General features: G+C 67.4%; 63 protein-coding genes, 3 tRNA genes and 1 other RNA gene (2 of these 67 only partly in view). 26 read left to right on the forward strand and 41 right to left on the reverse strand.

From position 1 onward, the window contains the following. On the reverse strand, positions 1-233 hold the 5' portion of the coding sequence (locus tag PSV23_RS11540) for a DUF305 domain-containing protein (protein ID WP_300469076.1). It extends 262 nt beyond the left edge of the window; only the first 233 of its 495 coding nucleotides appear in the window; it begins with the start codon at positions 231-233; its stop codon lies beyond the left edge, outside the window. Positions 234-333: 100 nt separating this feature from the next. Between PSV23_RS11540 and PSV23_RS11545 the strand changes: the two genes are divergently transcribed. Both PSV23_RS11545 and PSV23_RS11550 read left to right on the forward strand, forming a co-directional pair. Next, a complete protein-coding gene (locus tag PSV23_RS11545; RefSeq protein WP_300469079.1) occupies positions 334-2007 on the forward strand; it encodes a lysine--tRNA ligase in 1674 nt (557 codons plus the stop codon). Between the two features lie 123 nt (positions 2008-2130). After that, positions 2131-2607, forward strand: coding sequence for an SH3 domain-containing protein (locus PSV23_RS11550; protein WP_300469082.1), 477 nt, complete (start codon positions 2131-2133; stop codon positions 2605-2607). 89 nt (positions 2608-2696) lie between these two features. On the opposite strand, the gene PSV23_RS11555 is transcribed toward PSV23_RS11550, so the two are convergent. The 7 genes from PSV23_RS11555 to PSV23_RS11585 all read right to left on the reverse strand — a co-directional run bounded on the left by PSV23_RS11555 (position 2697) and on the right by PSV23_RS11585 (position 6111). Beyond that, positions 2697-3332 (reverse strand): helix-turn-helix transcriptional regulator, encoded by a 636-nt coding sequence (locus tag PSV23_RS11555; RefSeq protein ID WP_300469084.1) that lies wholly within the window; start codon positions 3330-3332, stop codon positions 2697-2699. A 64-nt stretch (positions 3333-3396) separates the two neighbouring features. Continuing rightward, the gene (locus PSV23_RS11560) at positions 3397-3825 is read right to left on the reverse strand and encodes a hypothetical protein (RefSeq protein WP_300469086.1); all 429 of its coding nucleotides are present in this window, start codon (positions 3823-3825) and stop codon (positions 3397-3399) included. 44 nt (positions 3826-3869) lie between these two features. Beyond that, positions 3870-4298, reverse strand: coding sequence for a hypothetical protein (locus PSV23_RS11565; protein ID WP_300469088.1), 429 nt, complete (start codon positions 4296-4298; stop codon positions 3870-3872). Between the two features lie 89 nt (positions 4299-4387). Then, positions 4388-4726, reverse strand: coding sequence for a hypothetical protein (locus PSV23_RS11570; RefSeq protein WP_300469090.1), 339 nt, complete (start codon positions 4724-4726; stop codon positions 4388-4390). 37 nt (positions 4727-4763) lie between these two features. Next, positions 4764-5183, reverse strand: a complete 420-nt coding sequence (locus PSV23_RS11575; protein WP_300469092.1) for a hypothetical protein — start codon at positions 5181-5183, stop codon at positions 4764-4766. Positions 5184-5242: 59 nt separating this feature from the next. After that, positions 5243-5644, reverse strand: a complete 402-nt coding sequence (locus tag PSV23_RS11580; protein WP_300469094.1) for a PaaI family thioesterase — start codon at positions 5642-5644, stop codon at positions 5243-5245. Then, positions 5641-6111, reverse strand: coding sequence for a PaaI family thioesterase (locus PSV23_RS11585; RefSeq protein WP_300469096.1), 471 nt, complete (start codon positions 6109-6111; stop codon positions 5641-5643). Before PSV23_RS11585 ends, PSV23_RS11580 begins: the two co-directional genes overlap by 4 nt. An 83-nt stretch (positions 6112-6194) precedes the next feature. On the opposite strand from PSV23_RS11585, the gene PSV23_RS11590 reads away from it, so the two are divergent. Further along, positions 6195-7226, forward strand: a complete 1032-nt coding sequence (locus PSV23_RS11590; protein WP_300469289.1) for a ligase-associated DNA damage response exonuclease — start codon at positions 6195-6197, stop codon at positions 7224-7226. Here PSV23_RS11590 and PSV23_RS11595 read toward each other — a convergent pair. Beyond that, entirely contained in the window at positions 7223-8854 is a 1632-nt protein-coding gene (locus tag PSV23_RS11595) for a response regulator (RefSeq protein WP_300469099.1), read from the reverse strand. The two genes, PSV23_RS11590 and PSV23_RS11595, sit on opposite strands and share 4 nt — an antisense overlap. Positions 8855-9047: 193 nt before the next feature. Between PSV23_RS11595 and queC the strand changes: the two genes are divergently transcribed. The 3 genes from queC to PSV23_RS11610 are packed head-to-tail and all read left to right on the forward strand — an operon-like array spanning position 9048 to position 10761. Then, the gene (gene queC, locus PSV23_RS11600) at positions 9048-9764 is read left to right on the forward strand and encodes a 7-cyano-7-deazaguanine synthase QueC (protein ID WP_300469101.1); all 717 of its coding nucleotides are present in this window, start codon (positions 9048-9050) and stop codon (positions 9762-9764) included. Continuing rightward, positions 9761-10396, forward strand: a complete 636-nt coding sequence (gene queE, locus PSV23_RS11605) for a 7-carboxy-7-deazaguanine synthase (protein ID WP_300469103.1) — start codon at positions 9761-9763, stop codon at positions 10394-10396. Before queC ends, queE begins: the two co-directional genes overlap by 4 nt. After that, a complete protein-coding gene (locus PSV23_RS11610) occupies positions 10393-10761 on the forward strand; it encodes a 6-carboxytetrahydropterin synthase (RefSeq protein ID WP_300469106.1) in 369 nt (122 codons plus the stop codon). Before queE ends, PSV23_RS11610 begins: the two co-directional genes overlap by 4 nt. A 1-nt stretch (position 10762) precedes the next feature. Here the strand turns inward: PSV23_RS11610 and PSV23_RS11615 are convergent, their stop codons facing one another. The 3 genes from PSV23_RS11615 to PSV23_RS11625 form a co-directional block, all read right to left on the reverse strand. Beyond that, complete coding sequence (locus PSV23_RS11615; protein ID WP_300469108.1) at positions 10763-11035, reverse strand: hypothetical protein; 273 nt, start codon at positions 11033-11035, stop codon at positions 10763-10765. A gap of 80 nt (positions 11036-11115) precedes the next feature. Beyond that, a tRNA-Val gene (locus tag PSV23_RS11620) sits at positions 11116-11192 on the reverse strand. A gap of 16 nt (positions 11193-11208) precedes the next feature. Continuing rightward, the gene (locus tag PSV23_RS11625) at positions 11209-14394 is read right to left on the reverse strand and encodes an autotransporter outer membrane beta-barrel domain-containing protein (RefSeq protein ID WP_300469110.1); all 3186 of its coding nucleotides are present in this window, start codon (positions 14392-14394) and stop codon (positions 11209-11211) included. Between the two features lie 199 nt (positions 14395-14593). Between PSV23_RS11625 and PSV23_RS11630 the strand changes: the two genes are divergently transcribed. The 5 genes from PSV23_RS11630 to PSV23_RS11650 all read left to right on the forward strand — a co-directional run bounded on the left by PSV23_RS11630 (position 14594) and on the right by PSV23_RS11650 (position 19135). Beyond that, a complete protein-coding gene (locus PSV23_RS11630) occupies positions 14594-15487 on the forward strand; it encodes an SPFH domain-containing protein (protein ID WP_300469112.1) in 894 nt (297 codons plus the stop codon). A 30-nt stretch (positions 15488-15517) separates the two neighbouring features. After that, the gene (locus PSV23_RS11635) at positions 15518-15673 is read left to right on the forward strand and encodes a hypothetical protein (protein ID WP_300469114.1); all 156 of its coding nucleotides are present in this window, start codon (positions 15518-15520) and stop codon (positions 15671-15673) included. Positions 15674-15806: 133 nt separating this feature from the next. Beyond that, positions 15807-17054 carry a glycosyltransferase gene (locus PSV23_RS11640; RefSeq protein WP_300469291.1) on the forward strand — a complete coding sequence of 416 codons (1248 nt, stop codon included), beginning with the start codon at positions 15807-15809 and terminating at the stop codon, positions 17052-17054. 70 nt (positions 17055-17124) lie between these two features. Then, complete coding sequence (locus PSV23_RS11645) at positions 17125-17640, forward strand: phosphoglycerate mutase family protein (protein ID WP_300469116.1); 516 nt, start codon at positions 17125-17127, stop codon at positions 17638-17640. Positions 17641-17752: 112 nt separating this feature from the next. Then, positions 17753-19135 carry an MATE family efflux transporter gene (locus tag PSV23_RS11650; protein WP_300469118.1) on the forward strand — a complete coding sequence of 461 codons (1383 nt, stop codon included), beginning with the start codon at positions 17753-17755 and terminating at the stop codon, positions 19133-19135. On the opposite strand, the gene parE is transcribed toward PSV23_RS11650, so the two are convergent. From parE to PSV23_RS11675, 5 genes are all read right to left on the reverse strand, one after another. After that, the gene (gene parE / locus PSV23_RS11655; RefSeq protein ID WP_300469120.1) at positions 19136-21253 is read right to left on the reverse strand and encodes a DNA topoisomerase IV subunit B; all 2118 of its coding nucleotides are present in this window, start codon (positions 21251-21253) and stop codon (positions 19136-19138) included. It abuts the gene before it with no gap. Continuing rightward, positions 21216-22571: an O-antigen ligase gene (locus PSV23_RS11660; protein WP_300469122.1), complete on the reverse strand. Its 1356-nt coding sequence runs from the start codon at positions 22569-22571 to the stop codon at positions 21216-21218. Before PSV23_RS11660 ends, parE begins: the two co-directional genes overlap by 38 nt. A 46-nt stretch (positions 22572-22617) precedes the next feature. Next, positions 22618-22896 (reverse strand): type II toxin-antitoxin system RelE/ParE family toxin, encoded by a 279-nt coding sequence (locus tag PSV23_RS11665; protein WP_300469124.1) that lies wholly within the window; start codon positions 22894-22896, stop codon positions 22618-22620. Next, positions 22893-23207: a hypothetical protein gene (locus PSV23_RS11670; RefSeq protein WP_300469126.1), complete on the reverse strand. Its 315-nt coding sequence runs from the start codon at positions 23205-23207 to the stop codon at positions 22893-22895. Before PSV23_RS11670 ends, PSV23_RS11665 begins: the two co-directional genes overlap by 4 nt. 76 nt (positions 23208-23283) lie before the next feature. Beyond that, positions 23284-25620: an ATP-dependent helicase gene (locus tag PSV23_RS11675; protein ID WP_300469128.1), complete on the reverse strand. Its 2337-nt coding sequence runs from the start codon at positions 25618-25620 to the stop codon at positions 23284-23286. A 118-nt stretch (positions 25621-25738) separates the two neighbouring features. Here PSV23_RS11675 and PSV23_RS11680 point away from each other — a divergent pair, with 118 nt between their 5' ends. Next, entirely contained in the window at positions 25739-25933 is a 195-nt protein-coding gene (locus PSV23_RS11680) for a hypothetical protein (protein WP_300469130.1), read from the forward strand. 3 nt (positions 25934-25936) lie between these two features. After that, entirely contained in the window at positions 25937-26269 is a 333-nt protein-coding gene (locus PSV23_RS11685) for a hypothetical protein (RefSeq protein ID WP_300469132.1), read from the forward strand. Between the two features lie 3 nt (positions 26270-26272). On the opposite strand, the gene PSV23_RS11690 is transcribed toward PSV23_RS11685, so the two are convergent. The 4 genes from PSV23_RS11690 to PSV23_RS11705 are packed head-to-tail and all read right to left on the reverse strand — an operon-like array spanning position 26273 to position 28830. Then, positions 26273-26989, reverse strand: a complete 717-nt coding sequence (locus PSV23_RS11690) for an SIMPL domain-containing protein (RefSeq protein ID WP_300469135.1) — start codon at positions 26987-26989, stop codon at positions 26273-26275. A gap of 43 nt (positions 26990-27032) precedes the next feature. Then, entirely contained in the window at positions 27033-27269 is a 237-nt protein-coding gene (locus PSV23_RS11695) for a ribbon-helix-helix domain-containing protein (protein WP_300469137.1), read from the reverse strand. Beyond that, positions 27269-27766 carry an isoprenylcysteine carboxyl methyltransferase family protein gene (locus tag PSV23_RS11700; protein WP_300469139.1) on the reverse strand — a complete coding sequence of 166 codons (498 nt, stop codon included), beginning with the start codon at positions 27764-27766 and terminating at the stop codon, positions 27269-27271. Before PSV23_RS11700 ends, PSV23_RS11695 begins: the two co-directional genes overlap by 1 nt. Continuing rightward, a complete protein-coding gene (locus PSV23_RS11705; RefSeq protein WP_300469141.1) occupies positions 27763-28830 on the reverse strand; it encodes a type III polyketide synthase in 1068 nt (355 codons plus the stop codon). Before PSV23_RS11705 ends, PSV23_RS11700 begins: the two co-directional genes overlap by 4 nt. Before the next feature lie 107 nt (positions 28831-28937). Between PSV23_RS11705 and PSV23_RS11710 the strand changes: the two genes are divergently transcribed. Next, a complete protein-coding gene (locus PSV23_RS11710; RefSeq protein ID WP_300469144.1) occupies positions 28938-29693 on the forward strand; it encodes a Coq4 family protein in 756 nt (251 codons plus the stop codon). Positions 29694-29783: 90 nt separating this feature from the next. Next, positions 29784-30722 carry a DMT family transporter gene (locus PSV23_RS11715; protein ID WP_300469146.1) on the forward strand — a complete coding sequence of 313 codons (939 nt, stop codon included), beginning with the start codon at positions 29784-29786 and terminating at the stop codon, positions 30720-30722. On the opposite strand, the gene PSV23_RS11720 is transcribed toward PSV23_RS11715, so the two are convergent. Beyond that, positions 30719-30871 (reverse strand): hypothetical protein, encoded by a 153-nt coding sequence (locus PSV23_RS11720; RefSeq protein WP_300469148.1) that lies wholly within the window; start codon positions 30869-30871, stop codon positions 30719-30721. The genes PSV23_RS11715 and PSV23_RS11720 overlap by 4 nt on opposite strands. Positions 30872-30874: 3 nt before the next feature. Continuing rightward, positions 30875-31051 carry a DUF4169 family protein gene (locus PSV23_RS11725; protein ID WP_300469150.1) on the reverse strand — a complete coding sequence of 59 codons (177 nt, stop codon included), beginning with the start codon at positions 31049-31051 and terminating at the stop codon, positions 30875-30877. A gap of 74 nt (positions 31052-31125) precedes the next feature. On the opposite strand from PSV23_RS11725, the gene PSV23_RS11730 reads away from it, so the two are divergent. The 3 genes from PSV23_RS11730 (at position 31126) to PSV23_RS11740 (ending at position 32365) form a co-directional block, all read left to right on the forward strand. After that, positions 31126-31359 (forward strand): DUF2171 domain-containing protein, encoded by a 234-nt coding sequence (locus PSV23_RS11730; RefSeq protein ID WP_300469152.1) that lies wholly within the window; start codon positions 31126-31128, stop codon positions 31357-31359. Between the two features lie 103 nt (positions 31360-31462). Continuing rightward, entirely contained in the window at positions 31463-31864 is a 402-nt protein-coding gene (locus PSV23_RS11735) for a YccF domain-containing protein (protein WP_300469154.1), read from the forward strand. A 78-nt stretch (positions 31865-31942) separates the two neighbouring features. After that, the gene (locus PSV23_RS11740; RefSeq protein WP_300469155.1) at positions 31943-32365 is read left to right on the forward strand and encodes a hypothetical protein; all 423 of its coding nucleotides are present in this window, start codon (positions 31943-31945) and stop codon (positions 32363-32365) included. An 84-nt stretch (positions 32366-32449) separates the two neighbouring features. On the opposite strand, the gene fumC is transcribed toward PSV23_RS11740, so the two are convergent. Beyond that, positions 32450-33838: a class II fumarate hydratase gene (fumC, locus tag PSV23_RS11745; protein WP_300469158.1), complete on the reverse strand. Its 1389-nt coding sequence runs from the start codon at positions 33836-33838 to the stop codon at positions 32450-32452. Between the two features lie 92 nt (positions 33839-33930). On the opposite strand from fumC, the gene PSV23_RS11750 reads away from it, so the two are divergent. Beyond that, a complete protein-coding gene (locus PSV23_RS11750) occupies positions 33931-34293 on the forward strand; it encodes a RusA family crossover junction endodeoxyribonuclease (protein WP_300469160.1) in 363 nt (120 codons plus the stop codon). Here the strand turns inward: PSV23_RS11750 and PSV23_RS11755 are convergent. From PSV23_RS11755 to miaA, 5 genes are all read right to left on the reverse strand, one after another. After that, the gene (locus PSV23_RS11755) at positions 34256-35038 is read right to left on the reverse strand and encodes a C13 family peptidase (RefSeq protein WP_300469162.1); all 783 of its coding nucleotides are present in this window, start codon (positions 35036-35038) and stop codon (positions 34256-34258) included. The two genes, PSV23_RS11750 and PSV23_RS11755, sit on opposite strands and share 38 nt — an antisense overlap. 60 nt (positions 35039-35098) lie before the next feature. Next, the gene (locus PSV23_RS11760; RefSeq protein WP_300469163.1) at positions 35099-35590 is read right to left on the reverse strand and encodes an SspB family protein; all 492 of its coding nucleotides are present in this window, start codon (positions 35588-35590) and stop codon (positions 35099-35101) included. Between the two features lie 117 nt (positions 35591-35707). Further along, positions 35708-36073: a transfer-messenger RNA gene (ssrA, locus tag PSV23_RS11765) on the reverse strand. Between the two features lie 21 nt (positions 36074-36094). Next, positions 36095-36688 carry a hypothetical protein gene (locus PSV23_RS11770; RefSeq protein ID WP_300469166.1) on the reverse strand — a complete coding sequence of 198 codons (594 nt, stop codon included), beginning with the start codon at positions 36686-36688 and terminating at the stop codon, positions 36095-36097. A gap of 110 nt (positions 36689-36798) precedes the next feature. Beyond that, positions 36799-37701 (reverse strand): tRNA (adenosine(37)-N6)-dimethylallyltransferase MiaA, encoded by a 903-nt coding sequence (gene miaA / locus PSV23_RS11775; RefSeq protein ID WP_300469168.1) that lies wholly within the window; start codon positions 37699-37701, stop codon positions 36799-36801. Positions 37702-37773: 72 nt separating this feature from the next. Here miaA and PSV23_RS11780 point away from each other — a divergent pair, with 72 nt between their 5' ends. From PSV23_RS11780 to PSV23_RS11790, 3 genes are all read left to right on the forward strand, one after another. Continuing rightward, complete coding sequence (locus PSV23_RS11780; RefSeq protein WP_300469170.1) at positions 37774-38838, forward strand: Mrp/NBP35 family ATP-binding protein; 1065 nt, start codon at positions 37774-37776, stop codon at positions 38836-38838. Between the two features lie 63 nt (positions 38839-38901). Beyond that, positions 38902-39999 carry an NADH:flavin oxidoreductase gene (locus tag PSV23_RS11785; RefSeq protein WP_300469172.1) on the forward strand — a complete coding sequence of 366 codons (1098 nt, stop codon included), beginning with the start codon at positions 38902-38904 and terminating at the stop codon, positions 39997-39999. A 67-nt stretch (positions 40000-40066) separates the two neighbouring features. Further along, the gene (locus tag PSV23_RS11790) at positions 40067-40822 is read left to right on the forward strand and encodes a sterol desaturase family protein (protein ID WP_300469173.1); all 756 of its coding nucleotides are present in this window, start codon (positions 40067-40069) and stop codon (positions 40820-40822) included. On the opposite strand, the gene PSV23_RS11795 is transcribed toward PSV23_RS11790, so the two are convergent. The 7 genes from PSV23_RS11795 to PSV23_RS11825 all read right to left on the reverse strand — a co-directional run bounded on the left by PSV23_RS11795 (position 40786) and on the right by PSV23_RS11825 (position 45234). Then, positions 40786-41109, reverse strand: coding sequence for a YbjQ family protein (locus PSV23_RS11795; RefSeq protein WP_300469175.1), 324 nt, complete (start codon positions 41107-41109; stop codon positions 40786-40788). The genes PSV23_RS11790 and PSV23_RS11795 overlap by 37 nt on opposite strands. Before the next feature lie 18 nt (positions 41110-41127). Further along, the gene (locus PSV23_RS11800; protein ID WP_300469176.1) at positions 41128-41643 is read right to left on the reverse strand and encodes a dihydrofolate reductase; all 516 of its coding nucleotides are present in this window, start codon (positions 41641-41643) and stop codon (positions 41128-41130) included. Continuing rightward, a complete protein-coding gene (locus PSV23_RS11805) occupies positions 41643-41948 on the reverse strand; it encodes a phosphoribosyl-ATP pyrophosphohydrolase (RefSeq protein ID WP_300469178.1) in 306 nt (101 codons plus the stop codon). Before PSV23_RS11805 ends, PSV23_RS11800 begins: the two co-directional genes overlap by 1 nt. Continuing rightward, positions 41945-42799, reverse strand: coding sequence for a nucleotide-binding protein (locus PSV23_RS11810; protein WP_300469179.1), 855 nt, complete (start codon positions 42797-42799; stop codon positions 41945-41947). Before PSV23_RS11810 ends, PSV23_RS11805 begins: the two co-directional genes overlap by 4 nt. Beyond that, on the reverse strand, positions 42796-43653 hold the full coding sequence (locus PSV23_RS11815) for a thymidylate synthase (RefSeq protein WP_300469180.1): 858 nt from the start codon (positions 43651-43653) through the stop codon (positions 42796-42798). Before PSV23_RS11815 ends, PSV23_RS11810 begins: the two co-directional genes overlap by 4 nt. Before the next feature lie 98 nt (positions 43654-43751). Then, positions 43752-44618, reverse strand: a complete 867-nt coding sequence (locus PSV23_RS11820; RefSeq protein WP_300469181.1) for a hypothetical protein — start codon at positions 44616-44618, stop codon at positions 43752-43754. Between the two features lie 67 nt (positions 44619-44685). Next, complete coding sequence (locus PSV23_RS11825; protein WP_300469182.1) at positions 44686-45234, reverse strand: DUF924 family protein; 549 nt, start codon at positions 45232-45234, stop codon at positions 44686-44688. On the opposite strand from PSV23_RS11825, the gene ilvC reads away from it, so the two are divergent. Further along, positions 45233-46249 carry a ketol-acid reductoisomerase gene (gene ilvC / locus PSV23_RS11830; protein ID WP_300469183.1) on the forward strand — a complete coding sequence of 339 codons (1017 nt, stop codon included), beginning with the start codon at positions 45233-45235 and terminating at the stop codon, positions 46247-46249. The genes PSV23_RS11825 and ilvC overlap by 2 nt on opposite strands. Before the next feature lie 51 nt (positions 46250-46300). On the opposite strand, the gene PSV23_RS11835 is transcribed toward ilvC, so the two are convergent. Further along, positions 46301-46377, reverse strand: a tRNA-Pro gene (locus tag PSV23_RS11835). 156 nt (positions 46378-46533) lie between these two features. On the opposite strand from PSV23_RS11835, the gene PSV23_RS11840 reads away from it, so the two are divergent. Then, a tRNA-Gln gene (locus PSV23_RS11840) sits at positions 46534-46607 on the forward strand. Between the two features lie 189 nt (positions 46608-46796). On the opposite strand, the gene PSV23_RS11845 is transcribed toward PSV23_RS11840, so the two are convergent. Further along, positions 46797-47399 carry a sensor histidine kinase gene (locus PSV23_RS11845; protein ID WP_300469184.1) on the reverse strand — a complete coding sequence of 201 codons (603 nt, stop codon included), beginning with the start codon at positions 47397-47399 and terminating at the stop codon, positions 46797-46799. Positions 47400-47551: 152 nt separating this feature from the next. On the opposite strand from PSV23_RS11845, the gene PSV23_RS11850 reads away from it, so the two are divergent. Further along, entirely contained in the window at positions 47552-47980 is a 429-nt protein-coding gene (locus tag PSV23_RS11850; protein WP_300469185.1) for a response regulator, read from the forward strand. 58 nt (positions 47981-48038) lie between these two features. On the opposite strand, the gene PSV23_RS11855 is transcribed toward PSV23_RS11850, so the two are convergent. Both PSV23_RS11855 and PSV23_RS11860 read right to left on the reverse strand, forming a co-directional pair. Next, positions 48039-48596 carry a GNAT family N-acetyltransferase gene (locus PSV23_RS11855; protein WP_300469186.1) on the reverse strand — a complete coding sequence of 186 codons (558 nt, stop codon included), beginning with the start codon at positions 48594-48596 and terminating at the stop codon, positions 48039-48041. 6 nt (positions 48597-48602) lie between these two features. Continuing rightward, complete coding sequence (locus PSV23_RS11860) at positions 48603-50780, reverse strand: S9 family peptidase (protein WP_300469187.1); 2178 nt, start codon at positions 50778-50780, stop codon at positions 48603-48605. Positions 50781-50866: 86 nt separating this feature from the next. Between PSV23_RS11860 and PSV23_RS11865 the strand changes: the two genes are divergently transcribed. After that, entirely contained in the window at positions 50867-51697 is an 831-nt protein-coding gene (locus tag PSV23_RS11865; RefSeq protein WP_300469188.1) for a serine protease, read from the forward strand. Between the two features lie 75 nt (positions 51698-51772). On the opposite strand, the gene PSV23_RS11870 is transcribed toward PSV23_RS11865, so the two are convergent. Next, positions 51773-52062, reverse strand: partial view of an NAD(P)-dependent oxidoreductase gene (locus tag PSV23_RS11870; RefSeq protein WP_300469190.1) — the end only. 580 nt of this gene lie beyond the right edge of the window; the window shows 290 of its 870 coding nt (coding positions 581-870); its start codon lies beyond the right edge, outside the window — the gene reads right to left on this strand; it ends in the stop codon at positions 51773-51775.

The raw sequence follows: 52062 nt of genomic DNA on the forward strand, positions 1-52062 counted from the left end.
GCGAAGACCACGATGGAGAGGGCGATGATCGTCTGGTTGATCCGCGTCTTCTCATACATGGACCACATGAACCCCATCATGATGGCCGCCATGACCGCCCCCATCATCAGCGCCATGTACAGCCGCGTCTCGCTGAAGCGGACGTGGTCGATCTCGTAGGTGTTGAGAAACATCAGTCCGTACATGACGATGGTCGAGACGAGGATCATTGCGGCGAAACGGCGATAGGTCATGATGGCCTCTCTAAGAATGGGAGCGCCGGGATAACGCCTTCGTTCGTACCTTGATCCTCGCCGTTGACCCGCCGCCCCCGACCCTGCAAAGCCCCTTCCCATGCTGCAGAACCTCGAAACCCTCGCGCGCGAAGCCAGGTCCTGGCCGTTCGAACAGGCCCGCAATCTGCTGGACCATGTGCTGAAGAAGCGGCTCAGCGACGCAGAGCGGAATGCGGCGAAACTGCTGATCGACGCCGGCAAGGCCGACGAGGCGTTGGCGACGTTCGAGGCGCTGCGGGCGCCCGTGGTCTTCGAGACGGGCTACGGCCCGTCCGGCCTGCCGCATATGGGCACCTTCGGCGAGGTGGCGCGCACCACCATGGTGCGCAACGCCTTCCGCGCCCTGACCGGTGACCACTGGTCGACGCGGCTGATCGCCTTCTCGGACGACATGGACGGGCTGCGCAAGGTTCCGGAAGGCGTTCCCAATCCGGAGATGCTGGCCGAGGACCTGCACAAGCCCTTGACCGTGGTGCGCGACCCGTTCGGCACCCACGACAGCTTCGGGGCCCACAACAACGCCCGCCTGCGCGCCTTCCTCGACGGCTTCGGCTTTGAGTACGAGTTTCTGTCCTCGACCGAGCAGTACAAGTCCGGCCGCTTCGACGCGACGCTGCTGACCCTGCTGGAGCGGTTCGACGCGGTTCAGGCGATCATGCTGCCGACCCTCGGCGAAGAGCGCCGCGCCACCTATTCGCCCTTCCTGCCGGTCAGCCCCGTCACCGGCCATGTGCTGCAGGTGCCGACGCTGGAGCGCAACGTGGAGAAAGGGACCATCGTCTTCGACGATCCCGCCGGCGGCCGCACCGAAGTCCCCGTCGCCGGCGGCCATGTGAAGCTGCAGTGGAAACCCGACTGGGCCATGCGCTGGACGGCGCTGGACGTCGACTACGAGATGTCGGGCAAGGACCTGATCGAGAGCGTGCGCGAGAGTTCGAAGGTCTGCCGCGCGCTGGGCGGCGTGCCGCCCGAGGGGTTCAACTACGAGCTCTTCCTCGATGTCGAAGGGAAGAAGATCTCCAAGTCGAAGGGCAACGGCCTGACGATGGAGCAATGGCTGCGCTACGGCACGCCGGAGTCGCTGAGCTGGTACATGTTCCAGTCGCCGAAGTCGGCCAAGAGCCTGCATTTCAACGTCATCCCGCGCGCGATCGACGACTATCTGGCGGCCATCGAGGCCTGGAAGACCCAGGAGCCGGCCAAGCGGATCGACAACGCCGTCTGGTCGATCCACTCAGGCGCGCCGCCGGCCCACACCTCGCCGGTGTCGTTCGCGCTGCTGCTGAACCTGGTCGGCGTGGCCAATGCGTCCAGCAAGGCCCAGCTGTGGGCCTATTTCGCCAAATACCTGCCCGAGGCGACGCCGCAGACCGAGCCCCTGCTGGACCAGCTGATGGAGCGGGCGCTGAACTATTACGAGGACTTCGTGAAACCGACGAAGTCGTACCGCCTGCCCGACGACAGGGAGAAGGCGGCGCTGCTGAATCTGGCGGCTCGGTTGAAGGCCCTGCCGTCGGACACCACGGACGGCGAGCTGATCCAGGGCGAGGTCTACGCCGTCGGTAAGGAACACGCGTTCGAACCGCTGCGCGGCTGGTTCGGGGCGCTGTACGAGGTGCTTCTGGGCGCGTCACAGGGGCCGCGGTTCGGTTCGTTCGCGGCCATCTACGGCCTGCCCCAGACGATCCGGCTGATCGAGGCCGGCGCGAATGGCGAGCTGACCGCCGCGTGACATTCCGGGCGCGGCCCGTGGGTAACGTACATGAACCGAATATAACGGCGACGCACCGGGAGCCTTCATCCGCCACGGGGCATTGTGCCTGTCATCGACCAACCTCGATGAATTGGAGAGACCATGTCGAAGTTCATGAACACCACCCTGGCCACCGCCGCCGCCCTGGCAGCCCTGGTGACCGCGGTCCCGACCGCCTCGATGGCCCAACAGGCCAACGGCATCACCAACTGCGACGCTCCCGGCGGACGTCAGCGCACTGGCGCCCTGATCGGCGCGGTCATCGGCGGCCTGGCCGGCAGCCGGATTTCGTCCAATGAACGCACCCTCGGCGCCGTGGCCGGCGCGGGCGCCGGCGCCGCCGCCGGCTCCTACATCGGCTGCAACCAGCAGCGCGCCCGGGCCGACGCCACGGCCAGCAGCGGCGCCCAGTACCGCGCCACGTCCAATCTGCGCATCCGCTCGGGCCCCGGCACCAACTATCGCCAGGCGGGCTCGCTGCGCGCCGGCCAGCCGTTCGCCGTCATCGGCTCGCAGGGCGAATGGGTCCAGATCGCCGGCGGCGGTTGGGTGAACGCCAACTACGTCACCGCCAACTAGGGCGATCCGACACACAGACATCAAGGCCGTCCCGAGAGGGGCGGCCTTTTTTGCCGGGCGCTACCGCCTTTGGCTGCTTGAGCGCGCGCCTACTGGCTGACCCATAGCACCCGGCCCATCCAGACGATGTCGCGGCGGGGCAGGGTGCGGGGCTCATAGGCCGGATTGATGGAGGCCAGGGTCACCGAACGTGTCGTGATCGCCGCCAACTCCTTGGCGAGGGTTTCTCCGGACGTGGTGCGAACCACGACGCGGTCGCCCTTGCGCACGCGGGTCGCGTCGCGGTCGACCAGCACCCGGTCGCCCTCGCGATACAGCGGAACCATGGAATCGCCGTCGATACGGAGGCTGAACAGGGTCTCCTTCGGCTGCGGAAGTTCGGTCTGCTCCCAGCCGTCCCCGGTCGGCAGGCCCGCATCGTCGAAAAACCCGTCCTCGCCCGCGCGGGCCAAGCCCAGCATGGGCGCGGTGGAGGGCCGGTCGGGCGCATCCAGCGCCAGCGACGCGAAATCGCCCAGCGACAGCCCCGTCGCCTGAAGGATGCGGGTCAGGCTCTCGGTCGAGGGCCAGCGGGGGCGGGGCGGATCGCCGGGACCGAATCGCTTGGACGGGTTGAAGCTGGTCGCGTCCAGGCCCGCCCGCCGCGCCAGACCCGAGGCGCTGAGGCCCTCACGCCGGGCCAGGCCGTCGATCGCCTTCCATAGTTGGGCGTGGGACAGAGGCATGGGTCTCGCCTGGATCGAGTGGCCGATTCGGAGCAATCTACAGACCGGCGTTAGGAATATCCACCTATTCCAGACCGGCGGCGCGCCGGTCCCGCCAGGACCACAGCGTTCCCGCCGCGATGGCCAGCAGGATGCAGTAGCTGGCCAGATTGATCACGGCGTAAAAGGCCGCGAGGGGCGGGCGAGGATCAATGATCGTCAGGACGTGGCTCATGACGATCAGGGCCTGGAGCGCGGCGGCCCATACCGGCCATGAACGCCGGCTCTTCCAGGCGAGGGCCGCATAGACGCCCAGCATGACCGTATCGACAACCATCAGGCCCCACTGGGATCCCGAGAGCCGGCTGTCGTCCTGAAGCAGCAGCGACGCCAGCAGGCCCAGCGCAAAGGCGCCCGCGCCGACGCGCTCGGGCTCGTCGCCTTTCAGGAAGGCGAAGGTGACGACCGCGAGGGAAATCGCCGTGCCGATCGCGGCGTACAGGGTGTCAAACAAGCGCTTGGTCTCTCGCTGGCGGGACAGGTTCGGCGTTTGGCGGCCTACTCCAGCCCGGCGGCGCGACGTTCCTGCCAGGCCCAGAAGGCGCCGACCGCCATGGCGACCAGGACGCCGTAGTTGGCGATGTTGTTCATGGCGGCGAAGGCGTTCGACGGTGGCCGCAAATCAGCCAGCACGAGGATGTGACCCGTGACGATCAGGCTTTGAAACGCCGAGGCCCAGATCAGCCATGTCCGGCGGCTATGCCAGGCCAGTCCGAGAAAGACGACGAGCTGGACGCTGTCGAGCGCCATTCTGCCCCATAGCGGACCGCTCCGGGCCGTATCCTCAGGGAGAAACAGGCCGGCCAGGGTGATGAGCACATAGGCCCCGCCAGCGATCCGCTCCGGCTCGTCCCCCTTGATGAACATGAAGCTCACAATGAGGACCGCGAGGGCGATGCCGATCTGCACGTGAATAGAGTCAAACACAGAATCGCCCCCGCGCCGTTAAAGCACGAGGGCGACAATGCCTGAAATCAGCAGGCGGGAAAATGCCCGCTAGCGTACATTACCTCGAATTAAACCGCGCGGAGACGGCGCCCTTCGGTAACCGGGGGCTTTTCGTCGTCGGTCTTCGGCATCGGGCCGGCATAGACCCCGTAGCCCAGACGGCGATGGTCCTTGGCCAGTTCACCATGGCAGGCGACCAGAGCCTGACGGGCGGCGCTCAGGCTGGCGATCGCTTCGAGAGCCCGGGTTTGGGCGTCAGCACCCGCAACCGGAGAAACGCCGAGGGAGAGGCGGGCGCCGATCATTGACTGCACGAGGGTCGTGGCGCGAGCGATAGCTGCGTCGACGGACTGCTCGGCGGACGTCAGGTCGTCGGCGACGCTGGCGATAACTTGGGTCTTGGTCACAAAAAGCCTCCCACGGGAAAAACTGGTGAACGAGGTGTTAACATAAATCCGTTGTGTACGGTAGAGGTTTGTTCACCACGTCTGGCAGGTGGTTGTTAACCGGATCGGGCCACGCTCCCGGACCGTCCCCGTCCCCGCCGCCGCCGCCGATCGGAGGCGTGTCGCCCGGTTTGTCGACAGGCCCGACGGCCAGCAGGTCGAGGCCCAGCTTTCGCGCCAGGGCCGCGAGGGCGTTGTGGGTCTGAACGATCTGGGATCGGGCGGCGGACAGGGCGCCGATGGCGCCGGCGGCGCCGTCAAACGCGCGCTGGCCCGTGACGGCGGACAGATGGGCGTCCGCCCGGGCCGCCGGGAGCAGGGCGGCCAGCATCGCCGTCTCGACCAGCGCGCGGTCGATCGCGGTTTCAGCAGCATAGAGCCGGGCGGCCAGGGTTTCGCCGATGGATTGTCTGGTCATGATCGTCCTCCGGTGACCAAGCGTCACGGGAGGAGCCGAGCATGAGCGCTACTAGAACGCTACTCCAGGTCGTCTACTGCAAGTAGGAAGTGTGCGGTCAGGGCGGCGATGGGCTGTGCACGGTCGTCCTGCCAGGCCTCGGCCAGGACGTGGGCGACACGGCGCCCGGCCCGGCTGATGCGGGCGCTGGCGTGGACGTCCACCGGCCGACCCGAACGCAGATAGGCGACATTGACGTTGATCGGGCGCGGCAGGCGCAGCCGGGGATACAGCGCGGCCACCTGTGCCACCGCCGTCAGCTCCAGAAGGGCCGCGGTGGCGCCGCCGTGAAGGGCCGGCAGGATCGGGTTGCCGATCAGCCGGTCGGCGAACGGCATGGTCACGATCAGGCCGTCGTCCTCGCCGGCCGTGGTGAGGCCGAGAAACCGGGCGTAGGGCAGGCGGTCCAGCAGATCGGTCACTGCGCCGTCCCTCCGGCCCGCAGGTTGACGCCCATGCCGCGACCTTCGCCGGAACCCAGCATATAGGCGCTCTGGGCGGCGGCGACGGGGTCTTCGGCCGTGTCCTCGAAGGCCCAGGCGCGGACGAAGGCCACGGATCGGGTCAGGCGATAGCACCGGGCCTCGGCGATCAGATCCCGGCCGGTGGCCGCGGCGCGCATGTAGTCGACGCGGAGGTCGAGGGTGGCGATGGTTTCGAACCGGCCGAGTGCGATCCAGGTCGCCAATCCCCCGACGTGGTCCAGCAGGGTGGTGACCAGACCGCCGGACAGGACGCCGGTCTCAGGGTCGCCGACAAGATCCTCGCGCCACGGAACACGGATGCGGACGCGGTCACCGTCCACCCCGTCATAGGCGAAGCCGAGGGCGTGGGTGTGGGCGGCGCCGCTGGCCAGCTGGGGCAGCAGATCGAGGATCGAGGACGTCATGATCCGCTTCTCCGTCGCCGATGAAATGAGCGCAAGGCCGCCGGCTGCGTTGTCAGATGCGACATGACCGCCATATGCCCTCCATGATCCGGTTTGAAGACCTGCTGCGGCCCACGCCCGCGGGCCTGTATTGCCCACCCGGCGACTTCTACGTCGATCCGGTGCAGCCGGTGGATCGCGCCGTGATCACGCACGGCCACGCCGATCACGCTCGGTCAGGACACGGAACGGTGCTGGCGACGCCGCAGACCCTGGCCATCATGGCCGAACGCTATGGCGAGGCCTTCGCCACGCATCGGCAGGCCCTCGGCTACGGCGAGACGGCGTCGCACAATGGGGTCACGGTCGGGATGGCGCCGGCCGGTCATGTGCTGGGCTCCGCCCAGGCGGTGATCTGCTGGAAGGGTATCACCATGGTCGTCTCGGGCGACTACAAGCGCCGGCGCGATCCGACCTGCGCGCTGTTCGAACCCGTGCCGTGCAACGTCTTCATCTCGGAAGCCACCTTCGGTCTGCCGGTCTTCACCCATCCGCCCGACAGCGAGGAAATAGGGCGGCTGGTCCACTCCCTGCGCCAGTTTCCCGATCGGGCGCATCTGGTCGGAGCCTATGCCCTGGGCAAGGCGCAGCGCGTCATTCGGCTGCTGCGGGAGGCGGGCTGGGAGCGTCCCATTCACGTCCATGGCGCGCTGGAGCGGCTGAACCGCCTGTATGAGCGCGAGGGAGTCGACCTGGGACCGATCCTGCCGGCGACGGGGCTGAAACCCGATGCACTGGGGGGCGAGGTGGTGATCGCGCCGCCGTCGGCGACCCAGGACCGCTGGGCTCGCCGGTTCGCCGATCCGGTGCTGGCCTTCGCCTCGGGCTGGATGGGGGTCAGGGCGCGCGCCCGCCAGCGAGGCGTCGAACTGCCGTTGGTGCTGTCGGACCATGCGGACTGGCCCGAATTGACCGCCACCTTCTCGGAACTGAAGCCCGAAGAGGTGTGGATCACCCACGGGCGCGAGGAAGGCCTGCTGCGCTGGTGCGAGCTGAACGGTCAGCCGGCGAGGGCGCTGCGTCTCGTCGGCTATGAGGAAGAGGACGACGAGGCCGGATCGGCCGAGGTCAGCTAAGCGGCGGATCGGGCGACCGGGGCGGATGCGGATCCGGCTTTGGCGGTCGCGGCGGCCTGTTCGAGGGCCAGGTTCATCGCCATGCGCAGGCGTTCGGGCTTGATCGGCTTCTCGACCACGGCGGCCATGCCGATTTCGACGTATTTGCGCGCGTCGTCCGGATCGGCGTTGGCGGTCAGCGCCACGATCGGCAGGGCGCCGGCCGGACCGTCCAGGGCGCGGATGGCCAGGGTCGCCTGGACGCCGTCCATGCGGGGCATCTTGATGTCCATCAGGATCAGATCGAACCGGCGTTCCTGCACGGCTTCCAGAGCCTCCACGCCGTCCTCGGCGGTCTCCGAGGTGCAGCCGAACATCTCGCACAGCGCCTGGGCCACGACGCGGTTGGTGGCGTTGTCGTCCACGATCAGGATGTGGGGATTGGTCAGAAGCGCGCCGTCGCCGATGCTTTCGATGTTGGACGGGGCGGCATCCGCGACCTCGGTGCGGGGGACATCGACGTCAAAGGCGAAGGTCGCGCCATGGCCGGGATTGTTTTCCGCCCAGATGCGCCCGTCCATCCGGTCGACGATCTGACGGCAGATGGCGAGGCCGAGGCCTGCGCCGTCGGGACCGGAGCCATGGACGAACGGGTCGAAAATCTCGTCCACGCGCTCGGGATCCACGCCTGGACCTTCGTCGCGAACCCGCGCCTCGAGCCGGACCAGTTCGCCGACGGCCACGGCCTTGAGACCGGCCTCGACGATCCCGTTGCGGGCGAATTTCAGGGCGTTGCCGATCAGGTTGTTGAACAGCTGCTTGACGCGCACGCCGTCGATGACCGCCGCCAGTTCGGTGTCGCCCTCATAGCTGACCATCAGGGTGACATTGTCCTGGGATGCGCGAGGCGCCCAGAGCGACTGGACGTCGTCCATCAGGGCCCGCAGGGGCGTGGGCTCCGGATGCAGCTCCAGTTCTCCGGCCTCGGCCCGCGACAGGTCCAGGGCGTCCTGCAGGATGCGCAGCAGGGCTTCGGAGGAGTCGACGATGGTGGTGACGTGCGCATGCGCCTGGGGGTTCAGCGGCTGGCGGCGCAGAAGTTCGGCCACGGCCAGCACGCCGTTCATGGGCGTGCGCAACTCATGGCTCATGATGGCGAGGAACTGACTCTTGGCGCGGGCCGAGGCGAGGGCCTGGTTGCGGGTGTCGCTGAGCGTCCGGGTCTGTTCGGCCAGTTCTTCATTCTGGCGCCGCTGGTGGTCGTTGACGGCCTTCAGCAGGGACACCGCGGTGCCCACGCCGTGATACCGGCCCTGCCGGGTGACGATGAAGCCGCGCATCAGGGCGGCGGGGCCGCTCTTCAGCAGGATGTCGCAGAAGGCGTCGATATTGACGCCGGCATCGACCACGGCGGGCTCGGCGTCCATCAGGTGCAGCACCGGCCGACCGGCGTAGAGCGCGTGACCGAAAGGGGCGGCGATCTTAAGCAGGAAGGCATTACGCTCGATCAGGCCGACCGGCCTGCCATCGTCGACGACGGGGATCACCAGGGTGTCGGGTTCGCTCTCGAAGCGCGAGAACACAGCGCTTCCCATCGTCTGGGGCGAAACCGCCTCGGCGCGCTCGGTCAAGACTTCGATGGTCGGCATGTCCGGCCATAACTCCACTGCGACTGGCGAACATTGACTGAGAACCCTTTGCAGAAGGGTTAAGGACGGTCATCGCCGTTTTTGGGCCATCTTTGCCCTGCGCCCGGGGCTGGTGTAGAAGGCCCGCCCGCCATCGAGGCGGCCCATCCCCTTTGTTTATGCGCGCGGCCGACCGGCCGACCGCAGGTTTGTCATGAGCGATTTCCGCCCCGCCAGCGAAAAATCCGCCCTGGTCCTGTTCTCGGGCGGGCAGGACAGCGCCACCTGCCTGGCCTGGGCGCTGGAGCGGTTTTCGCGCGTCGAGACCGTGGGTTTCGACTACGGCCAGCGCCACGCGGTCGAGATGGAGGCGCGTCTGAAGGTGCGCGAAGGCATGCTGGCGGTCCTGCCGCAGTGGGCCGGCCGGCTGGGGCCGGATCATGTCGTGGACCTGACGGGCTATGGGCGAATATCGGAGAGCGCCCTGACGACGGATCGGGCGATCGAGATGGACGCGCGGGGCCTGCCCAGCACCTTCGTGCCGGGGCGGAACCTGGTGTTTCTGGCCTGCGCCGCTGCCCTGGCGGACCGGCGGAACCTCGAGGTTCTGGTCGGCGGCATGTGCGAGACGGATTTCTCCGGCTATCCCGACTGCCGCCGCGACACGATCGACGCCATGGCGGCGGCGCTCAGCCTCGGGCTGGACAAGCCTGTGGTGATCGAGACGCCGCTGATGGCCCTGACCAAGGCGGAAACCTGGGCCCTGGCGAACCGGATCGGTGGCGCGCCGCTGGTGGCGCTGATCGTCGAGGCGTCGCACACCTGCTACCGCGGCGACCGCGCGCACCGCCACGCCTGGGGCTATGGCTGCGGCGACTGCCCGGCCTGTGTGCTGCGGGCGGCGGGCCATGCGGAATGGGCGGCCGCATGACCTATTCCGCCAAGGAAGTGTTCCTGACCGTGCAGGGCGAGGGCGGACAGGCCGGACGACCGGCCGTCTTCCTGCGGTTCGCCGGCTGCAATCTGTGGAACGGGCTCGAGCGAGATCGGGCGACGGCGGTCTGCACGTTCTGCGACACGGATTTCGTGGGAGTGGACGGCGACGGGGGCGGGAAATTCACCAGCGCCGACGCCCTGGCGGACCATGTGCTGTCGATGTGGCGGGGCAGGGCGGGGGACCCCCGGCTGGTCGTCTGCACCGGCGGCGAGCCCTTGCTGCAGCTGGACGCGCCGCTCATCGACGCCTTGCATGCGCGGGGCTTCGAGATCGCCATCGAGTCCAATGGAACGCTGGCGGCGCCGGCCGGGATCGACTGGATCTGCGTCAGCCCCAAGGCCGATGCGCCCGTGGTGCAGATGTCCGGTCAGGAGCTGAAGCTGGTCTTTCCGCAAGCCCTGGCCATGCCGGACCGGTTCGAGCACCTGCCGTTCGAACGCTTCTGGCTGCAGCCGATGGACGGGCCCGACCAGGCGGCCAATACGGCGGCGGCCATCGACTATTGTCTGACCCATCCGAAATGGCGGCTCAGCGTCCAGACCCACAAATACATCGGCGTAAGATGAGCGTTTTCGAGATCACCAAGGCGGCCACCTTCGACGCGGCCCACCATTTTCCCAGCGAGCCGGAGGGCAGCATCTATCGTCGCATCCACGGCCATTCCTTTACGGTCGAGGCCACGATCCGTTCGGAGGTGCTGGACGCCGATCATGGCTGGGTCGCCGATCTCGGCGCGCTGGACCGCGCCCTCAAGGCGGCGGCCGAAGAGTTGGACCACGGCATGCTGAACGAGAAGCCGGGGCTGGAGCTGCCAAGCCTGGAGAACCTCTGTCTCTGGTTCGCCCGTCGCCTCAAGCCGGAATGGCCGGGCTTGTGCCGCATCCAGGTGGCGCGGCCGACCATTCACGAACGGTGCGTTCTGACGCTGTGACCTAGCAGTCGCGGCCCTGGCGCTGGCGCTGTTCGCAGCGGCGCTGTTCGCGTTCGTACTCGCGCTGTTCGCGCTCGCGTCTGGCCTTCGTTTCCTGGTCGGAGGTCGTGACCGCATCGACGCCCGCGCCGACCACGGCGCCGGTGACCTGGGCCGCGCCGCCGACGACCGCGCCGGCCGTACCGACGACGGCCCCGACCAGACAGCCTTGCAGCATCAGGGCCGCGGCGAGGACGCCTGACAGGGTGGCGAGACGGGCGGGGGACATGGACATGGCGAATCTCTCCTGACCGGCAGGGTTAGCCGCCAAGGGTGAACGCATCCTGACCCGGCGCCCGGCGAGGGTTTGCGGGATGGTGGGCGGCGAGGGGTTCGAACCCCCGACCCCCTCGGTGTAAACGAGGTGCTCTGACCAGCTGAGCTAGCCGCCCGATCCTCCGTGCCGGCCTAGAACCGGAAGCTGGCCCGCAGGAACAGCATGTAGCGGACATAGTCCTCGATCATCTCGGCGTCGGCGTTGATGGACAGCATGCCTAGTTCGTTGCCGATGTTCAGCCGGAAGCCGACGATGGGTCCGCCGCCCTCGATCGAGCCGCCGGCCAGGGTGAAGTCCGGACCGCCCGAGCGGAAGCGGGCGATGGTTTCGCCCGGATCGACCGAGATGTTCTGACGCCAGCCGACCCGCAGTTCGGGCCGCATCCAGCTGTTTTCGCCCATAGACATGCCGACGTTGACCGCGGCGGTCGCGGAGAACAGGTGGCCCTCGCGGTCGTCGATCTCCAGATCGAACCCGTCGCCGCCGCCTTGTTCGATATGGCCGTCCTCGCTGAGCGCGAAGTATTCGGCATAGACCTCGGGCCGGACGCTGAAGCGGCCGAAGGAGCGCTCGTACGACGCCCCGCCGGCCGCGGCCAGGGTGAAGCCGTTCCAGTCCGATTCATTGGCCAGGTTCAGACCGCCGCCGACGAAGCGCCGCTCGGAGTTGAAGGTCGCATAGCCTGCGGCCGCGCGCGCCCAGGTCGTCCAGTACTGACCCTGGGCGCGCCAGTAGAGGCCCAGTTCCAGCAGGTTCGCCGACAACACTTCCTCGGCCTCGGCTTCGGGGTCTTCCAGGTCGGACGAGGTGAAGGCCACCGTGATGCCGACATTGCCCAGACCGCTGCCGCGCTCGATACCGCCCGCGACGCCGAAGCCTTCCGAGCGGAAGCCGTAGGTGTCGGTCTTGTCCTTGTCGGCGTAGAAATTGATCTCCTGGACCCAGGCGCTGGTTTCGCCTGGCGCGGCCGAAGCGTTGCGGCCAGTAAGCGCTCGCGTCACGGCGTCGACGCCCGAGGCCAGCGAAAGCAGCGGACCGCCCGAATGTTCGGGCAGGAGCTGTTCGTACAGGTTGATGAACCCCTCGCGGTTGGTCTGGGCGAGGAAGGCGTTGCGCATGTTCAGCGCGTCGGGATCGCCGATCGAGGTGTAGAAGGCGTCATAGGCCGCGGCTTCGACGGCGATCAACTCGGCTTCGGCCGCGGTTCGCTGGCGGACATCGACGAACACCTCGCCGGCGGGGACGTTGGCGCCCGCCTCGACCACGTAGACATAGGGAGAGTTGGATTCGATCGAGTCCAGGTCGATCGCGCCGAAATTCAGCGTCGCTGCGTCGATCAGGGTGAACCGGTTCGGCGCCGCCAGCAGCGAGGTGAACCGAACGCCGAGGCCGGCGCCGTCGGCCAGGGTCGCCGTTCCCGCGACGTTGAAGCCGCCAGCCGTGTTGTTGGCCGGATCCAGAGTGATGATCAGGTCGCCGGCCGCGCCGACGTTCAAGCTGGTGATGTCCATGCGCGTGGCCTGGCGCGCATCGAGCGTACCGCTCGATACGTCGATGGCCAGGTCGCCGCCGGTGTCGGACAGGGCGCCACGCACCGCTGCGCCGCCCGTGATCGTCAGGCGGTCGGCACCGGCGCCGAAACTGATGTCGCCCAGGATCGCGCCGTTCCGGATATCGAGCGTGTCGGCTCCGGAGCCCAGCTTGATCGCGCCCACGATCATCGGTTCGTTGTCATCCGGCACGCCGTCGCCGTCGGTGTCGGGATTGGCTGTGGTCGGCGTGGCGGCGACGCCCGTCTGAAGCAGGGTCACGCCGGTCGTGTTGGCGCTGACGTCAATGGCGGTCGTCGTTCCCGTCAGCGGATCGCCTGCCTCGTTCGGGTTGAGCGTCGCCTGGAAGGATCGCGTGTTGGTGATCGAGGTGACCGTGCCGCTGAGGTCCAGGAGGCCGGTCACCGTCGCTGCGCCGCCGCCGGAAGAGGCGAGGATCGAGCCGTTGTTGGTCAGGCTTGTGACCGACGCGCCGACGTCAATCCGGATCGCCGTCGCCGACGAGGCGGTCAGTTCGCTGGCGACGGCGCCGGTGATGGCGCCGGAGTTGAAGATCTGCGGCGCGGTCGTTCCCGCGCCGATCCGGATCGCTGTGGCCTGTCCGTCCAGGGCAAGGGCGGACAAGGCGCTTTCGTTGCGGATGCCGCCCGCAATCGTCACCGTCTGGCCGGCGTTGCCGCCGAACACGACGCCGTTGGCATTGATGCCGCTGTAGACGCCCTGGGCGCTGATCGTTCCGCGGTTGATGAAGCCAAAGGCACTGTCGCCTGTCCCCACGGCGCCGAGCGAGATCGAGCGGGACGCGGAGCCGACCGCGATGGCCGGTGCGGCGCCAAAGCTGGTGATCGAGCCGGTGGGTTCTGTGGCGTCCGGAATCCCGTCGCCGTCTTCGTCGGTATTGGCCGTGTCCGCGTCGGCGGGCGCGCGGTCGATGATCACGCCGCCAGCGATATCGCCCGCGACGACGACCGCAGGGCCGCCCTGCAGTTTGTCGTCGGCGTCGAGCTTGCCTTCGAAGGCGTCGTTTCCGAGCGAGGTATAGCGATAGCCGGACGCGAGTATTTCGCCCTGAAGCGTCAGCCGGCCGCCCACATCGCCGCCGATCGACACCGCGGACGCATTGGCGCCGCGCGCGCTGACGTTGCCGAGAAGCATCACGCCCCCGGTAACCGTGCCCTGGGTGCGAACGGCGACCGAGTTGTCGCCGAACACCCGGATGGCGCCCTGGCTCTGAAGCTTACCGTTCAGACCCGATTCGATGGAAATGCCGTAGGAGTTGTTTCCATCCACGCTGATCAGGCCGGTCGTGCCGACGATCAGGTCGCCGGTGACGGGGGCGCCTGCCGCATACCGGATGCCGTAGCGGCCGGTCCCGTTCGCCCAGGGACCGTCGAGGTCGCCATCGTTGTCGGTATCCGGGTAGTTGTCGATATTGTCCGCGACGTTGATGGAGCCGTTGATCGTCAGGGTGGACGTCACCCCGGGGTTGACCAGCACTCCGGTCGCGCCGTCAGCGGCTGCGGCCATGTTGACTGCGCCACTGGACTCTATGGCGAGGTTTTCGCTCGCGTCGATCGTAACCGCCGCGCCGGACGTCACATTGATCGCGCCCCCGCTGGTGATGCGGATGTCGTCGGGGCCGGAGCCGCCCGGGTTCGACGCGGCGATCGGTGTCGTGCGGGCGGTCGAGATCACGACCTCGGCCATCGCGCCGGAGGCTGCCATCAGGGGAGCGATCGCAACCGCGGTCGCGAGTAGAATACGCATTCGGTAGAAACCCCTGTGGACGATACGCCAGAGACGCGGGCGATCCTCTAACAGGGACCAGGCCAGCCTGCCTCAAGTTTCTCGAATTTGAGGCGAATGCAAGGCCGAAGCCGGGCTGCGGGGTCACAGATCAAGCGCGACTATTGCGCATTGTGGCATCAAAATGATATCATTTTCATATTGTTCGAGGGAGGGCCCCATGACCGCCACCACACATTCCAGATCCACTGAACGCCCGGCATCGACGGCCAATGGCGTCGTTGTGCTGCTGATAGGGCTGGCCCTTCTGATTCTGGGGCCGATCAGCATCGCCCAGGATCCTGACAACGCCCTGCGGGTCGTGGCCGGCATCGCCGCCGCGGTTCTGGGTTTGCTGTTGATCTGCGGCCTGTATTCGCTGCAACCCAACGAGGGCATGGCGATCCTGCTGTTCGGCGACTATCGCGGCACCGACCGCAAGACAGGCCTGCGCTGGGTCCTGCCGTGGTACAGTCGCAAGAAGATCAGCCTGCGGGTCCGAAACCTGACCAGCGACAAGCTGAAGGTGAACGACAAGCGCGGCAATCCGATCGAGATCGCCGCCAACGTGGTCTGGCGCGTGGAGGATTCGGCCCAGGCCCTGTTCGACGTTGACGACTATCAGGCGTTCGTCGCCATCCAGGTCGATACGGCCCTGCGCGATATCGCCTCGCACTACGCCTATGATCATGGCGAGGAAGGGCAGGACTCCGAGCTGACGCTTCGCGCCGACGCCGAGGACGTAGCCGCCCGACTGCGTGACGAACTTGGCACCCGGCTGCATGCCGCTGGTCTGGCGATCGATGAGGCGCGGCTGGCCCACCTGGCCTATGCGCCCGAGATCGCGGGCGTCATGCTACGGCGTCAGCAGGCCGAGGCCATACTATCAGCGCGGCGCCTGATCGTCCGCGGCGCGGTGGCCATGGTCGAGAACGCGCTTCTGGACCTCGGTGAACGCGGCGTCGTCGACCTGGACGAGGACCGCAAGGCCGCGATGGTGTCCAACCTGCTGGTCGTGCTGTGCGCCGATCGCGAGGCCCAACCCGTGATCAACACCGGCACCCTGTACGGCTAGGGTATGGCGCGTCCCAGGAAGTCCTTTCTGATGCGCGCCTCTCCGGGCGTTATGGCGGCGGTCGAGCGATTGGCCGCCGCCGAGCTGCGCTCGGTCAACGCCCAGGTGGAAATCCTGCTGCGGGAGGCGCTGCATCGCCGCGGGGTGACACCCTCGGAAGACCCTCCGCAAGCGGACGACGCTTGAGCTTGGCTGCGAGCGGCGCTAGGGGCCGCTGATGGTCAAGTCGCATATGTCAAAGGTCCGCAAGGCCCGCCGCATCCAGAAACGGGTCGCGCGCGTTGGCGCATCGAGCGTCAGCGAAGCGGAGCGGGAACTCATGAGCCTGGCCGGCCTGGAAGTGCAGGAAGGCGAACTGCGCCTGATCCCCGGATGGGATGAGGAAGTCTCCCAAACCTTGAAGGCCACCAAGGCCGCCGGCGACGACGGGCGGCCCCGTCTGGTCGACACCACCATGCTGTACGCGCCACGCTCTGGCGGGGTGAAACGCTATCTGCTGTCCAAGAAGGCCTGGCTTGAGGCCAACCGTCCGGGCGTCGCCCATTCGCTGGTGGTGCCGGGCGCGCACCACAAGGCCGGCGATGACGGCATCGTTCAGCTGCATGCGACCAAACTGCCCTTCGGCGACGGTTACCGCTGGCCCACCTCGGTGCGCCGCTGGGGCGCCTGGGTGGCGTCGCTGAACCCGTCCATCATCGAGGCGGGCGATCCCTACACGCCGGGGCAGGGGGCCCTTGAGGCCGGCCAACGCGCCGGCTGCCCGGTCGTCGGCTTCTGTCACTCGGATCCCGCCGGTCTCGCCGCGCTCCACTTCGGCGAATGGGCCAAGAAGCCGGTCGAAAAGCGCTGGGCCCGACTGTTCGGCCAGTTCGACAAGGTCATCTCGCCCAGCCGCTTCATCGCCCGCCGGCTGGAAGAGGCCGGCGTCGGCAATATCGTCATCCGGCCGCTGGGCGTGGAGATTGACACCTTCCGTCCGGACCGCCGTGACCGCGACTGGCTGCTGAAGAAACTGGGCCTGCCCGCGTCAGCGCGACTGCTCTGTTTTGCCGGCCGCCCCGCGCGCGAAAAGAACATCGATGTGCTTATCGAGGCCGTGCAGCGTCTCGGCGATCCCTACTATCTGGTCCTGGTCGGCGCGGGCGCCGGCATGCCGGCGGAAGACCGGGTCATCTCGCTGCCATATGAGGCCAATCCCAAGGCCGTGGCCAAGATCATCGCCTCCTGCGACGCCTTCGTTCACGCCAACGACAAGGAGCCGTTCGGCCTGATCGTGCTGGAGGCCATGGCCTGCGGCCGGCCGGTCGTCGGGGTCAACGCCGGCGGGGTCAAGGAAACAGTCGACGACACGGTGGGCCAGCTGGCGAAAAGCGCGAACCCGGTCCAGTACGCCGCGGCGATCGAGGCCCTGTTCAACCGCGACATCGAGGCCATCGGCGCGGCCGCCCGCGTGCGGACGGTCGAACGGTTCGCCTGGAACCGCGTCTTCGAGGACCTGAGCTCCGTCTATGCCGAGGTCAGCGGGGAGCCGGCCTTCGCCCAGCCGGCCGAGTGGAAGGTGCACTGAGGCCTCGGCCGCCCTCTCGACACCCGACCCGCGCACGGTCAGTCTCGAACGAAATCGGGAATTTGAGATCATGAAACGTCTTCTGCTCGCCGCCGCCCTGTCGTTGCTGACGGCAACCTCCGCCATGGCGCAGACGGTCTATCTGGTGCGTCACGCCGAAAAGGCCGACGCCAGCGCCGATCCCGTGCTGTCGGAGGCGGGACAGGCCCGCGCGGGCGCCCTCTCGACCGCCCTCGCCGAGACCCATCCGGGACACATCTTCGCCAGCCCCCTGCAACGCACCCGCCTGACGGCGGCGCCCACGGCGACGTTTCATTCGGTGACTGTCGAGCCGATCGGCTTTGACGCCGGCGCGGCGGCCCATGTGGCGGCCATCGCCGAGCGGGTTCGCGCCCTTCCGGACGACGCCGTGGTTCTCATCGTCGGCCACAGCAACACCGTGCCGCTGATCGCGCGAGCGCTGGGCTACGCCGAGGCGGCCGATATGCCGGAGTGCGAGTACGACCGGATGACGGTGCTGCATCTGATGGAGGGCGGCGCCCACGGTCAGGTCAGCCGCTACGGGGCGCCGACCAACTGCCCATGAGGGCGGAGGCGGCTGCGCGACTATTATTTACCCGGGTAATATTGACGCCCGTATATTGCCCGGGTAAATCCCTCGGAACGACGCGGTCCCGCGTCATGCCGCGAGACCGACGATGCAACATGATCTGACCCAGGGATCGATCAGCCGGCGCCTCATCGGCATGGCGGCATTCATCGGGCTCGGCCTGCTGTTCCAGACGCTCTATTTCCTGATCGACCTCTATTTCGTCGCCGGGGTGGGGCCGGACGCCATAGCGGGTGTCGGTCTGGCGGGAGTGGTCTTCTTTCTGGTGATGGCGGCGGCCCAGATGGTGGCGGTCGGCTCCCTGTCGCTGATCGCCCGCGGCATCGGGGCGAAGGACTTCACCCAGGTCGACGGCGTGTATCGCCAGTCCATGCTGATATCACTGGGGTTGTCGACCCTGACCCTGATCGGCGGCTATGGCTTCGGCAGCATGGCCATCGGCGCGGTCGCAGCCGATCCCGAGACGGCGCGGCAGGGTACGGCCTATCTGCACGGCTTCCTGCCCGCGCTGGCGCTGATGTTTCCCACCGGAGCCATCGGGTCGGCGCTGCGGGCCGCGGGCGTGGTGCGGCCTACCATGCTGATCCAGTCGGCGACCGTCCTGCTCAACGCCATCCTGGCGCCAGTGTTGATCGCGGGCTGGGGATCGGGCCTGCCGCTGGGGACGTTCGGCGCGGGTCTGGCCAGCTCGCTGGCGGCGCTGGTGGGCTTCGTCGGTTCGGTGTGGGTGTTCGGACGCGTACAGACGCTGATGACCGGGCCGCTGCGCCTCGCCCGGCCCGACCGCGTCGTGCTGTCGCGCATCGTCGGCATCGGCCTGCCGTCGGCGGCGGAGTTCCTGTTGATGTTCCTCACCATGGGCATCGTTTATGCGGTGATCCGCAATTTCGGCGCCGAGGCCCAGGCCGGGTTTGGCGTCGGCTCGCGAGTCATGCAGTCGGTCTTTCTGCCAGCCATGGCCGTGTCCTTCGCAGTGGCCCCGGTCGCCGGCCAGAATTTCGGCGCGGGCCTGCCCGATCGCGTCCGACGCACCGTGCGGGACGCGGCGATTATCAGCTGCGTCCTGATGCTGGTCCTGACCATCGTCTGCCAGTGGGAGGCCCGCTGGCTGGTCGCGCCCTTCACGCCCGATCCGGCGGTGGCCGAGGTCGCCGCGACCTATCTGCGCATCGTGTCGCTGAACTTCATCGCCACGGGCCTGATCTTCATCGCTTCCGGGACTTTCCAGGCGCTTGGCGACACCCGGCCGGCGCTGGTCGGCAGCGTGCTGCGCCTGACGGCCTTCGCGAGCGGCGCCTTCTGGCTGTCGCTCCAGCCGTGGACCCGGCTGGAGCATTTCTGGTGGTTGTCGGCGAGTTGCGGCCTGCTGCAGTGCCTGGTCTCGCTGTTCTTCCTTCAGCGGCAACTGCGGCTGAAGCTGACGGGTCTGGTTTCGCCCGCGCCGCAGCCAGTCACGGCTCCGGCTGCCTGATCACACGTCCAGATCAGCAACCGCGAACTGGGCGTTGTCCTGGATGAACTGGAACCGGGCCTCGGCCTTCTTGCCCATCAGCCGTTCGACCAGATCCTCGATCTCGTCTTCCGAGGCCGGCACCGTGACCCGCGCCAGGGTGCGCTTCTTCGGGTCCATCGTGGTCTCCTTGAGCTGGGAGGCCATCATCTCGCCCAGGCCCTTGAAGCGGCCGATCTCGACCTTCTTGCCCTTGAACACCGTGGCGATCAGTTCGTCGCGGTGGGCGTCGTCGCGAGCGTATTCCGACAGCGGCCCGGCGCTGATCCGGTAGAGCGGGGGCAGGGCCATGAACAGCCGACCCTGACGGATCGTCTCGGGCATGGAGCGGTAGAAGAAGGTGATCAGCAGAGCGGCGATGTGGGCGCCGTCGACGTCGGCGTCGGTCATGATGACGATCCGCTCATAGCGCAGATCCTCGATGTTGAACCGGCTGCCGGGCTGGACCCCCAGCGCCAAGGCCAGATCGGACAATTCGATGTTGGCGCGGAGCTTGTCGGCCGTGGCCGAGGCGACGTTCAGGATCTTGCCGCGCAGCGGCAGGATGGCCTGGGTGGTGCGGTCGCGCGCCTGTTTGGCCGAGCCGCCGGCCGAGTCGCCCTCGACGATGAACAGTTCGGTGCCATTGGCCGACTGGCGCGAGCAGTCCGACAGCTTGCCGGGCAGGCGGAGCTTGCGCGTGGCCTGGGCCCGCTGGACCTCCTTGTCCTTGCGGCGGCGCAGACGATCTTCAGCACGATCGATAACAAACCCAAGCAAGGTGTTGGCCTGTTTGGGACTTTCGGTCAGCCAGTGGTCCAGCGGATCGCGCATCAGCTGCTCGACCAGACGCTGGGCGTCGGGCGAGGAGAGGCGGTCCTTAGTCTGGCCCTGGAACTCGGGGTTGCGGATGAAGACCGAGATCATGGCCCCGGCGTTGGCGATGACGTCTTCGGCCGTGATCAGACCGGCGCGCTTCTCATTGGTGAGTTCGCCATAGGCCTTGAGACCCTTGACCAAGGCGGCGCGGAAGCCGGCTTCGTGCGTGCCGCCGTCGGGCGTCGAGACGGTGTTGCAGTAGGAGGAGACGAAGCCGTCGGCCTCGCCGAAGCCGATCGGCGACCAGGTCACGGCCCATTCGACGGCGCCGGCCTCGCCCTTGCGCTCGACCCGGCCCGAGAAGGCGGGGGTCACTGTCTCCAGGTCGCCGATCCGCTCAGCCAAGGCGTCGGCGAGGCCGTTGGGGAAGTGGAACACGGCCTCGGTCGGCGTGTGGTCGGTGATGCGTTCGGCGGCGCAGGTCCAGCGGATCTCGACGCCGCGGAACAGATAGGCCTTGGACCGGGCCATGCGAAACAGGCGGGCGGGCTTGAACGCCGCGCCGACGCCGAAGATCTCCTCGTCCGGCTTGAACCGGATCAGGGTGCCCTTCTTCTTCGACGGCTGGCCCTGAACGATGGAGCCCAGCGGCAGCCCGCGGCTGAACGACTGTTTCCACTCATGGCCGTCGCGCCAGACGGTGACGTCCAGTTGCTCGCTCAGCGCATTGACGACGCTGACGCCGACACCGTGCAAACCTCCTGAAGTTTCATAGGCCTTGCCGGAAAACTTGCCGCCCGAGTGCAGGACGGTCATGACGACTTCGAGCGCCGACTTGCCGGGATGCTTGGGGTGCGGATCGACGGGGATGCCGCGTCCGTCGTCGCGAACCGCCAGCCAGCCCTCGGCGTCCAGATCGACGGTGATCAGTTTGGCGTGGCGGGCCACGGCCTCGTCCATGGCATTGTCGAGGACTTCGGCGAACAGGTGGTGCAGCGCCCGCTCGTCGGTGCCGCCGATGTACATGCCGGGGCGTTTGCGGACCGGCTCCAGCCCCTCCAGCACCTCGATCGAGGAGGCGGAATAGCTGCCGGGAAGGGGCGGCGCGGACGGCGCGGCGGGCGAGGGGGCTCGCACCGGCTCAGGTTCCGGCTTCGGCGCGGCGGCCTGCGGCGTCAGGGCCGGCTCGGGGGCAGGTTCAGGCGTGGAGACGGGATCGGCGGGACGCGGTTGCGTCGGCTCGTCATCGAACAGCGAAAGGAGGTCGGCGGACTGGCCCATGCGGATACTGTGCGGCGATTCGGGAGCCGGTCTGGTAGGCCCCGCCGCGCTTCTCCACAAGCGGAACGGCGGCCGTGGCGGGCGACGGCAGGACGGCGCGGGTCAGGACAGCGAGGAACAGCACCCAGGGCAGGCTCTGATGCTGCACCAGAATGCTCTCTGACAGGCTCAACACGAAGAAGGCGGCCAGAAAGCCCAGCGCCCACCAGCCCTCGCGGGAGCCCGCGCCCATCGAGCGCAGGACCGCGATCACGGCCGTCGTGGCCATCAGGACCCCGACCAGAATCGCGCCCGGCCAGCCCAGCTGCACCAGCAGGTCGATCCAGCCATTGTGGGCGCTGGGCACGGTCCAGCCGGTCTCCTTGCGCACCCAGTCGGCGGGGACGGATTCTCCAACGCGGCCCCAGAAGGCGCCGTAGCCGTATCCGGTCCAGGGCCGGTCGGCGACCTTGCGCATCAGGCTGTGCCAGATCTCGGTGCGGCCGGTCAGCGACGGGTCCTTGCCCAGCGCCTCCAGCACCGCGCCGGAGTGGGTCTCCCACGTCCAAATGCCTACCGCCGCCAGCACCACGGCCGCCCACACGGCCACGACCGTGAAGGCCGCGCCGCCGCGCTTCATCGACCAGAAGCCGCCGACGACCGCCAGGCCGACGACCAGGCACAGCAGGGAGGTCTTCGACTGGGTGGCCAGCACGAGCAGGGACGCCAGGGCCAGGGCGATGGCGGGCAGCAGGCGGCGCGGATCGGGCGAGGCCAGGCAGGCGGCCGCGGCCGTGGCCCCGATCACCATGACGGCCCCCATCTGGTTCTTCTCGTACCACAGGCCCCGCCACAGGCCGGCGTTGTCGTACTGGTGCACGCCGATGGAGGGGAAGGCGAACACCATCACCAAACTGCCGACGGCCATCAACAGGGCGGCGTGCATCAGCAGGCGCGGCAGATGCGGCCCGCGGAACACCGCGCCCAGATACAGGGCGAAGACGCAGCTGATGGCCAGGGCGATGACCCGCCGGCTGGTCGTCCCGTAGTCGATCGACCAGTATTTCGAGGCGAAGGCCAGGCCGACCACGGCGACCATGGCCAACACCGCCGGCCAGGCCCGCCACAGCCGGTCGATCCGGTACGCCGCCATGCCGAAGATGGCCGCATAGGCCGGCAGCCAGACCAGCCGCAGCACCGGCGTCTCTTCCTGCAGCGGCGCGAACACGGGCCCGATCAGGGCGCCGGTCAGCATTGCGATGACGCCGATGCAGATCACCCGTTCCCACAGGCTGGGGGCGGGCTCGGTCAGGACCGTATCTGGACGGGATTCGCGCACGCGTGCAGAGTCGGGCGTCAGGCTTAACGAAGGGTTGGGGTGATGCTCAGCCCCGGTCCTGGCGGCCGTGAAAGGTGCGTTGGACGATCAGGGTACGGCCTGATCGCCGATACCGGATCACGAAGCCGTCACGGCCGAACTGAACCGTCTTCTCCCGCGCTCCGGAACTGACGACCGTTCCCATGTCAGGGAAATCCGACAACAGGTCAATGACCTCCACGATCCGGAGGGCGGCGGATCGGCCCGCAGTGGGAGAGTGTTCCTTCAACCATCGCACCTGGGCCTCGAAATCGAGCTCGGCCTGCGGCGACAGAATGACCTTCATTCAGCCTTGCCGAATGTCTTGTCGATCAGCGCCACAAACTCAGGCCTGACCTCGCTCCACGGCCGTCCGACTTCGTTCAGGTCGTGGTTGGCGGCGATTTCTTCGCGGGGATCGTCGCCCTCGTCCGTCGCGCTCGTCCAAGCGCGGGCCGGCTCACCGACTCCGGGAGAGGCGGGGAGGTCATCGTCGGCGAGTATCCAGGTCTCAAGCATCGACTCGGCCATACGCTCGGGCGTGACGCCCGCCCTCCGCGCCGCCTCGGTCAGCTTCCGAAGGGTGTCGTCGTCCAGCTTGAGGGTGAAGGTCGCCATGGCGGTCAATGTGACATGGCATCGAGGAGCGGACCAGCGGCTGCTATCTGGGATTGTGCTCCGGCGAGCTTTCTTTTCAGGCCTTCTCCACGAAGCTGTCGATCACCTTCTTCTCCCCGGCCCTTTCGAACTCCACCAGCAGCTTGTTGCCCTCGATGCCGGTGATCAGGCCGTAGCCGAACTTCTGGTGAAACACGCGTTCGCCCTTCGACCAGTCGCCGCCGGCTTTCGGATCGGCCGTGGCCACCAGCCGTCCGTCGCCCTCGATCAGCGTATGCCGCGCCGTCCGCGCCGCCGGGATCTTCGCCGCAGTGAACGACTGGGCCCGCTTCCAGCCAGGCGAGGAATAGCCGCTGCCGAAGGTCGGCATGTCGTCCCAGCGGCTCTTGGCGTCCTTCATGCCCGGGGTGACGCCATAGTAGCCGGTGTCGCTCTCGGCCTCGACGTGGGCCATGGGCAGTTCGTCGACGAAGCGGCTGGGTAGCTGCGAGGTCCAGCGGCCGTAGACCAGCCGGTTGGCCGCGAACGAAATCCGCGCGTCGGACTTGGCCCGGGTCACGCCGACATAGGCGAGGCGGCGTTCCTCCTCGAGGCCCTTTTCGCCCTTTTCGTCGATGCTGCGCTGGCTGGGGAAGACGCCTTCCTCCCAGCCCGGCAGGAAGACCAGCGGGAACTCCAGCCCCTTGGCGCCGTGCAGGGTCATGATCTGCACCGCGTCGTCCGAACCGCCGCGGTCCAGGTCCATGACCAGCGAGACGTGCTCCAGATAGGCGGGCAGGGTCTCGAACGACTGCATGGATTGCGTCAGCTCCTTGAGGTTATCCAGCCGTGTCTGGCCGGTGGCCCGGTCGGCCTTCTGCATGTCGGTGTAGCCGCTCTCCTCCAGAACGGCCTCGGTCAGCTCCCAATGGGTGGTGGTCTGGGCCAGCGTTCGCCAGCGGTCGATGTCGCGGACGAAGTTGGACAGGGCGGTCCGCGTCCGCGCCTGGAGCTCGTCGGAGACGATCAGGTCGCGCACCGCGCTCATCGCGGACACGCCCGACAGCCGCGCGATCTGCAGCACCTTCTGCACCGAGGTGTCGCCGATGCCGCGCTTGGGCACATTGACGATCCGCTCGAAGGCCAGGTCGTCGTCCTCGGACAGGATCAGCCGCAGATAGGCGTGGGCGTCGCGGATCTCGGCCCGTTCGAAGAAGCGCGGCCCGCCGATGACCTTGTAGGGCACGGCCAGCAGCACGAACCGTTCCTCGAAGGCCCGCATCTGGAACGAGGCCCGGACCAGCACGGCCATGTCGCTGTAGGCCACGCCCTCGCGGCGCGCCGTCTCGATCTCGTCGGCGATCAGCCGGGCCTCGGCCTCGCCGTCCCAGACGCCGCGCACCCGGACCTTGTCGCCGCTGAGATCCTCGGTCCACAGGGTCTTGCCGAGCCGGTCGCGGTTGGCGGCGATCAGGCCGGATGCGGCGCCAAGAATGTGCTGCGTTGAGCGATAGTTGCGCTCCAGTCTTACGACCTTGGCTCCGGGAAAGTCGCGCTCGAAGCGCAGGATGTTGTCCACCTCGGCGCCCCGCCAGCCATAGATCGACTGGTCGTCGTCTCCGACGCAGCAGACGTTCCCCGTCGACGACGTCAGCAGCCGCAGCCACAGATACTGGGCGACATTGGTGTCCTGGTATTCGTCGACCAGGATGTAGCGGAACCGCCGCCGATATTCCTCCGCGATATCCGCGTGCTTCGACAATATGGTCAGGTTGTGCAGCAGAAGGTCGCCGAAGTCGCAGGCGTTCAGACTGACCAGCCGCGCCTGATAGGCGGCGTACAGGGCGTGGCCCTTGCCGTTGGCGAAATCCTCGGATGGCGGCAGCTTGTCAGGCGTCCAGCCACGGTTCTTCCAGTGATCGATCAGGCCGCTCAACGACCGCGGTGTCCACCGTTTGGTGTCCAGGTTGGCGGCCTCGAGCAGCTGTTTGCAGACCCTCTCCTGATCGTCGGTGTCGAGGATGGTGAAGGTCGACTTCAGCCCCACCAGTTCGGCATGCCGGCGCAGGATCTGTGCGGCGACGCTGTGGAAGGTGCCCAGCCAGCGCAGGCCCTCGGCCGACGGGCCGATCAGATGGGTGATCCGCTCGCGCATCTCGCGCGCGGCCTTGTTGGTGAAGGTGACGGCCAGCAGTTCCCACGGTCGCGCTCGCCCTGTGGCCAGGATGTGCGCCAGCCGCGTGGTCAGGACCCGCGTCTTTCCCGTGCCCGCGCCGGCCAGAACCAGCACCGGTCCATCGACGGTTTCCACCGCCTCGCGCTGTTCGGGGTTCAGGCCCGCCAGATAGTCGGCCGCCGCCGGCTCGGCGCCGTTGGGGCCGCGCGAACGGGCAAGGTCAGAGATACGCGGGGCAGGGGCGTCAGGCAGACTCATCGGCGGAACATAAGGTGCACGAAGCCATATGTCAGCGGCGGTGTGCGCAGGACCTCGCGGAACCGTGAAGCGTGGCCGTCGTTTCGGCTGCATCAGCAATCCGGGAAGGGACCCATCCATGGTCGAGAACACCAACAATACCAGCGGCGGCGGCAACACCGGCCTCGCCTTCATCGTGGGCGGCATCGTCGTCGTCCTGGCCATCGTGGCCTATTTCGTCTTCGCCCGCGGCGGCGCGCCCGAGACCAAGGACGTGAACGTCGACGTCAATCTGCCCGAGGTCTCGGCCCCGGCCGTTCCCGGCACGAACTGACCGATGACAGATCCGAACATTCCCCCGCCCGTCGATCCGACCCCGCGGACCGAGGTTCATCACACCACCATCAACAACCCGCCCGCACGCAGCGGCGGGGGCGGCGGCAGCTGGATCGGTCTGCTGGTGGGCGGCCTGGTCGTGGTGGTGCTCATCATCGCCTTTGTTGTCTTCTCGCAAGGCGGGATGAGCCCAGGCAAGGACACCAATGTCGACATCGACGTCGATCTTCCACGTCCCACAATGCCTGACGCCCCGAAGATGCCGGACCTGCCGGACGTTCCGTCTGTCGAGCCCCCGAGCGTTCCGGGCCCGGAGCCCGTGGCGGAAAACTGATCGTCAGCGCAGGCGATAGCTGATGGTGGTCACGACCCGGATCTTCTTGTCCGGGGACTGGCTTTCATCGCCGATCTCGTCGCGCGCCAGGATTTCAAATGAGCCCTGCGTGGCCTGACGGATCGGACCGAGCGGCGCGCCCGAATCCTGGGCGAACCGCTCGGCGCCGGTGCGGGCGGCGGCGGTGGCCTCGGCGATCATCGCCGGGCGGACGCTGTTCAGCCTGGTGAAGACGTAGGTAGGGCCGTTGAAGTCCTGCAACACCACGCCCTGACGCACCAGGTCGTTGAGGGCGCGGGTCGTGGCCTGCACCCGGTCGACATCCGTCGTCCGGACGATGACGGTCTGGGCCAGGATGAAGCGGGGGCCGCCGGTCTGGTTGGCGTATTCGCGGGACCGCGTATCGGATACCTCCAGGCGTCCGAGCGACACGGCGTTGGCCGGATAACCCTGGGCGGTCAGGAAGGTCCGCACGATGGACAGGTCGCCGTCCACCCGCGCCTGAACCTCGGACAGGACGTCGCCGGAGGCGGTGAACCGCACCGGCAGAATGGCCAGATCGGCCTTCACATTCCGCTCGGCCAGCCCCCGGACGCTGACCGACCGGTCGCCGACCCGGGCGTTGACGATCCCCTGTCCGATCAGGGCGCCGCCGCCCAGCATGCCCAGCGCGAGCAGGCCGCCGACGATCGCGGCGGGGATCAGTTTTTCATTGGCCATGACGACGCCTCCAAGCCTGAGGATGCGCCAACCTCGGCCGCTGTCAATCGGCGGACTCCGGTTCGGCGAAAGATCGGTCGCCGCCCGCCCAGTCGAGCGCCAGCAGGCGGCAGGCCGAGGCGAGGGGGGTGCGTCCCCGCCGTTCGTCGATCCGCTTCATCAGCCCGGCCTGCGACAGGCCAGCCGCCGCCGCGACCTCGTCCAGCACAGCCCAGAACGCCGGTTCCAGCGCCACCGAGGTCGCGTGGCCGGACAGGGAGACGGAGCGTTTTTTCAGCATCAGCTGCGGCGGTCCTGCAGGGCGCGATCCTCGATGCGGATACGCCACGCGACAAGTAGCGCGTTGGCCACGCTCCAGACCAGCGCGATCCAGACCTGGCCGAAGGCGAGCGGCAGAACGAGGATTTCCAGCGAGGCGACGACGTAGTTGGGGTGGCGGATGATACGGTAGGGGCCGCGCGCTTCCAGCGGCGCGCCGGGCAGGGTGATGATCCGCGTGGTCCAGAACCGCCCCAGCGTGGAAATGACCCACAGTCGGCCAAACTGAAGCGCGAAATAGAACGCCAGCCACCACAGGTTCGGGATCGTCGTCCACGGCGTTACGATGGCGATCGCGGCCAGCCAGCTGGCGTGCAGGATGACGAAGAGGGGGTAGTGGGCGGCTCCGACCTCGACCGCGCCCTCGGCCAGCAGACGCTTCGTGTTGCGGTCCGCCAGCCAAAGCTCCCACAGCCGCTGCGCCGCGACGAGGCCGAGCACCAGCCACAGCCACATCATGTGGACACCAGCATCAAGCCCGCGGTGAAGCCGGGCCCCAGGGTGGTCAGCAGCAGGGGGCCTTTCACGCCGTCGTCCAGCATGGCCTTGAGCACGAACAGAACCGTGGCGGCGCTCATGTTGCCGTGCTCGCGCAGGACGGCGCGGGTGTGGGTCAGCGCGCCGTTGGAAAGGTCGAAACAGGCTTCGAGCGCATCGATGACCTTGGCGCCGCCCGGATGGCAGACGAAGCCGCCGATGTCCGCGGGCGTCAGGCCCTGGCCGGCCAGGAAGTCCATCGCCACGGGCCGGAAATCGTTCTGGACCAGGGTCGGGATGTCGCGGCTGAACACGACCTTGAGCCCGTCGTCGGCCACGTCCCAGCCCATGACGTCCAGACTGTCAGGCCAGGTGTGTTCGCGGCTGGCGCCCAGGGCGGGACCGGCGGCGTCCTCGCGGCAGCTGATCACGGCCGCCGCGCCGCCGTCGCCGAACAGGGCGGTGGCGACCAGATTGCTCTTGGACCGGTCCTGCGCCCGGAACGTCAGGGCGCACAGTTCGACGACCAGCAGCAGGACCCGCTCATCCGGCCGCGCCCGCGCCAGATCGGCCGCGCGCGCCAGTCCGACGACCCCGCCCGCGCAGCCCAGGCCGAAGATCGGCAGCCGCCGCACATCCGGACGGAATGGCATGACCTGCATCAGGCGGGCGTCCAGCGCCGGCGTCGCGATGCCCGTGGTGCAGACCACCACGATGGCGTCGATGTCCCGGGCCTCGAGCCCGGCCTGATCCAGCGCCTTGCCGGCGGCCTCGGCCAGCACCTTGACCGCATTCACGAGGAACAGGTCGTTGCGTTCGGAAAAGCTGTGCGGCTTCAGATACCATTCGATCGGGACGCAGGAGTGCCGCGTCTCGATCAGGGCGTTGCGATAGATGGGGGCCAGCCGTTCGAACCCGCCGTGGGTTGTTGCGAACATTTCGGCTCCGTTGGCGGCGACGTCTTCCTGGCGCAGTTCATGGGGCGGCCAGGCCACGGCGAGGGACTGGAGCCGGGCGACGGGCGCCGTTGAAGCAGGAGCATTCATGAAGGCGCGGCTTTCAAACAATGTTATCATCGTTAACCTAAGGTGCGCGCCGACGTTCCAACCAGACGCGCACTTCGCTACACTGCCCGCCGCACCCGGATCCCGCCATGACCCTGACCGCCGACGCCGACGACTTCCGCAAGATCCGTCCGCAGGGGCTGCGTCCGCTGACGGCCCTTCGCGCCTTCCGGCGCCTGATCCGCGACAAGGAGGACACCGTCCAGGTGTTCCGCATCATGCAGGCGCTCAGCGGCCGGTCGGTCTCGCGCGGCTATCAGAGGATGCTGTCGACCATGGAGGGCGGCCGCCAGGCCTTCCTGCGCGAGGAACTGGCGCACAAGCTCGATGATCCCGTCTGGCTGGCGCGGTTCGAGTCCGGCTCCGTCGGGGCGCACTACCGCGCCTTCCGCGAGGCGCGCGGCTTTACGGCCGACGGCCTGGCCGAGGTCGAGCGCGAGGTCGTGCCCTTCATCGACGCTCCTCATCCGATCGTCTGGTATTCCCGCCGCCTGCGCGACATCCACGACATCTGGCACGTCCTGACCGGCTACGGGACCGACGCCCTGGGCGAGGCCTGCGTGGTTTCCTTCTCCTATGGCCAGACCAGGAACCTCGGCTTCGCCTTCATCGGCTGGGGCGCGGCGCGGGAAATCCAGCGCGAAGCCCGGTCCGTGCCCGCGCGCCGGGCCGTCTGGCAGGCCTGGCGCAACGGCAGGGCCGCGCGCTGGCTGCCCGGGCTCGACTACGAGGCCCTGTTCGAACAGCCGCTGGATCAGGTCAGGACCCGCCTGGGCATCCGACCGGCCACGGTCTATCAGGCCGTCCCCGCGGACGTCCGCGCGGGGCTGAAACTGCGCGGCTGACCGGCGACATCCGGACGCCATAAGCTTCCCTTATGCCGACCGACGACAACCCCGCTTGTATGGTTTCAAGGCGCGGTTCATGTGCGGAGAATGTCCTCCCCGGCTGAAGCCACGCCCGTCGCTCGCGTCCCCATGTCCCGCGCCACGCTTCTCGGCGTCGCCGGCGTGATCATCTGCGCCATGATCTGGGGCACCACCTGGTACGCCATCACCCTGCAGTTGGGGACGGTGCCGCCGCTGGCGTCCATCGTCTGGCGCTTCGGCCTGGCCTCGGCGATCCTGTTTCTCGGTTGCCTGATCGCGCGCCAGAATCTGCGTCTCACCCGCGCCCAGCATCTGGCCGCCCTGGGGCAGGGCGTCTTCGCCTTCTCGATTAGCTATAGCTTCACCTACGCCAGCGAGGGTCATGTGGCCTCGGCCATCGTGGCGGTCACCTTCGCCTCTCTGACCTTCCTCAACCTGGTGCTGTTCCGCCTCGCCGCCGGGCAGAAGGCGGCCGCCGCCTCATGGGGCGGAGCCATCCTCGGTCTGTTCGGCGTGGCGGTGTTGTCGGGCGGAGAGGTGCTCAGCGCGGGCTTCGACCGCCGGGCGGCGCTGGGCGTCGGCCTCGCCCTGATCGCCACCACGGCCTCGGCGTTCGGCAATTTCTTCGCCTGGCGGGGCCAGACCCGCGGCTCGGCGGCCATTCCCTCGACCGCATGGGCCATGGCCTACGGGACGGGCCTGCTGGCCCTCTATGGCCTGATGACAGGGGTCGAGTTCAGCATCGACCCGACCTTCACCTACGTAGGTTCGCTGTTCTATCTGTCCATCTTCGGCTCGGTGATCGCCTTCAGTCTTTATTTCACCATCGCCCGCACCATCGGCTACGCCATGGCCAGCTATATCTCGGCACTGACGCCGCCGATCGCCATGCTGGTGTCCGTGCTGTTCGAGGGCGCCCACTTCGGCTGGACGGCGCTGGCGGGGCTGTTGCTGGTCCTGTCGGGCCAGGCGCTGCTGATCCGCGCGCCAAAGGTCTCGAGCTAGCGGAACCAGCCGCGCTTCGGCTTCTTCGGGGCCGCGGCCTTCTTCGCTGTTTCCGCCGCCCGCCGTTCGCGCTCGGCCTTGACCCGCATGGCGACCAGAACAGGTATCAGGCCATGCCGTATGCGGGGGTCCTGACGAGGGTCTGCCATGGCTCAGTCCTCCAGTTTCGATCCGTCCAGCAGCCGCTGAATTCGGTCGCGTTCCTTGTCGGCCGCCGTGCGGTCCGCCTTCGAACGCCCATGGCTGGCGCGGTTCGCGGTGGAGGCGGCCCTGGCCTCGGCCTTCGCGCGGTCCTTGCGCGCCTTGTTCAGATTGACGACCTCGCCCATGCCGGTCTCCACGGATGCAACCCGACCGTCGATCGGGCGATTATTCCCGACACCGAAACCCGTCAGGAACTCACATGGTAGACCCGTCTCAAATCCGCGAACACCTCGAAGTCGTCGGCTCGGACGGAGAGCATGTCGGCCGGGTCGACCATGTCCTCGGCGACCAGATCGAACTGGCCAGGCTGGATCTCGCCGACGGTTTCAAACATCACATGATTCCGGTCAGCTGGGTCGATCACGTCGGCGAGCACGTGCATCTGAACGTTACCCGGGACGAGGCGAGGGCCCGCTGGACCGGGAAGCACTGACCTCCCGAGCTTACCGCGAATTCACAAACGCCCCGCTGATATGGGCGGCGTCTTCGCTTATCTGGGAGATGGCGTCCGTCGGGGCGCGTGGGAGACGACCGCCTTGATTCGCCTGATCCTGAACATCCTGTGGTTCGTCTTCGGCGGCTGGCTTTCCGGCCTGCTGTGGCTGCTGGGCGGCGCGATCCTGGCGCTGACGGTCGTCGGCCTGCCGTGGACCTTCGCCGCCTGGCGCATCGCCAGCTATTCCTTCTGGCCCTTCGGTCGCGAGGTGGTGTGGCGTGACGAGTTTTCCGGCCGCGAAGACCTCGGCACGGGCTGCCTCGGCGTCGGGCTGAACGTGATCTGGTTCGTCTTCGCCGGCTGGTACATCGCCCTGTCGCACCTGATCATCGCCGTGGCCGAGTTCATTTCCATCATAGGCATCCCGTTCGCGCTGAAGGATCTGGAGCTGGCCAAGCTGGCCCTCGCGCCGATTGGCCGCACGATCCGCGACAAGCCCTGATCTCGCCGCCAGCCTCGACGGCAGAGTCGTGGCCGGTTATGGCTGGCGGACAGCAGCTTTGCTGTGGGGGATTTCAAGATGATCAAACACCTGGTTCTGGCCGCCGCCGCGGCTACGCTGCTGGCCGCCTGCGGTTCCGGCGATGACGCCGCCGCGCCCGCGCCCACTGCGGCTGCACCTGCCGCCGCCGCGCCAGCCGCCGGCGAACCCGCCGCGGAACCAGCCGCCGGCGTGGCCGAGGTCAAGTTCAGCCTCAAGAACGCCACCAGCTTCACCCTGACCCACCTCTATATGTCGCCGGCCGCCAGCAATGACTGGGACAACGACATCCTGGGCGACCAGGTCGTGGGCGCTGGCGAGACCGCCGAGGTCTCGATCGATGATGGGGTCGAAAGCTGCATGTACGACCTCCGCGCCGATTTCGAAGACGGCGACGCCATCGACGTCCGCGGCGTGGATGTCTGCAAGATCGAAGGCACGACGGTCACGATCTCGGAATAATCTCCGGGTCTGAATGACGAAGGGCCGCGCCGGACACCCGGCGCGGCCCTTTTCAATCGGCGCTTCCACTCGACGGTGGCCGTTTCACCCCGGCGAGATCATCTTCTCGGGCCGCACCGCCTCGTCGAACTCGGCGTCGGTCAGGTATCCGCCGCCGACAGCCTCCTCGCGCAGGGTGGTGCCGTTCCTGTGCGCGGTCTTGGCGATCTTCGCGCAGGCGTCGTAACCCAGTTTTCCGTTCAGGGCGGTGACCAGCATCAGCGAATTATCGAGGCCGCGCTTGATGTTGTCCTCGCGTGGCTCGATGCCGACGACGCAGTTGTCGGTGAAGCTGATCGCCGCATCGGCCATCAGGCGGACGGACTGCAGGAAGTTGTAGGCCATCACCGGGTTGAAGACGTTCAGCTCGAAATGACCCTGCGAGCCGGCGAACGTCACGGCCGCGTGGTTGCCGAACACCTGGACGCAAACCTGCGTCAGGGCCTCGCTCTGGGTCGGATTGACCTTGCCCGGCATGATCGACGAACCGGGCTCGTTCTCCGGCAGGGCCAGTTCGCCGAGGCCCGAACGCGGGCCCGAGCCGAGGAAGCGGATGTCGTTCGCGATCTTGAACAGCGACGCGGCGACGGTGTTGATCGCGCCGTGGCTGAAGACCATGGCGTCATGCGCGGCCAGGGCCTCGAACTTGTTGGGCGCCGTGACGAAGGGCAGGCCGGTGATGGCGGCGATCCGCTCGGCCACCTGTTCGGCGAAGCCGACGGGGGCGTTCAATCCGGTGCCGACGGCGGTGCCGCCCTGGGCCAGCTCCATCAGTTTCGGCAGGGTCAGTTCGATACGCTCGATCCCGTTGGCGACCTGTTGCGCATAACCGCCGAACTCCTGGCCCAGCGTCAACGGTGTGGCGTCCTGGGTATGCGTCCGGCCGATCTTGATGATGTGGGCCCAGGCCTTCGCCTTGGCGTCCAGCGCCGCGTGCAGATGCTTCAGCGCCGGCAGCAGGTCGTTGACGACCTGTTCGGCGCAGGCCACGTGCATGGCCGTGGGGAAGGTGTCGTTAGACGACTGGCTCATATTGACGTGGTCATTGGGGTGGACCGGCTTCTTGGAGCCCATCTCCCCACCCAGCATCTCGATGGCGCGGTTCGAGATCACCTCGTTGGCGTTCATGTTCGACTGGGTGCCCGAACCGGTCTGCCAGACCACCAGAGGGAAATGGTCGTTCAGCTTGCCGGCGATGACCTCGTCGGCCGCCTTGACGATGGTGTTCCCGAGGACCGGGTCCAGCTTGCCCAGCGCCATGTTGGTCTCGGCCGCGGCCCGCTTGACGATGCCGAGTGCCCGCACGATCGGCAGGGGCTGCTTCTCCCAGCCGATTTTGAAATTGCCCAACGACCGCTGCGCCTGGGCGCCCCAGTAGCGGTCCGAGGCGACCTCGATGGGGCCGAAGGTGTCTGTTTCGGTGCGGTTCTTCATGGTCGGCGCGGCTCTTCGGACGTGGCGGGAGGGTGCGCGGCGGTGTAGCACGGAGCCGCGCGCGAACAAGGCGCTGGGGCGAGGACCGCTGAATGACCGCAGGCTGGATCGGCATCGGAAAGGTCCGCGCCCGCGAGGTCGGCGACGCCGTCGAAATCACCATCGACGGCCTGACCACCCAGGCCAAATACTACAAGCCGCTGGTCTATGAGTTCATGCGCAAGGAGTGGTCGTCACGCCCCTCATATGGCGACTACACGGTCGAGATCCTGATGGAACACGTTGGCGATCCGCCATGGCTGGACCTGGACAATCTGGCCAAGGCCCTGCTGGACGCCATCAAGGGCTATCTGTTCCACGACGACGCCCAGGTCGCCCGCCTGCTGGTCGAACGCCGCGAGGGCGAGCGCGAGCGGATCACGATCCGGGTCTTCCCGCGGCCGTCGGTCGGTTGAACCGCAGCGTCGGCAGCCGCAACTGCATGTCGGGGCCGACGAACAGCTGGGGTTCGGAGGGCAGGACCACCGCATGCTCCTGTTCCTTGCGCGCTACGCAGGATCGTGCGCCAGCCGCGAGGGCGAGGAAGTCCGTCGCCGTCGGCAGGGCTTCGAGAACGCAGCCGTCGAACCACGGCCAGGTCTCGTCCGCGCCGCACCCGAACGAGGTGCGCTCGCGGCTGGCGGCGGTCAGCACCATCCGGTTCGGCGCCGACAGGGCGTTGACGAAGATGCCCGAATAGCAGGCCGAAACGATCACCACGGTCGGTCGCGCCCCGCAGGCCCGGCGGACGATGTTGACCATCATGTCGGGCGTCATGGGCGCGGCGTCGCCGAACACCATGGCTGTCGGGACGCCGTGCGAAGTGAAATACAGCAGGCAGCCGGCGCTCCCCCGCCCCGCCGCCTCGTACAGGCCGGTCAACACAGTCTCGGCCGTCGCGGGATCGGGAGCGTCGGGCCTCAGACTGTAGTCCACCATGGTGGCGCGCGGAAAGCCGGCGTCGAGGAAGCCCTTCACCAGATCGCGGCGCGCATTGTCGAAGGCCTGGATCGGTCGGCCCCGCCCGTCGCGCCAGTCGGCGGCGATGATGGCGGATGTCCAGCCCTCGAAACGGCTCGGCTGGCTACGAGCGGTCTGGCCCAAGGCAGGCGATGCGAGGGCGATCCACGCCGCCAGTACGATGACAAACGCCCGTCCCATGACCGCTTCCCCGGTTCCGAACAGATCGAGGTTAGCCGACGCGGCGGGAAGGGGAAGGGCCTACTTCTTCCGGAACTGGTCCAGGGACACGACCTTCGGGCCGTCGTCGCCCGTATCGACGGGATCGGTTCGGGCCGGTTCGGTCGCGGCGACCTCCGCGGCGATCTCTTCCACCGTCGCGGGCGCCTCGAACTGCAGCAGGAATTGCACCGACGGGTCGTAGAAACGGGTCACGGCCGTATAGGGCATGGCCAGAACCTTGGGCATGCCGCCGAACTTCAGCATGACCGAGAATTTCGTCGGCTCGACCTTCAGGTCCCAGTACTGATGCTGCAGCACGACCGTCATCTCGTCCGGATATTTGGCCATGACGTCGGGCGGCACGCTGACGCCGGGCGCCCGCGTCTTGAAGGTGACGTAGAAATGGTGCGCGCCGGGAATGCCCGCGGGCAGGGCGGCCCGTTCCAGCGCCGAGCGGATGACGCCGCGCAGGGCGTCCTGCGCCAGCTGCTCGTAGTGCATCTCGTCGACTGGAGGAGTTTCGTCGGCCATGGGTCGCCTCGATGGTTCGCGCGACTGATAGCTGTGCCTGACGGCGGGCGAAAGATGGCGACGTGGTGAAAACGCCGGGATTCTGCTGGCGGCGCACAGCTGGATGTCGAGGGAAGGTGCCAGGGGTTCTGTTGGCGGGCCCCCTGGCGGCCCCGCCCCGGGAACTGATCCCCGAGGACTTAAGTGTTCGAAATCACCCGAACCGCTTACGCGGCGAGAGCGACTTCTCCAGCGAAGTTATCGTTCGCAGTTAGAAAATGGCCCGATACGGTGGGCCAGGACGGGCGAAAGCAGTCTTCTTTACACGTCCGTCGATGCTAGTCGGCCCCATGCTCGCTCCGCCGATAACGCGGGGAAGGAATGGTGGAGCCGCCGGGAATCGCACCCGGGTCCGGTCCGCTTATTACAAGCGCGTTTATCGCCATATCCGGAGCAAGCCCCGGCAGGACCAATATAGGGTCTCCCGTGTCCGCTTCCAAGGTCCGAAGTGGGGTGCGTCGGATGTCAGTCCTCGCGGTCCTCGCGCAGCGCCCGGCGCGACGCTTCCAGCGCCTCGCGATAGCCCTCGCCGTCGCCGAAATCGCCGAACCCGGAATAGCGGCCGTGTGCGCCCATCAGCCGGCGTGTGTGCTTGATCGGGCACCAGTACTGTTCAGTACGCGCCGAGACTTCGCGGACATAGGCGATGACGCCGTTCACATACGAGCAGTAGGCGCAGTTCAACTTCTCGATCGCGTTCAGATATGGCAGGCCCGTCCGGTCCAAGATCATGTAACGGCCTCTCGGGACCTGCGGAATGCCGTAAACGCGGAAGCAGACCGCCTGGTAGATCGACACCCACAGATCGGCCACCGCGAACGGCAGGATCAGCGAATAGATCACCGGGGCGGTCACCACATACAGCACCGGCGCGCCCAGAATGTATTTCATCAGGTGGACGCGGCGATCCTCGAGACGGCGCACAGCCTCTTCCTCGAACCGGGCCCGGCCGTGCTCCAGCCCGAAGCGGAAGCCCGATCGCTGCCGCGAGAATTCGGCCGCAAGGTCATGCTCCAGCGCGCGGATCTGCTCGATGAGGGAATCGACCCGGTTCGTCATGCGCGCTCTCGATGTTCGCGCGCGCAACGGATCGGTCCGGGGCGACGTCACGCTGGCGGATGCGACCGCCGCACCCCCGCTCCTGCATAGCATCCGCCGGGACCGGCGTCTCAGGGCTCGGGCGCGTGGACGTCACCCGGGCCCCGATGCCGTTCCCATCCGGGCGTCTGGTTCCTGAACCAGGTCAGTTGCCTTTTGGCGTAGTTGCGCGTCGCCTGCCGCGTCGCCTCGAGCGCCTGCTCCAGCGAAGAGTCCCCCGCCAGATAACGCGCGAACTCGCGCACCCCGACCGCCTTCATCGCCGGCAGGTCGGGCGCCAGCCCCCGCGCGACCAGGGCCCGGACCTCCTCCAGCGCGCCGCCTTCGACCATCTGCGCCACGCGGGCGTCGCAGCGGGCGTACAGCGCCTCGCGTTCAGGCTCGACCACCAGCCCGGTCCAGGAGCCCGGCGCCAGCAGGGGAGCGGTGTCCGCCGTCCAGTCGCTGAGCGAACGGCCGGTGTGCGCGGCCACGGCCCAGGCCCGGGTCAGCCGCTGCCGGTCGCCGGCCTCGATCCGCCCCGCCGCCGCCACGTCCACCTCCGCCAGACGGCGGCGGAAGCCGGCCTCGCCCTCGGCGTCGAACATCGCGCCGGCCCCATCCCGGACCTTGAGCGGAATCTCCGGAATATTCGCCAACCCTTTGGTCAAAGACGTAAAATATAGTCCGGTGCCTCCCACCAGCAGGACCGGCCGGGCCTGATCCGTCTGCTCGGCCAGGATCGGCAGCACCGTCCGGCTCCATCGTCCGACCGACCAGGCGTCGGCCGCATCGGCCACGCCGTACAGCCTGTGATCGGCCCGCGCCTCATCCTCCGCCGAGGGCCGCGCGCTCAGTACGCTCAGATCCGCATAGAGCTGCTGGCTGTCCGCGTTGACGATCAGCGCTCCCGTGCGCCCGGCCAGCTCCAGAGCCAGCCGTGACTTTCCCGAGGCGGTCGGGCCGGCGATCAGGATGATGAGGGGTCGGGACAAAATGCGCGCTCGCGGGCAGGGGTCTCCGGCGATAGAACGCAGGCCTCGCCCCCGCAACCCGGACCGACCCCCTTGCCCGACCGCGCCGCCGTACTCGCCGCCCTCGACGCCATCCTCGATCCGAAGACCGGGCAGGGGCTGATCGCCGCCGGCCTGGTGCAGGGATTGACGGTCACGGACGACCGGGCCGGCTTTGTCATGGAGGTTCCGACCGCCGACGCCGCCCTTTACGCCCCGGTGCGCGACGCCGCCGAGGCCGCGCTGAAGGCCTTGCCGGGCATGGCGCGCGTCTCCGTGGTGCTGTCGGCCGAGGCGATCACGTCCCCGAAACGCCGGGCCTCCCTGTCGCCCCAGGCCGTTGACCAGACACGTCCCAGGGCTCCCGTCGCCACGGATCGGCCCGCCCACGTCCGCCGCGTCCTCGCCATCGCCAGCGGCAAGGGCGGGGTCGGCAAGTCCACCGTGGCGGTCAATCTCGCCGCCGCCTTCGCCGCGCGCGGCCTGTCCGTGGGCCTGCTGGACGCCGACGTCCATGGCCCGTCCCTGCCGACCATGCTGGGCATGTCCGGCCAGCCGGAATACCGCGACGGCCGCATCCAGCCCCATGTCGTCCACGGCCTGAAGGCCATGTCGGTGGGCCTGCTGACCAAGGCGGACGACGCCATGATCTGGCGCGGCCCCATGGCCTCCCAGGCCCTGACCCAGATGTTGACCCAGACGGCCTGGGGCACGGAGGAGGCGCCGCTGGACATCCTCGTCGTCGATCTGCCGCCCGGCACCGGCGACGTGCAGCTGACCCTGATCCAGAAGACCCCGCTGGACGGCGCTGTCATCGTCTCCACGCCGCAGGAAGTCGCCCTCGCCGACGCCCGCCGCGGCCACCGGCTGTTCGAGAAGGTCGGCGTCCCGACCCTCGGCCTGATCGAAAACATGACCGGCCCGGTGTTCGGCGAAGGTGGGGCGAAGGCCGAGGCCGCGCGTCTGTCCATCCCCTTCCTCGGTGGCCTGCCTCTGGACGCCGCCTTCCGCGAGGGCGGCGACGCCGGTGTTCCGGCGGTTCTTGTCCCCACGAACGGCGACCTGGCCGCCCGCTTCGACGGCATGGCAAAGGCCCTCGCGGAAAAACTGGGCCTCTGAGGGTTTCCAAACGAAACTGTAATCGCCACCTTGTCGGTTCCAGTAACGCCCCCGAGAGAGCCCATGAGCGTCGAAGCCCTGTTCCGCCCCTTCGAGGTCAAGTCCCTGAAGATGCCTAACCGCATCGTCATGGCCCCCATGACCCGCTCCTTCTCTCCGGGCGGCATCCCGACCAGCGACGTCGCCGGCTACTATCGCCGCCGGGCCGAGGGCGGAGTCGGCTTGATCATCACCGAGGGCACGGTCGTCGAACGGCCCGCCGCCCGCAACGACGCCGCCGTCCCCGTCTTCTACGGCGAGGCCCTGCCGGCCTGGAAGAAGGTGGTCGAGGAAGTCCACGCCGCCGGCGGCCTGATCGCGCCCCAGCTCTGGCACGTCGGTTCGGCGCGCGGGCAGGGGGCTAACTGGGCGCCGTTGGGCAAGGTCGATAGCCCCTCGGGCATGACCAGCCCCGGCAAGCGCGGTCTCGAGCCGATGACCGACGAGGACATCGCCGACACCATCGCCGCCTTCGGCCGCTCGGCCCGCGCCACCCGCGAGCTCGGCTTCGACGCCGTCGAGATCCACGGCGCCCACGGCTATCTGATCGACCAGTTCTTCTGGTCCGGCCTCAACGACCGCGCCGACAAATGGGGCGGCGGGACCATCGCCGATCGCGCCCGTTTCGGGGCCGAGGTGGTCAAGGCCGTGCGCGAGGGCGTCGGCCCGGACATGGCCCTGATCCTGCGCCTGTCGCAGTGGAAGTCGCACGACTTCGCCGCGAAGAACGCCCATGACCCGGCCGAACTGGAACAGTGGCTGACGCCCCTGGTCGAGGCCGGCGTCGACGTCTTCCACTGCTCCCAGCGCCGCTTCTGGGAGCCCGAGTTCGAGGGCTCGGACCTCAATTTCGCCGGCTGGACCAAGAAGGTCACCGGCCTGCCGACCATCACCGTCGGTTCGGTCGGCCTGGACGGCGAGTTCATCGCGGCCTTCGGCGGCGCGGGTTCGAAACCGGCCTCGCTGGACGGCCTTATCGCCCGGCTCGAGAAGGACGAGTTCGACCTCGTCGCCGTTGGCCGCGCCCTGCTGGCCGATCCGCACTGGGTCGAAAAGGTCCGCGCCGGCCGTCTGGACGAACTGAAGGACTTCGAACGCTCGGCCATGATGACCCTCAGCTAGGGGACCGGGGCAGGGGCGTGGCGTTTGAACCCTCGCCCCCCGACCCTCGCCCCCCTATCCTGCCGCCATGTCCGGCCTCGCCCTCACCACCCTGTGGCTCAGCGCCATCATCGGCGCCCGTTATCTGCTGATCGCGGGCGCCGTCTGGTGGATGCAGTGGGGCCGCGAGGCCGGCGTCGGCCGGCGGCTGAACCGCGACCGTCCGTCCCGCCGCCTGATGCTGCGAGAGATCCGCTATTCCCTGGTCTCCACCCCGATCTACGCCTTTCCCGCCGCCCTCGCGCTTGAGGCGTGGAAGGCCGGCGGCACGCGGCTGTATCTTGACCCCGCCCTGTACGGCTGGTGGTGGCTGCCGGTCAGCTTCGTCGGGCTGCTGCTGATCCAGGACGCCCACTACTACTGGACGCACCGGCTTCTGCATCACCCGCGGCTGTTTCCCGTCGCCCACGCCGGCCATCACCGCAGCCGCGAGCCAAGCCCCTTCGCCAGCTTCGCCTTCGACCCCGTCGAGGCCGTCGCCACGGCCTGGCTGCTGCCGCTGCTGGTCTTCCTGATCCCGGTCAACATCTGGGTCGTCGTCGCCCTGCTGACGGTCATGACCGCCGCCGCCGTCATGAATCATTGCGGCTGGGAGATGTGGCCGGACCGCTGGGTGCGCTCAGGCCCCGGCGCCCAGCTGATCACCGCGACGCATCACAGCCGTCACCACACCCATATGAGGACCAACTACGGCCTGTATTTCCGCCTCTGGGACCGGCTGTGCGGAACCGACGCCATGCCGGAGTCTCAGGCCTCGGGCTCGATCACCACGGCGGTGCCATAGGCCAGCACCTCGGTGATCCCCGGCATGATCTCATTGGCGTCGTAACGCATGGCCAGGATGGCGTTGGCGCCCATCTCCCGCGCGTGGGCGACCAGTTCGTCATAGGCTTCCTGACGCGCCGTCTCGGCCAGTTTGACATAGACGCCGATCCGGCCGCCGAAGACCGACTGCACCCCGCCGACCATGTCGCTGATGGCGTTGCGCGACCGCACGGTGATGCCGCGCACCACGCCGAGGGTCTTCACGACCCGATGCCCGGGCGCGTCATTGGTGGTCACGATCAGCATGGCTGGCTCCTGGCTGTTTCAGCGCCGCTCCAGCACGCGGAAGACGAAGGCGTGATCGTCCTTCTCGCCGGCCGGATGCGCCTCCGACGATACCTCCACAAAGGCCGCCTCGTCGAACGGCGGGAAGACGGCGTCGCCCTCCGCTTCGGCCTCGACCTCGGTGACATACAGCCGTTTCGCCCGGGGCAGGGCCTTTTCGAACAGGGCGGTGCCGCCGATGACGCAGATTTCCTCGACGCTGTCGTCCTCGGCCTGCTCCCGCGCGATCTCGATCGCCTCGTCCAGCGTCGTGCAGACCAGGGCGCCGCGCGCCGAAAACGACTCGTCCTTCGACAGCACAATGTTCAACCGTCCGGGCAGGGGCTTCAGCGGCAGGCTCTCCCACGTCCGCCGTCCCATGATGCAGGGTTTGCCGAGGGTGATGGCCTTGAACCGCTGCAGATCGCTGCGCAGCCGCCACGGCAGGTCGCCGTCACGTCCGATCACCCCGTTGCGGGCGCGGGCGACGACCAGGACCAGTTTCGCGATCGCCATCAGCGGGGCTCCAGCCAGTGAAGCCATTTGCGCTGCATGGCCTGTTCAAGATCGATCCCCGCCCGGTCGCAATAGATCAGCAGCATCCCCAGCACATCCGCCGCCTCGTCGCCCAGCTTGCCGGCGTCGGCGGCGCCCCGCGCCCGGCCGCTCATGCGCAGATGCTCGGCGGTCAGTTCGCCCAGCTCCTCCTGCACCTTCAGCAGGGCCCAGTCGGCGGAGCGTTCGATGCCGTGCTCGGCGGCGTAGATGTCGGAGATGCGCAGGACGTCGGCGGTTAGGTCGGAGAGATTGAGCGAGGTCACGTCGGCTTCCGCCATCTCAGATATAGTTCGGAGATGCGGGGCGAGGGTGTCCAGAAGTCATCCACATGATTAGGCGGCGCCAGAAGGGTCGCGAGATTTGGCCAGGTGAAATCGACGGCTTCACCAAAAACAGTCCGCGTTTCCTGTTCCGGTAGCTTTCCGTCAAGGACAGCCGCAGCCAAGCTCTCCAGAAAGGCGAATATTCGTCTCATGGCCGGGCGCAGTGCAATCATATCCTCGTCGTATGAATCGAACGGCACGGATTTCAGAGATTCGCGGACCGGCTTCAACGGACCGTCCCACATGTCGATATAGGCCTGCAGTTCCGCGCTGTCGGAAGGAGCCGCCACCACGGGGGCCGCTCGACGAGCGACTTCCTCGGCGATTCCCGGATCAACTGAGATTGCCCGGATCTGACGCCTGATCTGGTTTGCGGCGGGCCCGAGGGCGGCGATCAGGTTGCCGTCCTTCCTTGCAGCCAGGTAGTTCAATGGCGCCATCCCGATCAGATCGGTGGGAAGATGCATCTCTGAACCGAACGGTTGAACAATGAAGCACCGGTCCGGAGACAGCGCGCCTACGAAAAGGCCAAGCTCAAAGACAACATTATCTCGCGGCGCAGCGACGGCCTCGCCCCGCAGTTGAAGGATGTCGTCCGCAGTGAAAACGAAAGCGGCGAGATCGGACGCGCGGCTGCGGACAAACAGATCGCTCAGCGCCGTGCGGCTCGGTTTGAAGACATCCTGCGTCCAGACCGTCGGCTCGCAGTCAAAAGACAGCAGTTCCTGAAGCGCATAGGCGACATCAAGCCCTTCGACAGAGGAGCCGATAAAGAGCGCAGCGTCCTTCAACGAGACACTTTTGCCGGGATGTGCGGCCAGGGATCATAATCGACGATGCGTACGTCCTCGAGCCTGTGAGAAAACAGGTCTGGGCGATCAGTCAGTTCGAGCTTGGGAAACGACCGAGGCGTTCGCATGATCTGCAACCGCGATTGCTCAATGTGGTCCAGGTAGATGTGGGCGTCACCGACGCTCCAGATGAATTCCCCTACCGAAAGGCCAACCTGGCGAGCGATCATATGGGTCAGCAGCGCATAGCTGGCGATATTGAACGGCACCCCAAGAAAGACGTCGGCCGACCGCTGGTACAGCTGGCAGCTCAGTCTGCCGTCGGCGACGAAGAACTGGAACAGGCAGTGGCACGGCGGCAGGGCCATGTCGTCGACGTCCGCCGGGTTCCAGGCGCTGACGATATGCCGGCGGCTGTTGGGATTGGTCTTCAGCCCCTCGACCAGCTTCGTGATCTGGTCGATCACCCGGCCGTCGGGCGCCGCCCACGACCGCCACTGCTTGCCGTAGACCGGCCCCAGCTCGCCCTCGGCGTCGGCCCATTCGTTCCAGATGCTGACGCCGTTGTCCTTGAGCCAGCCGATATTGGTCTCGCCCCGCAGGAACCACAGCAGTTCGACGATGATCGACCGCAGGTGCAGCTTCTTGGTGGTCAGGACCGGGAAGCCCTTGGCCAGGTCGAACCGCATCTGCCGCCCGAACACGCCCAGGGTCCCCGTGCCCGTCCGGTCGTCACGCTGCGACCCGTTGTCGAGAATGTCGCGCAGCAGATTCAGATACTGCCACTCCGGATGATCGGCCGCGACGGCCCCGGTGCGAGCCTGCAGTTCGGCGAGGGTGGCGACGGCGTTCATTGGGGAACGTTGACTCACTAAGTGATTCGCGACCTCCAATTTCTGTCGGACCCGGCGATCAAGTTGTGAGTTGTCTGGCGATGATCGCCGTGCGGCAGTCAGGGCTTGGATGGATCGAGAAGCCGCCCCTCAACGGTCCGGGTGGAAGTCGAGCGCTCGACCACTCCCTCCGCGTCCGTTGTCGTCAGAGTGGTAACCGTCGTCCGCCGGACAACGCGACCACCGGCGTCCGTGGTGAAGGTGGTGGTGATTTCGCCCGTGACGTCATCGGCCGCCCTGGCCTGAAGCGCGTCATCGAGCGTCTTCGGCTCGCCCATGATCTCCGCGACGACCACGTCCGACTCCGCGCGCTCCCGGCGCACGAATTCGGGGTTGATCGGCGTCTCCGCAACGAAAGCGGAGCCTCCGGCATCGGCGGGTCTCATTCGCAGCAACACGGGCCCTAAGCCGCCCCGTTCAGCGTACGACGCGCCGTCGCGGAGGTCGCCAATGCGCAGGTCAAATGGTGCGAGCGTTCCGATCACGGAGTGTGGGTCGCACTCGATCTTGAAGGCGTTCCAAGTGAATATCCAATGTCCGCATGCCTCGCGAGGCATGCCTCCGGCAACCAGCCAGGCGTCGATCCGCGTCTCCAGCTCCGCCGCGTTGAGCAGATGCAGGGAGCCGTCCGGCGACTTCAGCACCCGCGCCGGCCACTGCCAGTCCCCCGCGCGGTCCTCGGCCGTGGCCTCGGGAGGCAGATCGAACTCCAGCTCCACACCATCGTCGCGCACGGCGACGACGCGCTCGACCAGCAATCCTCCTGACTGGCTCGACCCAGAAGAGCCGTCGTCGGTTGACGACTCGGTCGTATTCTTCAGGCGGAGTTCATAGACGTCGCCAACATGGTCCTGGACTGCAGGCTGCGCCCGGGCGTCGCCAGCGCAAATCAGGACGGTGACCGCGAGAGTCAGAAAACGCAGCATGGGAGGCTCCCGATCGGTCGCGAAGCCGCCACCCTAGCCTCCTCGAATCGTGACGGAAAGGCGTGCGTCATCCTCTGAATCCGTCCGCGTCCAGAAACGCCTGCTCCTCCGGCGTCGTCTCGCGCCCCAGCGCCCGGTTCCGGTGCGGGAACCGCCCGAACCTCGCGATGACCTTGTGATGATGCTCGGCCCAGCGGTCGTCGGCGGGCCGCTCCATGGCCTGAAACAGCGCCAGCTGGCGGTCCTGCAGCGCCAGATCCTCGGCGTGCTGGAGCGGCAGGTAGAAGAACCGCCGCAGGTCGTTCTCGACCGCGTGATCCTGCCGCTCGTCCAGGGCCATGATCGCGAAATGGCGCGCCAGCGGGTCGGTGGCGAAGGCGTGCCCCGTGTGGCGGAAGACGTTCCGCGGAAACTGGTCCAGCAGGATCAGCAGGGCCAGCGATCCCTCCGGCGTTTCCGCCCAGTGATCCAGCTCGCGCCGGGCGGCCATGAAATGCGCCTTCTCGAACCGCTGCCGGAACAGGGAGTCGAAGGCGTCCTCCTTGGCGAACCACTTCGAGGGTCCGGCCTCTTTCCAGAAGCCGACGACATCGGAAGGCGTTATCTGTGTGCTCATGACCGATCAGATAGCGACGCCGCTCCCCGTATTCCATGACCGCGACTGCGACCTGTCGATCATCCGCGGCAAGCGCGTCGCCGTCATTGGCTATGGCAGCCAGGGCCGGACCCATGCGCTGAACCTGCGCGACTCGGGCGTGGGCGACATCGTCGTCGGTCTGAAGGCCGGTTCGGCCACCCGTGCGAAAGCCGTTGCCGACGGCTTCCCGGTCCTGACCGCCGGAGAGGCCGCGGCCGGCGCCGACGTGGTGGCCGTCATGGTCTCGGACGAGGCCCACCGTGATCTGTGGCGCGACGAACTGGCGCCGGCGATGAGGCCCGGCGCCGCCCTGATCTTCGCCCACGGCCTGTCGGTGCGGTTCGGCCTGGTCAAGCCGCGCGCTGATGTCGACGTCATCCTCGCCTCGCCCAAGGGCATCGGGCCGCGCATCCGCGACCTCTATGAAGAAGGGCAGGGGGTGTTCTGCCTCTTCGGCGTGCATCAGGACGCCTCGGGCGGGGCGCATGCCCTCGGCCTGTCCTATGCAGCGGCGCTCGGATGCGGCCGCAAGGGCATTCTCGAAACCACTTTCGCGGCCGAATGCGAGAGCGACCTGTTCGGCGAGCAGGTCGTGCTGTGCGGGGGCGTGGGCGAACTGATCGACGCCGCCTTCATGAAGCTGGTCAACGCCGGCTATCCGCCCGAGGTGGCCTGGTTCGAGTGCTTCTACGAGGTCAAGCTGGTCACCGACCTGATGTTCGAGCGCGGTATCGCCGGCGCCTTCGCCAAGATCTCCAACACGGCCGAGTACGGGGCCTATCTGACCGGGCCGCGCATCATCGGCGAGCCGTCGCGCGCGGCGATGGACGATGTCCTGACCGAGGTCCGCGACGGATCGTTCGTCAGGCGGCTGATGGCTGACTATGACGCGGGTTCGCCCGACCTGCTCGCGCACCGCAAGGCGCTTGGGGAACGCACGATCGAGACCGTGGGCGCGCATCTGAATGCGGTGGCGACGAAGGCGGGGGATTGAGGGGGGAAACCTCGGGGCCCCGAAGGGCTGTCTCTTCTTTCCGGAGAAAGATGGTCGGAGTGAGAGGATTCGAACCTCCGACCCCTGCGTCCCGAACGCAGTGCTCTACCAGGCTGAGCCACACTCCGACTTGAGGAGGGGGCTTATAGCCATGGGTTTTCACCCCCGCAAGCATCGTTTCGCGGTCCATGAAAATAGTCTCCAAACCGGTTCTTGCATCGCCCGCGGCCTTCGCGTATCTCGACCGCCTTCCGGAGCTTCAGCCCCGGATGCGCCGGACCTGCTGGGGAATGGTGTAATGGTAACACTCCGGTTTTTGGTACCGTCATTCAAGGTTCGAGTCCTTGTTCCCCAGCCATCCGCTCCTCCTGACATCGTGAAGCCTGCGTCCAAAACTGACGCAGGCGCATGCCAGTATCCCCCGTCGATGGATGGGGAGGTTTTGTGGACGCTTCGCACGCGGTGCACCCTGTGCACGCTCTTTACTCAACGGACGGAGTGGACTCTACGGACTCTACGGACGGTGTTTTTTCAGTCCGGCCTGAGGTTAGTGCGTCGCGGTCGTCTCGAGCGGCAGGCGAATCCGCACGCCCACGCCGGCGCCCGGCGCGGTTTCGATGCTCATCGACCCGCCGAGGTGTTCGACCAGTCCCTGAACCAGCGACAGGCCTTCACCCGGCGTCAGCGCCTCAGCGCCGATCCCCGAATCGCGGACGACCAGGCTGACGCCGCCAACCGCGCGCGAGAAGGCGACCGCGATCGACCCGCGACGGTCATCCAGAAAGGCGTGCCGGCAGGCGTTGGAGATCAATTCGTGGGTGATGATGGCCAGCGGCAGCAGGTGGCTGTCGGGCAGCAGCGCCGCCTGGCCGCGCACCTCGATTCGCACGGGCCGGCCCTCGCAGGCCCGGCTCCAGAAGGTCGCGACATCATCCAGATAGCCGGCGAAGTCCAGCGGACCTCTCGCGGTCATGCGCCGGCTGATCAGCTCCATCGCCGCCGTCACGTCGCTTAGCCAGGCCAGATGACGGACGCTTTCAGGATCGACGACGCTACGCAGGCGAATGCCGACTAGCGTTTGAAGAAGCTGATAGCCGCCCAGAAAACGTCGTTGAAGCTCGACGAGGCTGTCCTCGGCTATCGCGGCCATTTGGCCTCCCCGGCGTTGAAAAACACCGGATTTTCCTAGCCGAACCGAACCAATTAGCCAATGGCGCGTTCGACTGTCCGCTAACGGACACAATAGTGTAGGGTCCGCGCGCGTGGGGGTGTTGAGTGTCGAATCCGCCGGATCTTCGGGTCATGATCGTAGAAGACCAGGCCCTGCTCGCGATGGAGCTGGAGCTGGTGCTTGGCGAATCCGGTTGCGACGTCGTGGGCTGCGCCATGGACAAGGCCGGCGCCTTCGCCATCGCCGAACGCGAGCGGCCCGATCTGGCCCTGATCGACGTCAATCTGCTGGACGGTCTGACGGGGCCGCAGATCGCCCAACGCATGGTCAGCGAGTTCGGCTGCGCCGTGGTCTTCCTCACCGCCAACCCCGAACAGATTCCTGACGGTTTCGCCGGCGCCCTGGGGGCAGTGTCCAAGCCGTTCGACGAGGCCACCATCCGGGCGGTCGTGGTTTTTGCCCGCCAGTTCATCCAGCACCGGACCCTCGGCGAGGCGCCCCGTCGGTTCCGTCTGGCGCCCTGGCTGACGACGCCGCCGGCGGACATCGCGCCGCACTGACCCTGACGGCCGGCGCAGCGCGCGCCGGACGAAGATCAGGCCCCTGTCCGGACAGGGCTCAGGCGAGGCCGCCGGTGAGATCCAGTCCCGGCGCCTGCGGTGGATCGCCGTCCGGGTCCATGTCGAGCTGCATCAGTGTGACGTCCAGCCAGCGTTCGAACTTCCAGCCGACCTGACGATAGACGCCGGCCTGGCGAAACCCCAGCGATCGGTGCAGGGCGATGGAGGCGATGCTGGTGTCACTGTCGCTGATCGCGCCGATGACGTGGCGCAGGCCCATCGCCCGCGCCCGCTCGACCAGAGCGGACAACAACGCCCGGCCCACCCCGTGTCCGCGCGCATCCTCCTCGACATAGATCGAGCCCTCGACGCCATATCGGTAGGCTGGCCGCGGCCTGAACGGCGAGACGTAGGCATAGCCGGCGAACCGGCCGTCAACCTCCGCGACAAGCCACGGCAGGCCGTGACGCTTCACCGCGGCAAACCGGCCCGCCATCTCCTCAAGCGTGGGCGGCGTGGTTTCGAAGGTCGCCGTGCCGCCCGTCACCTCCCGACCGTACAGGGCGGCGACAGCCGGAAGGTCGCTCTCTTCAGCGTCTCGCAGGGTAGGGGGCATGACGGCTCAGGCCCGCTCCCAGCCCTTGTCGATGGCCCAGACCGCGAAGGCGTAGTCGTGTGCGACCTCCTTCAGATAATCGAACCGGCCCGACGAGCCGGCGTGACCCGCCTCCATGTTGATCTTCAGCAGGATCGGCTTGCCCGATGTCGTCGCCGGCCGCAGCTTCGCCACCCATTTCTCCGGCTCCCAGTAGGTGACCCGGGGATCTGACAGACCCCCCGTGGCGAGCACGGCCGGATAGGCGCGGGGCCCCACCTGGTCGTAGGGGCTGTAGCTCATCATATAGTCGTAGGCCTCGGGATCCTCGAGCGGATTGCCCCATTCGGGCCACTCCGGCGGCGTCAGCGGCAGGCTGGTGTCGCTCATGGTGTTGATCACGTCGACGAACGGCACGCCGCCGATCACCCCGGCCCACAGGTCGGGCCGCATATTGTTGACCGCCCCCATCAGCATGCCGCCGGCCGACCGACCCTCGGCGACGATGTTTCCGGCGCTGGCGTAGTTGCGCGAAATCAGATGCTCGGCCGAGGCGATGAAATCGGTGAAGGTATTCTTCTTGGTCATTCGCCGGGCGGTCAGGAACCAGTTCCAGCCCTTGTCGGAACCGCCACGGACGTGAGCGATGGCATAGATCCAGCCCCGGTCCACCAGCGACAGCCGGTTGGTAGAGAAGCTGGCCGGGATCGGGGAGCCGTAGGAGCCGTAGCCGTACAGCAGCAGCGGGGCCGAACCGTCGACCGGCGTTGACTTGCGGCGCAGCACCGTCACCGGCACCAGTTCGCCGTCGGGGGCAGGGGCGTTCAGCCGCTCGACCACGTAGTCAGCCGGGTCGTGGCCCGACGGCACCTCCTGGACCTTGCGCAGGGTCCGCTCTCGCGTCGCCAGGTCGTAGTCGTAGGTCGAGGTCGGCGTGGACGGCGAATTGTAGCCGTAGCGCATGGTCGTCGTGTCGAACTCCGACGCCCCGGCCAGCGACAGGGAGTAGGCGGGTTCATCCACGGCGATCTCGTGTTCGGCGCCCGAGCGCTCGCGGATGATGATCTTCGTATTGGCGTCAGCCCGTTCCTGGCGGCCGATGTAGTTCTTGACCAGGGCCACGGCCTCGATGAATCGGCCCGGCGTATGAGCGACCAGATCGCTCCAGTTCGGCTTAGCTGGCGAGGCGGTCGGAGCCTCGACAATCTTGAAGTCGATGGCGTCGTCGGCGTTGGTGCGGATCACCCAGCGATCGCCCCAGTGGTCGGCCTCGTACAGCCGGCCGACATGGCGCGGCTCCAGCACGACGGGCGTCGCGGTCGGCGTCGCCGCCGGGATGACCCGGGCTTCAGAGGTCTCCTGGTTGGCGATGGAGATGAGGATGAAGGCGTCGTCGGCGGTGCGACCGACGCTGATGAACATGCCGTCGTCGGCTTCCTCATAGACCAGGCTCGCGTCACCGCCGCGGGCAGGGCGGCGGAAGATCTTGTCGGGCCGGCCGTTGTCGTCGCGGTTGGTCCAGAAAATCCATTGGCTGTCCGGCGAGAAGGTGAAGTCGCCGATGGCCGAGCCGATCGGGTCGGGCAGGACGTCTCCGGTGGCCAGATCCTTGATATAGATGTGATGCACCTCGGACCCTTGCGCATCCTCGGCGTAGGCGAACAGGGCGTGATCCGGGCTGTGGTCGGCGGCCGAGACTTCCGAGTAGGCCTTGCCTTCGGCGAGGGCGTTGGCGTCCAGGAGCAGTTGCGCCGCGCCGGTCGCGCGAGGCTTGCGCATATAGCGAGGGTGCTGGTCGCCGGTCTGGTATTCGATGAAATACTCCCAGGCGCCGTCCGGCGAGGGGACCGAGCTGTCGGCCTCCTTGATCCGACCCTTCATCTCCTCGAACATCGCGGCCTGCAGCGGCAGGGTCGAAGCCATCATCGCCTCGCGGTAGGCGTTCTCGGCCAGCAGATGCTCCTTTACGTCGGCCTTGATGACGGTCGGATCGCGCAGGACCGTCTGCCAGTTGTCGTCCTTCATCCACTGATAATCGTCGGTGCGCACGCGCCCCAGCTGCTCGATCGTCACCGGGATCTTTTTGGCGACAGGGGGGACGGGACGATTCTGCGGCATCGAGGCTCCGGGCGTGCGGGCTGAAACGGGAAGGGCGCTGGCGGCGAGCGCGGCGGCGGACGTGGCGAGCAGATCGCGGCGGTTCATGTTGTCCCCCAGAAATGACGCGGGACCTTGTGCGCGGCGGAGACCCGCCGTCAAATGAACAAATGCCGCTGACCCGATAGGGGATGATGTTCGATCTTCAGACGCCCCCCGAACCGGTCCAGGAGCCGCCGCCCGCGGCAGGCCTGTCCCTGCCGGCATGGGACCTGACGGTCGGCCTGATCAACGCCACCGTGCAGATCGACCAGATGAACGGCGACGGCACCCGCCGCGTCGGAACCGCCTTCCTGATCGACGCGCCGCGCACGAACGGCGAGCCCCGTACTGTGCTGGTGACGGCTCACCATGTAGTGGCGGGGATGAACGCGTCCGAGGCGCGGATCGGCTGGCGGGTCGAGGTTCCGGGCGGCGGCTGGCGCTTCGCTCCGGAGCCGTTGCGTATCCGGGACGAAGCCGGCGAGCCGATCTGGATCAAACACCCGGACCGGGACATCGCCGTGATGGAGGTCTCTGCGCCGCCGGTCTTCGCCCGCGCCGCTATTCCGTTGGCCTGGCTGGCGGACCGGGATTCACTGGACGCATGGCAGGTCGGGCCGGGCGACGAACTGTTCACCCTGGGCTTTCCGCGCGGCTATGCATCGAATACGGCGGGGTTTCCGATCCTGAGAGTCGGTCGGATCGGCTCCTGGCCGCTGACTCCGATAGACAACTATCCTGCATTTTTACTTGATTTTCCGGTGTTTCCTGGAAATTCCGGCGGCCCCGTATTCTGGACGCCGGCGGCCCGCAAACTTCCCGGGACTGTCCAGCCTGATCATCCGTTTGTCGCCGGCGTGCTGACGTCGGAGGTCCGTCCATCCAATGAGCCGCTAGGCATCGGTCTGGTGGCGCACGCCGCCTTTGTGCGCGAGGCCATAGCCCTGCTGGATGCGGCTGAGCAGGCGACGGAAGGGCCTTGACCAGGCCTTGCCGTCTCTATCCATATTACGCATAAGATATATTATGCGAAATTGAAGATACTCTCAGGCTCAGGCTCAGGCCCGATCACTACGCGCCTGGAGTCTCGCCGCCAGACTCGACGTGTCCCATCGCGAGCCCCCCATGGACTGAACTTCGGAATAGAACTGGTCCACCAGCGCCGTCAGCGCCAGATGAGCGCCGTTGGTCCGCGCCTCGTCCAGCACCAGGCCCAGATCCTTGCGCATCCAGTCGACGGCGAAGCCGAAATCGAACCGGCCTTCGGCCATCGTTTTCCAGCGATTGTCCATCTGCCAGGACTGGGCCGCGCCCTTGGAGATGGCATCATAGACCGCGCCGGTGTCGA

Source organism: Brevundimonas sp. (assembly GCF_029946145.1).
Classification (GTDB): domain Bacteria; phylum Pseudomonadota; class Alphaproteobacteria; order Caulobacterales; family Caulobacteraceae; genus Brevundimonas.

What these genes read in the sequence shown, in the direction of transcription:
- PSV23_RS11715 (WP_300469146.1), top strand. Translation starts at nt 29,784, where the DNA reads ATGTCCTCCCCGGCTGAAGCCACGCCCGTCGCTCGCGTCCCCATGTCC.
- PSV23_RS11665 (WP_300469124.1), bottom strand. Translation starts at nt 22,896, where the DNA reads ATGAAGGTCATTCTGTCGCCGCAGGCCGAGCTCGATTTCGAGGCCCAG.
- PSV23_RS11555 (WP_300469084.1), bottom strand. Translation starts at nt 3,332, where the DNA reads ATGCCTCTGTCCCACGCCCAACTATGGAAGGCGATCGACGGCCTGGCC.
- PSV23_RS11720 (WP_300469148.1), bottom strand. Translation starts at nt 30,871, where the DNA reads ATGGCAGACCCTCGTCAGGACCCCCGCATACGGCATGGCCTGATACCT.
- PSV23_RS11795 (WP_300469175.1), bottom strand. Translation starts at nt 41,109, where the DNA reads ATGCTGATCGTGACCACCAATGACGCGCCCGGGCATCGGGTCGTGAAG.
- ilvC (WP_300469183.1), top strand. Translation starts at nt 45,233, where the DNA reads ATGACCGATCAGATAGCGACGCCGCTCCCCGTATTCCATGACCGCGAC.
- queC (WP_300469101.1), top strand. Translation starts at nt 9,048, where the DNA reads ATGAGCGATTTCCGCCCCGCCAGCGAAAAATCCGCCCTGGTCCTGTTC.
- PSV23_RS11705 (WP_300469141.1), bottom strand. Translation starts at nt 28,830, where the DNA reads ATGAATGCTCCTGCTTCAACGGCGCCCGTCGCCCGGCTCCAGTCCCTC.
- PSV23_RS11625 (WP_300469110.1), bottom strand. Translation starts at nt 14,394, where the DNA reads ATGCGTATTCTACTCGCGACCGCGGTTGCGATCGCTCCCCTGATGGCA.
- PSV23_RS11785 (WP_300469172.1), top strand. Translation starts at nt 38,902, where the DNA reads ATGAGCGTCGAAGCCCTGTTCCGCCCCTTCGAGGTCAAGTCCCTGAAG.
- PSV23_RS11595 (WP_300469099.1), bottom strand. Translation starts at nt 8,854, where the DNA reads ATGCCGACCATCGAAGTCTTGACCGAGCGCGCCGAGGCGGTTTCGCCC.
- PSV23_RS11645 (WP_300469116.1), top strand. Translation starts at nt 17,125, where the DNA reads ATGAAACGTCTTCTGCTCGCCGCCGCCCTGTCGTTGCTGACGGCAACC.
- PSV23_RS11615 (WP_300469108.1), bottom strand. Translation starts at nt 11,035, where the DNA reads ATGTCCATGTCCCCCGCCCGTCTCGCCACCCTGTCAGGCGTCCTCGCC.
- PSV23_RS11545 (WP_300469079.1), top strand. Translation starts at nt 334, where the DNA reads ATGCTGCAGAACCTCGAAACCCTCGCGCGCGAAGCCAGGTCCTGGCCG.
- PSV23_RS11610 (WP_300469106.1), top strand. Translation starts at nt 10,393, where the DNA reads ATGAGCGTTTTCGAGATCACCAAGGCGGCCACCTTCGACGCGGCCCAC.
- PSV23_RS11575 (WP_300469092.1), bottom strand. Translation starts at nt 5,183, where the DNA reads ATGACCAGACAATCCATCGGCGAAACCCTGGCCGCCCGGCTCTATGCT.
- PSV23_RS11755 (WP_300469162.1), bottom strand. Translation starts at nt 35,038, where the DNA reads ATGGGACGGGCGTTTGTCATCGTACTGGCGGCGTGGATCGCCCTCGCA.
- PSV23_RS11630 (WP_300469112.1), top strand. Translation starts at nt 14,594, where the DNA reads ATGACCGCCACCACACATTCCAGATCCACTGAACGCCCGGCATCGACG.
- PSV23_RS11730 (WP_300469152.1), top strand. Translation starts at nt 31,126, where the DNA reads ATGGTAGACCCGTCTCAAATCCGCGAACACCTCGAAGTCGTCGGCTCG.
- PSV23_RS11760 (WP_300469163.1), bottom strand. Translation starts at nt 35,590, where the DNA reads ATGGCCGACGAAACTCCTCCAGTCGACGAGATGCACTACGAGCAGCTG.
- PSV23_RS11845 (WP_300469184.1), bottom strand. Translation starts at nt 47,399, where the DNA reads ATGGCCGCGATAGCCGAGGACAGCCTCGTCGAGCTTCAACGACGTTTT.
- PSV23_RS11700 (WP_300469139.1), bottom strand. Translation starts at nt 27,766, where the DNA reads ATGATGTGGCTGTGGCTGGTGCTCGGCCTCGTCGCGGCGCAGCGGCTG.
- PSV23_RS11820 (WP_300469181.1), bottom strand. Translation starts at nt 44,618, where the DNA reads ATGCTGCGTTTTCTGACTCTCGCGGTCACCGTCCTGATTTGCGCTGGC.
- PSV23_RS11790 (WP_300469173.1), top strand. Translation starts at nt 40,067, where the DNA reads ATGTCCGGCCTCGCCCTCACCACCCTGTGGCTCAGCGCCATCATCGGC.
- PSV23_RS11590 (WP_300469289.1), top strand. Translation starts at nt 6,195, where the DNA reads ATGATCCGGTTTGAAGACCTGCTGCGGCCCACGCCCGCGGGCCTGTAT.
- PSV23_RS11850 (WP_300469185.1), top strand. Translation starts at nt 47,552, where the DNA reads ATGATCGTAGAAGACCAGGCCCTGCTCGCGATGGAGCTGGAGCTGGTG.
- PSV23_RS11685 (WP_300469132.1), top strand. Translation starts at nt 25,937, where the DNA reads ATGACAGATCCGAACATTCCCCCGCCCGTCGATCCGACCCCGCGGACC.
- PSV23_RS11710 (WP_300469144.1), top strand. Translation starts at nt 28,938, where the DNA reads ATGACCCTGACCGCCGACGCCGACGACTTCCGCAAGATCCGTCCGCAG.
- PSV23_RS11815 (WP_300469180.1), bottom strand. Translation starts at nt 43,653, where the DNA reads ATGAACGCCGTCGCCACCCTCGCCGAACTGCAGGCTCGCACCGGGGCC.
- PSV23_RS11690 (WP_300469135.1), bottom strand. Translation starts at nt 26,989, where the DNA reads ATGGCCAATGAAAAACTGATCCCCGCCGCGATCGTCGGCGGCCTGCTC.
- PSV23_RS11860 (WP_300469187.1), bottom strand. Translation starts at nt 50,780, where the DNA reads ATGAACCGCCGCGATCTGCTCGCCACGTCCGCCGCCGCGCTCGCCGCC.
- PSV23_RS11725 (WP_300469150.1), bottom strand. Translation starts at nt 31,051, where the DNA reads ATGGGCGAGGTCGTCAATCTGAACAAGGCGCGCAAGGACCGCGCGAAG.
- PSV23_RS11675 (WP_300469128.1), bottom strand. Translation starts at nt 25,620, where the DNA reads ATGAGTCTGCCTGACGCCCCTGCCCCGCGTATCTCTGACCTTGCCCGT.
- parE (WP_300469120.1), bottom strand. Translation starts at nt 21,253, where the DNA reads ATGGGCCAGTCCGCCGACCTCCTTTCGCTGTTCGATGACGAGCCGACG.
- queE (WP_300469103.1), top strand. Translation starts at nt 9,761, where the DNA reads ATGACCTATTCCGCCAAGGAAGTGTTCCTGACCGTGCAGGGCGAGGGC.
- PSV23_RS11695 (WP_300469137.1), bottom strand. Translation starts at nt 27,269, where the DNA reads ATGCTGAAAAAACGCTCCGTCTCCCTGTCCGGCCACGCGACCTCGGTG.
- PSV23_RS11640 (WP_300469291.1), top strand. Translation starts at nt 15,807, where the DNA reads ATGAGCCTGGCCGGCCTGGAAGTGCAGGAAGGCGAACTGCGCCTGATC.
- PSV23_RS11650 (WP_300469118.1), top strand. Translation starts at nt 17,753, where the DNA reads ATGCAACATGATCTGACCCAGGGATCGATCAGCCGGCGCCTCATCGGC.
- PSV23_RS11740 (WP_300469155.1), top strand. Translation starts at nt 31,943, where the DNA reads ATGATCAAACACCTGGTTCTGGCCGCCGCCGCGGCTACGCTGCTGGCC.
- PSV23_RS11585 (WP_300469096.1), bottom strand. Translation starts at nt 6,111, where the DNA reads ATGACGTCCTCGATCCTCGATCTGCTGCCCCAGCTGGCCAGCGGCGCC.
- PSV23_RS11670 (WP_300469126.1), bottom strand. Translation starts at nt 23,207, where the DNA reads ATGGCGACCTTCACCCTCAAGCTGGACGACGACACCCTTCGGAAGCTG.
- PSV23_RS11855 (WP_300469186.1), bottom strand. Translation starts at nt 48,596, where the DNA reads ATGCCCCCTACCCTGCGAGACGCTGAAGAGAGCGACCTTCCGGCTGTC.
- PSV23_RS11680 (WP_300469130.1), top strand. Translation starts at nt 25,739, where the DNA reads ATGGTCGAGAACACCAACAATACCAGCGGCGGCGGCAACACCGGCCTC.
- PSV23_RS11750 (WP_300469160.1), top strand. Translation starts at nt 33,931, where the DNA reads ATGACCGCAGGCTGGATCGGCATCGGAAAGGTCCGCGCCCGCGAGGTC.
- PSV23_RS11865 (WP_300469188.1), top strand. Translation starts at nt 50,867, where the DNA reads ATGTTCGATCTTCAGACGCCCCCCGAACCGGTCCAGGAGCCGCCGCCC.
- PSV23_RS11635 (WP_300469114.1), top strand. Translation starts at nt 15,518, where the DNA reads ATGCGCGCCTCTCCGGGCGTTATGGCGGCGGTCGAGCGATTGGCCGCC.
- PSV23_RS11825 (WP_300469182.1), bottom strand. Translation starts at nt 45,234, where the DNA reads ATGAGCACACAGATAACGCCTTCCGATGTCGTCGGCTTCTGGAAAGAG.
- PSV23_RS11800 (WP_300469176.1), bottom strand. Translation starts at nt 41,643, where the DNA reads ATGGCGATCGCGAAACTGGTCCTGGTCGTCGCCCGCGCCCGCAACGGG.
- PSV23_RS11770 (WP_300469166.1), bottom strand. Translation starts at nt 36,688, where the DNA reads ATGACGAACCGGGTCGATTCCCTCATCGAGCAGATCCGCGCGCTGGAG.
- PSV23_RS11550 (WP_300469082.1), top strand. Translation starts at nt 2,131, where the DNA reads ATGTCGAAGTTCATGAACACCACCCTGGCCACCGCCGCCGCCCTGGCA.
- fumC (WP_300469158.1), bottom strand. Translation starts at nt 33,838, where the DNA reads ATGAAGAACCGCACCGAAACAGACACCTTCGGCCCCATCGAGGTCGCC.